Annotated in this window: 58 protein-coding genes, 1 pseudogene and 1 CRISPR repeat array (2 of these 60 cut by a window edge); of the genes and pseudogenes, 34 read left to right on the top strand and 25 right to left on the bottom strand. The window is 73.2% G+C overall.

Annotation, left to right across the window (positions count from 1 at the left end; genetic code table 11):
• On the bottom strand, nt 1-815 hold the 5' portion of the coding sequence (locus tag D5H75_RS31520; protein ID WP_119930219.1) for a helix-turn-helix domain-containing protein. It extends 61 nt beyond the left edge of the window; 815 of the gene's 876 nt are visible here — the first part of the coding sequence; the start codon lies at nt 813-815; the stop codon falls past the left edge of the window.
• Nucleotides 816-1,028: 213 nt separating this feature from the next.
• Between D5H75_RS31520 and D5H75_RS31515 the strand changes: the two genes are divergently transcribed.
• The 8 genes from D5H75_RS31515 (at nt 1,029) to D5H75_RS31475 (ending at nt 7,398) form a co-directional block, all read left to right on the top strand.
• A complete protein-coding gene (locus D5H75_RS31515) occupies nt 1,029-1,292 on the top strand; it encodes a hypothetical protein (RefSeq protein ID WP_119930218.1) in 264 nt (87 codons plus the stop codon).
• Nucleotides 1,289-1,588 (top strand): hypothetical protein, encoded by a 300-nt coding sequence (locus tag D5H75_RS31510; RefSeq protein WP_119930217.1) that lies wholly within the window; start codon nt 1,289-1,291, stop codon nt 1,586-1,588. The genes D5H75_RS31515 and D5H75_RS31510 overlap by 4 nt, the downstream gene beginning before the upstream one ends.
• Nucleotides 1,589-1,994: 406 nt before the next feature.
• Nucleotides 1,995-2,657, top strand: a complete 663-nt coding sequence (locus D5H75_RS31500) for an ATP-binding protein (RefSeq protein ID WP_119930215.1) — start codon at nt 1,995-1,997, stop codon at nt 2,655-2,657.
• Entirely contained in the window at nt 2,647-3,669 is a 1,023-nt protein-coding gene (locus tag D5H75_RS31495) for a thymidylate synthase (RefSeq protein ID WP_119930214.1), read from the top strand. The genes D5H75_RS31500 and D5H75_RS31495 overlap by 11 nt, the downstream gene beginning before the upstream one ends.
• Entirely contained in the window at nt 3,666-4,256 is a 591-nt protein-coding gene (locus D5H75_RS31490) for a nucleoside-diphosphate kinase (RefSeq protein WP_242454639.1), read from the top strand. The genes D5H75_RS31495 and D5H75_RS31490 overlap by 4 nt, the downstream gene beginning before the upstream one ends.
• On the top strand, nt 4,253-5,494 hold the full coding sequence (locus D5H75_RS31485; RefSeq protein WP_202638695.1) for a hypothetical protein: 1,242 nt from the start codon (nt 4,253-4,255) through the stop codon (nt 5,492-5,494). The genes D5H75_RS31490 and D5H75_RS31485 overlap by 4 nt, the downstream gene beginning before the upstream one ends.
• A gap of 56 nt (nt 5,495-5,550) precedes the next feature.
• Nucleotides 5,551-6,165, top strand: a complete 615-nt coding sequence (locus D5H75_RS31480) for a 3'-5' exonuclease (protein ID WP_202638694.1) — start codon at nt 5,551-5,553, stop codon at nt 6,163-6,165.
• Nucleotides 6,166-6,249: 84 nt separating this feature from the next.
• Nucleotides 6,250-7,398 (top strand): methyltransferase domain-containing protein, encoded by a 1,149-nt coding sequence (locus D5H75_RS31475; RefSeq protein ID WP_119930291.1) that lies wholly within the window; start codon nt 6,250-6,252, stop codon nt 7,396-7,398.
• Nucleotides 7,399-7,443: 45 nt separating this feature from the next.
• Here the strand turns inward: D5H75_RS31475 and D5H75_RS31470 are convergent, their stop codons facing one another.
• Both D5H75_RS31470 and D5H75_RS31465 read right to left on the bottom strand, forming a co-directional pair.
• Nucleotides 7,444-7,953, bottom strand: a complete 510-nt coding sequence (locus D5H75_RS31470) for an NUDIX hydrolase (protein ID WP_119930212.1) — start codon at nt 7,951-7,953, stop codon at nt 7,444-7,446.
• Between the two features lie 302 nt (nt 7,954-8,255).
• The gene (locus D5H75_RS31465; RefSeq protein ID WP_119930211.1) at nt 8,256-10,283 is read right to left on the bottom strand and encodes a TM0106 family RecB-like putative nuclease; all 2,028 of its coding nucleotides are present in this window, start codon (nt 10,281-10,283) and stop codon (nt 8,256-8,258) included.
• Between the two features lie 323 nt (nt 10,284-10,606).
• On the opposite strand from D5H75_RS31465, the gene D5H75_RS31460 reads away from it, so the two are divergent.
• The 4 genes from D5H75_RS31460 (at nt 10,607) to D5H75_RS42115 (ending at nt 12,863) form a co-directional block, all read left to right on the top strand.
• A complete protein-coding gene (locus D5H75_RS31460) occupies nt 10,607-10,855 on the top strand; it encodes a hypothetical protein (protein WP_119930210.1) in 249 nt (82 codons plus the stop codon).
• Between the two features lie 64 nt (nt 10,856-10,919).
• Nucleotides 10,920-11,090, top strand: a complete 171-nt coding sequence (locus D5H75_RS42120) for a hypothetical protein (RefSeq protein WP_202638693.1) — start codon at nt 10,920-10,922, stop codon at nt 11,088-11,090.
• Between the two features lie 213 nt (nt 11,091-11,303).
• A complete protein-coding gene (gene ssb, locus D5H75_RS31450; RefSeq protein ID WP_202638692.1) occupies nt 11,304-11,771 on the top strand; it encodes a single-stranded DNA-binding protein in 468 nt (155 codons plus the stop codon).
• A gap of 321 nt (nt 11,772-12,092) precedes the next feature.
• Nucleotides 12,093-12,863, top strand: coding sequence for a hypothetical protein (locus D5H75_RS42115; protein ID WP_202638691.1), 771 nt, complete (start codon nt 12,093-12,095; stop codon nt 12,861-12,863).
• Between the two features lie 142 nt (nt 12,864-13,005).
• Nucleotides 13,006-13,459: direct repeats of the CRISPR family, unit length 29 nt; unit sequence GGGGCCATCCCCGCGTGCACGGGGAGCAG.
• 453 nt (nt 13,460-13,912) lie between these two features.
• Here D5H75_RS42115 and D5H75_RS31435 read toward each other — a convergent pair.
• The 6 genes from D5H75_RS31435 to D5H75_RS31410 form a co-directional block, all read right to left on the bottom strand.
• Nucleotides 13,913-14,374, bottom strand: coding sequence for an NUDIX domain-containing protein (locus D5H75_RS31435; RefSeq protein WP_119930206.1), 462 nt, complete (start codon nt 14,372-14,374; stop codon nt 13,913-13,915).
• 9 nt (nt 14,375-14,383) lie between these two features.
• On the bottom strand, nt 14,384-15,580 hold the full coding sequence (locus D5H75_RS31430; RefSeq protein ID WP_119930205.1) for an aminotransferase class I/II-fold pyridoxal phosphate-dependent enzyme: 1,197 nt from the start codon (nt 15,578-15,580) through the stop codon (nt 14,384-14,386).
• Nucleotides 15,577-16,608: a Gfo/Idh/MocA family protein gene (locus D5H75_RS31425; RefSeq protein ID WP_202638690.1), complete on the bottom strand. Its 1,032-nt coding sequence runs from the start codon at nt 16,606-16,608 to the stop codon at nt 15,577-15,579. Before D5H75_RS31425 ends, D5H75_RS31430 begins: the two co-directional genes overlap by 4 nt.
• 195 nt (nt 16,609-16,803) lie before the next feature.
• Entirely contained in the window at nt 16,804-17,766 is a 963-nt protein-coding gene (gene ruvB / locus D5H75_RS31420; RefSeq protein WP_119930203.1) for a Holliday junction branch migration DNA helicase RuvB, read from the bottom strand.
• Nucleotides 17,763-18,344, bottom strand: a complete 582-nt coding sequence (gene ruvA, locus D5H75_RS31415; RefSeq protein WP_119930202.1) for a Holliday junction branch migration protein RuvA — start codon at nt 18,342-18,344, stop codon at nt 17,763-17,765. The genes ruvB and ruvA overlap by 4 nt, the downstream gene beginning before the upstream one ends.
• A gap of 202 nt (nt 18,345-18,546) precedes the next feature.
• Complete coding sequence (locus D5H75_RS31410; RefSeq protein ID WP_147425331.1) at nt 18,547-19,236, bottom strand: response regulator transcription factor; 690 nt, start codon at nt 19,234-19,236, stop codon at nt 18,547-18,549.
• Between the two features lie 506 nt (nt 19,237-19,742).
• On the opposite strand from D5H75_RS31410, the gene D5H75_RS44355 reads away from it, so the two are divergent.
• Nucleotides 19,743-21,587: a serine/threonine protein kinase gene (locus D5H75_RS44355; RefSeq protein WP_119930200.1), complete on the top strand. Its 1,845-nt coding sequence runs from the start codon at nt 19,743-19,745 to the stop codon at nt 21,585-21,587.
• Nucleotides 21,588-21,764: 177 nt separating this feature from the next.
• A complete protein-coding gene (locus tag D5H75_RS31400) occupies nt 21,765-22,247 on the top strand; it encodes a hypothetical protein (RefSeq protein WP_119930199.1) in 483 nt (160 codons plus the stop codon).
• Between the two features lie 124 nt (nt 22,248-22,371).
• Here D5H75_RS31400 and D5H75_RS31395 read toward each other — a convergent pair whose 3' ends face one another.
• Nucleotides 22,372-23,244, bottom strand: coding sequence for a hypothetical protein (locus tag D5H75_RS31395; protein ID WP_147425330.1), 873 nt, complete (start codon nt 23,242-23,244; stop codon nt 22,372-22,374).
• 287 nt (nt 23,245-23,531) lie between these two features.
• Here D5H75_RS31395 and D5H75_RS31390 point away from each other — a divergent pair, with 287 nt between their 5' ends.
• Entirely contained in the window at nt 23,532-24,023 is a 492-nt protein-coding gene (locus D5H75_RS31390; RefSeq protein ID WP_119930197.1) for a hypothetical protein, read from the top strand.
• Between the two features lie 43 nt (nt 24,024-24,066).
• On the opposite strand, the gene D5H75_RS31385 is transcribed toward D5H75_RS31390, so the two are convergent.
• Entirely contained in the window at nt 24,067-25,365 is a 1,299-nt protein-coding gene (locus D5H75_RS31385; protein ID WP_119930196.1) for a hypothetical protein, read from the bottom strand.
• A 952-nt stretch (nt 25,366-26,317) separates the two neighbouring features.
• Between D5H75_RS31385 and D5H75_RS31380 the strand changes: the two genes are divergently transcribed.
• The 6 genes from D5H75_RS31380 (at nt 26,318) to D5H75_RS31355 (ending at nt 28,520) form a co-directional block, all read left to right on the top strand.
• Entirely contained in the window at nt 26,318-26,563 is a 246-nt protein-coding gene (locus tag D5H75_RS31380; protein ID WP_147425329.1) for a hypothetical protein, read from the top strand.
• 168 nt (nt 26,564-26,731) lie between these two features.
• A complete protein-coding gene (locus D5H75_RS31375) occupies nt 26,732-27,025 on the top strand; it encodes a hypothetical protein (protein ID WP_119930194.1) in 294 nt (97 codons plus the stop codon).
• The gene (locus D5H75_RS31370) at nt 27,025-27,396 is read left to right on the top strand and encodes a DUF3307 domain-containing protein (RefSeq protein ID WP_119930193.1); all 372 of its coding nucleotides are present in this window, start codon (nt 27,025-27,027) and stop codon (nt 27,394-27,396) included. The genes D5H75_RS31375 and D5H75_RS31370 overlap by 1 nt, the downstream gene beginning before the upstream one ends.
• Nucleotides 27,397-27,622: 226 nt before the next feature.
• Complete coding sequence (locus D5H75_RS31365; protein WP_119930192.1) at nt 27,623-27,880, top strand: phosphopantetheine-binding protein; 258 nt, start codon at nt 27,623-27,625, stop codon at nt 27,878-27,880.
• Nucleotides 27,881-27,987: 107 nt separating this feature from the next.
• Entirely contained in the window at nt 27,988-28,278 is a 291-nt protein-coding gene (locus D5H75_RS31360) for a DUF6247 family protein (protein WP_119930191.1), read from the top strand.
• Nucleotides 28,275-28,520: a hypothetical protein gene (locus tag D5H75_RS31355; protein WP_119930190.1), complete on the top strand. Its 246-nt coding sequence runs from the start codon at nt 28,275-28,277 to the stop codon at nt 28,518-28,520. The genes D5H75_RS31360 and D5H75_RS31355 overlap by 4 nt, the downstream gene beginning before the upstream one ends.
• Nucleotides 28,521-28,732: 212 nt before the next feature.
• On the opposite strand, the gene D5H75_RS42110 is transcribed toward D5H75_RS31355, so the two are convergent.
• On the bottom strand, nt 28,733-28,993 hold the full coding sequence (locus D5H75_RS42110) for a hypothetical protein (RefSeq protein WP_202638688.1): 261 nt from the start codon (nt 28,991-28,993) through the stop codon (nt 28,733-28,735).
• A gap of 208 nt (nt 28,994-29,201) precedes the next feature.
• On the opposite strand from D5H75_RS42110, the gene D5H75_RS42105 reads away from it, so the two are divergent.
• Nucleotides 29,202-29,792, top strand: a complete 591-nt coding sequence (locus tag D5H75_RS42105; RefSeq protein ID WP_202638687.1) for a 5' nucleotidase, NT5C type — start codon at nt 29,202-29,204, stop codon at nt 29,790-29,792.
• 119 nt (nt 29,793-29,911) lie between these two features.
• Entirely contained in the window at nt 29,912-30,244 is a 333-nt protein-coding gene (locus D5H75_RS31345) for a hypothetical protein (RefSeq protein WP_119930188.1), read from the top strand.
• A gap of 129 nt (nt 30,245-30,373) precedes the next feature.
• On the opposite strand, the gene D5H75_RS31340 is transcribed toward D5H75_RS31345, so the two are convergent.
• The 4 genes from D5H75_RS31340 to D5H75_RS31325 all read right to left on the bottom strand — a co-directional run bounded on the left by D5H75_RS31340 (nt 30,374) and on the right by D5H75_RS31325 (nt 33,779).
• Complete coding sequence (locus D5H75_RS31340; protein ID WP_119930187.1) at nt 30,374-31,426, bottom strand: flavin-containing monooxygenase; 1,053 nt, start codon at nt 31,424-31,426, stop codon at nt 30,374-30,376.
• A gap of 53 nt (nt 31,427-31,479) precedes the next feature.
• Nucleotides 31,480-32,250: a helix-turn-helix transcriptional regulator gene (locus tag D5H75_RS31335; protein ID WP_119930186.1), complete on the bottom strand. Its 771-nt coding sequence runs from the start codon at nt 32,248-32,250 to the stop codon at nt 31,480-31,482.
• 480 nt (nt 32,251-32,730) lie between these two features.
• The gene (locus D5H75_RS31330; RefSeq protein ID WP_147425327.1) at nt 32,731-33,258 is read right to left on the bottom strand and encodes a hypothetical protein; all 528 of its coding nucleotides are present in this window, start codon (nt 33,256-33,258) and stop codon (nt 32,731-32,733) included.
• 89 nt (nt 33,259-33,347) lie between these two features.
• Nucleotides 33,348-33,779 (bottom strand): ArsR/SmtB family transcription factor, encoded by a 432-nt coding sequence (locus D5H75_RS31325; RefSeq protein ID WP_422674067.1) that lies wholly within the window; start codon nt 33,777-33,779, stop codon nt 33,348-33,350.
• Between the two features lie 53 nt (nt 33,780-33,832).
• Between D5H75_RS31325 and D5H75_RS40985 the strand changes: the two genes are divergently transcribed.
• The 3 genes from D5H75_RS40985 to D5H75_RS31315 all read left to right on the top strand — a co-directional run bounded on the left by D5H75_RS40985 (nt 33,833) and on the right by D5H75_RS31315 (nt 36,695).
• On the top strand, nt 33,833-34,108 hold the full coding sequence (locus D5H75_RS40985) for a hypothetical protein (RefSeq protein ID WP_147425326.1): 276 nt from the start codon (nt 33,833-33,835) through the stop codon (nt 34,106-34,108).
• A 197-nt stretch (nt 34,109-34,305) separates the two neighbouring features.
• Nucleotides 34,306-35,805: a hypothetical protein gene (locus tag D5H75_RS31320; protein ID WP_147425325.1), complete on the top strand. Its 1,500-nt coding sequence runs from the start codon at nt 34,306-34,308 to the stop codon at nt 35,803-35,805.
• 596 nt (nt 35,806-36,401) lie between these two features.
• Nucleotides 36,402-36,695: a nucleoside triphosphate pyrophosphohydrolase family protein gene (locus D5H75_RS31315; RefSeq protein ID WP_202638686.1), complete on the top strand. Its 294-nt coding sequence runs from the start codon at nt 36,402-36,404 to the stop codon at nt 36,693-36,695.
• A 152-nt stretch (nt 36,696-36,847) separates the two neighbouring features.
• On the opposite strand, the gene D5H75_RS31310 is transcribed toward D5H75_RS31315, so the two are convergent.
• Nucleotides 36,848-37,177, bottom strand: a complete 330-nt coding sequence (locus D5H75_RS31310) for a hypothetical protein (protein WP_119930182.1) — start codon at nt 37,175-37,177, stop codon at nt 36,848-36,850.
• Between the two features lie 197 nt (nt 37,178-37,374).
• Here D5H75_RS31310 and D5H75_RS44670 point away from each other — a divergent pair.
• Nucleotides 37,375-37,917: pseudogene (locus D5H75_RS44670) on the top strand (PIN domain-containing protein); the annotation flags it as partial.
• Nucleotides 37,918-38,166: 249 nt separating this feature from the next.
• Here the strand turns inward: D5H75_RS44670 and D5H75_RS42095 are convergent.
• The 4 genes from D5H75_RS42095 to D5H75_RS31290 all read right to left on the bottom strand — a co-directional run bounded on the left by D5H75_RS42095 (nt 38,167) and on the right by D5H75_RS31290 (nt 43,675).
• Nucleotides 38,167-38,871, bottom strand: coding sequence for an Ig-like domain-containing protein (locus D5H75_RS42095; RefSeq protein ID WP_202638685.1), 705 nt, complete (start codon nt 38,869-38,871; stop codon nt 38,167-38,169).
• A 131-nt stretch (nt 38,872-39,002) separates the two neighbouring features.
• Nucleotides 39,003-40,958: an RNB domain-containing ribonuclease gene (locus D5H75_RS31300; protein ID WP_202638684.1), complete on the bottom strand. Its 1,956-nt coding sequence runs from the start codon at nt 40,956-40,958 to the stop codon at nt 39,003-39,005.
• 393 nt (nt 40,959-41,351) lie between these two features.
• Nucleotides 41,352-42,188, bottom strand: coding sequence for an SDR family oxidoreductase (locus D5H75_RS31295; RefSeq protein ID WP_119930179.1), 837 nt, complete (start codon nt 42,186-42,188; stop codon nt 41,352-41,354).
• Between the two features lie 101 nt (nt 42,189-42,289).
• Nucleotides 42,290-43,675 (bottom strand): MFS transporter, encoded by a 1,386-nt coding sequence (locus D5H75_RS31290; protein WP_119930178.1) that lies wholly within the window; start codon nt 43,673-43,675, stop codon nt 42,290-42,292.
• A 361-nt stretch (nt 43,676-44,036) separates the two neighbouring features.
• Between D5H75_RS31290 and D5H75_RS31285 the strand changes: the two genes are divergently transcribed.
• The 4 genes from D5H75_RS31285 to D5H75_RS31275 all read left to right on the top strand — a co-directional run bounded on the left by D5H75_RS31285 (nt 44,037) and on the right by D5H75_RS31275 (nt 51,219).
• The gene (locus D5H75_RS31285; protein WP_119930177.1) at nt 44,037-44,999 is read left to right on the top strand and encodes a hypothetical protein; all 963 of its coding nucleotides are present in this window, start codon (nt 44,037-44,039) and stop codon (nt 44,997-44,999) included.
• A gap of 75 nt (nt 45,000-45,074) precedes the next feature.
• Complete coding sequence (locus D5H75_RS31280) at nt 45,075-50,309, top strand: DNRLRE domain-containing protein (protein WP_119930176.1); 5,235 nt, start codon at nt 45,075-45,077, stop codon at nt 50,307-50,309.
• A 14-nt stretch (nt 50,310-50,323) separates the two neighbouring features.
• A complete protein-coding gene (locus tag D5H75_RS40980; RefSeq protein WP_147425324.1) occupies nt 50,324-50,503 on the top strand; it encodes a hypothetical protein in 180 nt (59 codons plus the stop codon).
• Entirely contained in the window at nt 50,500-51,219 is a 720-nt protein-coding gene (locus D5H75_RS31275) for a DUF6461 domain-containing protein (protein ID WP_147425323.1), read from the top strand. The genes D5H75_RS40980 and D5H75_RS31275 overlap by 4 nt, the downstream gene beginning before the upstream one ends.
• A 56-nt stretch (nt 51,220-51,275) precedes the next feature.
• Here D5H75_RS31275 and D5H75_RS31270 read toward each other — a convergent pair whose 3' ends face one another.
• The 3 genes from D5H75_RS31270 to D5H75_RS31260 all read right to left on the bottom strand — a co-directional run bounded on the left by D5H75_RS31270 (nt 51,276) and on the right by D5H75_RS31260 (nt 54,238).
• Complete coding sequence (locus tag D5H75_RS31270) at nt 51,276-52,403, bottom strand: serine hydrolase domain-containing protein (protein ID WP_119930174.1); 1,128 nt, start codon at nt 52,401-52,403, stop codon at nt 51,276-51,278.
• 75 nt (nt 52,404-52,478) lie between these two features.
• On the bottom strand, nt 52,479-53,297 hold the full coding sequence (locus D5H75_RS31265; protein ID WP_119930173.1) for an ABC transporter permease: 819 nt from the start codon (nt 53,295-53,297) through the stop codon (nt 52,479-52,481).
• Nucleotides 53,294-54,238 (bottom strand): ATP-binding cassette domain-containing protein, encoded by a 945-nt coding sequence (locus D5H75_RS31260; protein ID WP_119930172.1) that lies wholly within the window; start codon nt 54,236-54,238, stop codon nt 53,294-53,296. Before D5H75_RS31260 ends, D5H75_RS31265 begins: the two co-directional genes overlap by 4 nt.
• An 87-nt stretch (nt 54,239-54,325) precedes the next feature.
• Between D5H75_RS31260 and D5H75_RS31255 the strand changes: the two genes are divergently transcribed.
• Complete coding sequence (locus D5H75_RS31255; RefSeq protein WP_119930171.1) at nt 54,326-55,069, top strand: TetR/AcrR family transcriptional regulator; 744 nt, start codon at nt 54,326-54,328, stop codon at nt 55,067-55,069.
• Between the two features lie 252 nt (nt 55,070-55,321).
• On the opposite strand, the gene D5H75_RS31250 is transcribed toward D5H75_RS31255, so the two are convergent.
• Entirely contained in the window at nt 55,322-55,651 is a 330-nt protein-coding gene (locus D5H75_RS31250) for a recombinase family protein (RefSeq protein WP_119930170.1), read from the bottom strand.
• Between the two features lie 16 nt (nt 55,652-55,667).
• On the opposite strand from D5H75_RS31250, the gene D5H75_RS43645 reads away from it, so the two are divergent.
• Nucleotides 55,668-55,829 carry an SRPBCC family protein gene (locus D5H75_RS43645; RefSeq protein WP_119930169.1) on the top strand — a complete coding sequence of 54 codons (162 nt, stop codon included), beginning with the start codon at nt 55,668-55,670 and terminating at the stop codon, nt 55,827-55,829.
• A protein-coding gene (locus D5H75_RS44665) for a Tn3 family transposase (protein WP_422674066.1) crosses the window boundary here: on the top strand, nt 55,754-55,879 show its 5' portion. The gene runs 192 nt beyond the window's last position; the window shows 126 of its 318 coding nt (coding positions 1-126); its start codon is at nt 55,754-55,756; its stop codon lies off the right edge, out of view. Before D5H75_RS43645 ends, D5H75_RS44665 begins: the two co-directional genes overlap by 76 nt.

Raw genomic sequence — 55,879 nt, 5'->3', positions numbered from 1 at the left:
ATCGACAACAGCCTGTCCCATGCTTCGCCGTACATGCGGATCTCGTCTGGCCGAGTTAGGCGCAGGTACCCGCTGATCAGCTCGACCGTGACCAGGGTGTCGTCGTCCATGATGAATGCCTCGCCAGGGATGACTCCGTGTCTGTCGATGTCACGCGGGATGACCCCGAGGAAGATGTTCTGCCTACCGGAGTCGATCATGTTGATGAGGTACCGGAGCTGCTCACGGTGAACGTCGGCAGGGCCGGGCCGGTACCACAAAACATCTTCCTCCAGGATGAATCCCCATAGGGCGTCCAGCCGATTCAAGGCCCCTTGCCTGTCCATGCGGGCAATCACAGCCTCGGCCACGTCGTCGCGTTCTAGGTGCTGCTCAACCCGGGCCTGCGTCAAGTAGAAGGTCATCATCGCCTCGGTCTGCAACAGGCCTGGGATCACCTTGGTTTGGTAGGTCCGCTGGCGTTTCACCCGCCAGTACCGGTCGCGCAACCGCTCCTGCCGTGCCTTAAGCCCGCCGCCGGCGGACTTGGCGAGCTGGGCGTAGGTCTGCCACATCTGGGAGACCGATTCTTGCTCCGCGAGCAGCTCGGCCTCACGCTCGGGCGGCTGACCGCATATGCGGCACCACAGCCGAACATGATCCGGAGTGATCGTGCGCTGTGCCTTCTCGACCTTGGTGACATTGGTGGCATCCGCCCACCCGGCCTGACGAGCGAACTCACGGCCGGTGAGGCGGGCGTCCCTGCGCATGTTACGGAGCTGGTCGCCGAGCTGCTGCCTAGCGACCTGTGCACTCGATGAGGGTGAAGTCGGCATCGGCTCATGTTTCCGCAGGATGCGATCACGACGGCGGGAAGTTGGCGAACGTTGGCACCTACATATCTCCCAGTCAGAATAGGTGCCAATCTCTGCCAATTCTCTGGCTACCGCTCATGCCACCGCGCCAATGTCGAGTGACACAAAGTTCTTCACTGGCGGACCGAGGCGTAGGCGATGACCACAGTGAGCGGACGTACCGAGACCGCGCCGATGGCTGGCATGACTTCCCCCAACAGCACCCTCTCCCAGGTGGCAGAGGAGTTCCCCTCCTGGACGGTCTTCCGCAGTAACGCTGGCCGGTGGTGGGCGTCGCTGAGACGGGAGTTGACCCGGCACGAGATGGAGTCCTGTGACCGGGTGGTGGACGCCGACGACCTGGCCGGGCTCGCGGAGAAGCTGCGTGAGCAGGAGCGGCGGCAGGCGGTCGCGGCGCGGGACAAGCTTCCCAAGCCGCGAGTCAGGGCTGCGTCGTGACCCGCTGGTGGAACGACCCCGAGCTCACCATCGCGCCTGAGGATGTGCGCCGGCTGGAGGCGATGGCGGCGCTCCACCCCGGCTGGGACATCACCCGGCGCGAGAACAAGACCTGGAGGGCCGAGCGGTGCTGCCGCCCCACCCGGCGGCAGGAGAGCGACGGGCTCGTCGCGCGGCTGGACGCCGAGAGCCTGGCCGAACTCGGCGGGCTGATCGCCGCACAGGAACGCAAGGCCGCCGGCGACCGGCTCTGGCTGATCGCCGGGCCCGGCGTCCACCCCGGGAGGACCCCATGAACGATGCGAGCGAACCCCTGGACGCCCTGCGCCGGCACCTGGCCATCGGCCTCGCCGACACGCTCCGCGCCGAGCACCTCGCGCCGGGCGGCGCTGACGGCGGCCTTGTCCGCGTACTGCGACCAGCACGAGCTGATGTTGGGGTCTGTGTTCACCGACCATCGGGACGACCGCATCATGACCCCGGGCTTCGTCGGGCTGATGGACGCCGTCAACAGCAGCCACAGCTATGGCGTTGTACTGCCCTCGCTGGCGCACCTGGGCGGCAGGTGGACGGCGCGACGGCGGTGGGCCTGGATCGCGTCCACGGGCCGGCGGTTGATCCTGGTGCGGGGACGTCATCCGTGGCAGTCAGCGGGCCTGGGCCGACTCTCTCGTGAAGACGGACACGAGCCGGGAGCGTGCGATGCTCACCCGCGGTGACCTCGCCCTCGCCGAGATCCACCTGGGCCAGCTCGGACAGATCACCGTCCCTCACTGCCAAGTTCACGTGACCGTGTGGTGCCTGCCCCCTGACCGCGGTGCCCGGCGTGCCCGCCACCTGCTGCGCGCTGAACTGACCGACTACGTCACCGATCCCGAGACCCTGGATGACCTGTCGCTCATCGTTGGCGAACTGGCCGCGAACGCCTATCAGCACGGAGCCGGGCCATGCGAGATGAGGATCGTACGGCACGGCGGTGTTCCGGTCGCCTGCGAAATCGCTGACGCGGGACCTGGTCTTGAGGCCGTGGCGACGTACCTACAGCATCCCGCGGAACACCCGGCTGTCGGCGGATTGGCCGAGATCGCCGCTGGGGGGCGTGGATTGGCCATTGTGGCGGAGCTTACGAACGGGCTTTGCGGCGTTCGCACCACTCGCCTGTTCAGCACGGGATCTTCTGGCAAGAGCGTCTGGTTCGTCATCCCCAATGACCAAGTGCACGCCGCGAAGACGACCGCAGCCCCCGGGCTGACACCGGGTTCCACCTCGCTCCCGGTCCAAGAGTCCCCGGGGGCTGCGGTTCACCACTCATCTGTCAGCCGGCACTCCCTACCGAGGCAGGAAGACAAGAAGCATGCATGCTGAGACCTTCCATCGGTTCGAGGACGCCTACCTCGCCGTCCTCGCCCACGTCAGCCGTGATCACGAGCACAGGACCGCGGCCCGCGGGAACGCCGCTCGCGAATGCCTGAACATCAGCTTCGCCCTGGCTGATCCTCGCGACCGGATCGTGCACCTGAGGGGCCGCCGCACCAACATCGTGTTCTGCTACGCCGAGGCCCTGTGGTACCTCCTCGGCCGCGACGACTTGGAGATGATCTCGTACTACGCGCCCAGGCTGACGCGCTACTCGGCGGACGGAAAGGTCCTCTCCGGAACGGCCTACGGGCCCAAGCTGTTCGGCCTGGCCGCCGGGGGCCGTTCCCAGTGGGACACCGTGGTGGAGCGACTCCGCTTGGAGGAGGGGACCAAGCGCGCCGTGGTGACCTTCTTCCACCCAGAAGAGCTGGCTGACCCTGCCAACCCGGACGTCTCCTGCACCCTGGCTCTGCAATTCATGCTCCGCGACGGCCGCCTGCACGCCATCACGTACATGCGCGGCAACGACGCGGTTACCGGCCTGCTCTGCGACGTGTTCAGCTTCACCGTGCTCCAGGAGTTCACCGCCCGCCGACTCGGGGTTGGACTCGGCACGTACGCCCATCACGTCGGTTCCATGCATATCAACGACATCGACATCAACCGTGTGGCCACCGTGCTGGCCGATGCGGCACTGGACCCGCCCGAGCCTCCCCCCGTCATGACGATGCCGGCGACCGGCTGGGCGGAGCTGGCAGTCGTCGCCTGCTACGAGGAGGCCTTGCGGCACAACGAGGCACCCCTCGACCTGAACGACCAGGGCTGGTCGCGCCTGGCCCCTTACTGGCAGCAGGTGGTGCTGCTGTTCGAGATCCATCGTCAGATCCGCCACCAGGGCGGGCAGCCCGTATCGCGGGCGACCCTGAGCCGCCTGGCCGAGCCGTACCAGCGCCTGATCTCCAACCGTTGGCCGAAGGCCCTGCCCCTCGACGAGCCCCCGGACGGAGCCGACAAGTGAACGCGTCGTCGAACGATCGGCGCTACGAGGCGCCGAATCCCGCGCTGGCCCGACTTCAACAAATCGACTGGCACCGCTGGAGCATCATCCTGCTCAAGCCGGACTGCCTCCAACGCGGCCTGGTCGAACCCGTCCTGGCCCGCTGCGCCGAACACGTCCAGATCATCGCCCAGGAGACCGTGGTCGTCACCCAGGCCCAGATCTTCGCCCACTACGACGACCTGCTCCGCGCGCCTGAGCGGCTGGCCCCGATCGACGTCCCGGCCGACCTACGCCGCTGCTACGTCGGTAAGCACGTCGTCATCGCCCTCGGCCACGGACCACTCGCCAGACCAGGAGAGCCTGACACCCCCGCCCGGCTGCGAGCCCTGCTTGGCCACTACGACCCCGCTCGCGCCCGCCCAACCTCGATCCGCGGTCACTTCGGCATCGACAACCTCGCCAAGGCCCGAAGCGAAGGGCGGCTGATCGACAACGTCATCCACACCTCAGACGACGCCGCAGCCGCATGCCGGGACTTCCTGATCTGGTTCGGCATCGACCGCACCGACCTCCTGATCGCCCCCCGAAACGGAGTCTGCCCATGACCATCGACCACCTCGGCGTCCGCAGGCAACGCCTCGACCTCATGCCGGTCGAGCAGCAGGCGAGGCTGGACCCCTACATGGCCCAGATCATCACCTACCGAAAGTCCGGCCTGTCACTGAACCACATCATCGGCTGCCCCCTGGACTGCGGATACTGCGTCCGCCACTTCTGGGGAGACTTCGAGCACAAGACGCCCCAACTCCTGTGCTCGACGTCCGATGCCATCGACTCGCTGCTCACGCACCCGGCGTTCCGGCCGTCCACCACACCGATCCAGCTCTTCAACAAGGCGACCGACCCGTTCCTGCCCGGCGTGAAGCCGCACCTGTTCCAGGTGCTCCAGGCGCTCGACGCCGAGGGGCTGGACAACCTCGTCCTGATCATCACCCGGTTCACCGTGACGGCCGAGGACATGGCCATGCTGGAGCGGCTGCGCCACCTGAGGTTGACGCTGTTGTTCACCTACTCCGGGATCACCGACCCCCGCATCGAGCCGATCGCCAAGAGCACCATCACCACCACATCGATTACGACCGCCTGCGCGCACAAGAGCCGCACCAAGGTGGTGCTCTACTGGCGCCCGATCGTTCCCGGCTGGAACGACCAGCCCGAGACTCTGGGCCACGTCCTCACGGTCGGCCGGCAGGCCGACGCCATCGTGTTCACGGGCTACTACCACAAGCAGGAGAACGACGCCTACCTACGCGATCTCGGGGTCCCCTTGCCGTACAGCGAGGCCGACTACCACCGGCGCAAGATCATGCCCGCCGAGCTGGACAAGCGCGTCGTCACCGCCTGGCTGGAGTCCGGCATCACCACCCCCCTGTTCCGCAAGACGTCCTGCGGCGTCTCCTACGCCCATCAGGTCCCCGACTACAACGGCCACTGGGGCGTGCGCGAGCTGTGCGACATCTGCCCCGTCAAGCAGCGCGACCTCTGCGCCGCCGACTACCACGACCCCGACCGGACCGAGTTCGAGGCCGTCCTCGCCGACCTCGGCTACACCAGCGAATACCTTCTCGACGAGGGGCGCATCTGGACGCACGGCCTGGGCGAGCAGCGCCGCTACGCCATCCAGCACACCCTGCGCCACCAGATCTGGGAACTGGACCAGCCCCACATGCTCCACGCCCACGGCCGATCCCTCACCGGCCACCAACCCAGCGACGAGGAACTCCAGCAGTTCAACCTGATTCGCCAGCAGTTCGAGACCGCCGCGCGCTTTGATGACGACTGAGCAACCGGCACAAGAGACGGGTGGCAATGGACCTTGACCCCTGGGAGGACGCCTCCTTGATCGCCGTCGACCTCGAAGGCAGCGGTGCACAGGATGGCGAGCACGAAGCCATCTTGGAGATCGCCCTCGTTCCCCTGGTCCACGGCCACCCGTCACCGGCCGACAGCTACCACACCCTGATCAACCCCGGCCGGCCACTGCCTCGACGCCCCTGGACATCGCCTGGCCTCACGAACGAGGCGCTGAAGGACGCCCCGCCCTTGGAGCAGATCGAGCCCGAGCTGACGACCCGGTTGGCCGACTCCACCATCGTTGGACACAACGTGACGGTGGACTGGAGACTCCTGCGCCGCCGCTGCCCCAACGTCCAACCCGCCGCCCTACTCGACACGCTACGGCTCGCCCGGATCTGCCTTCCTGACGGACAGCGCAAGGGGCTTCAACCGTTACTAGAGCACTACGGCCTCGTGCAACGCGTGGACGAGCTGGCATCCGACAGCCAGCCTCACCGCGCCCTATGGGATGCCTTCGGCGCGGCCCTACTCCTGTTCGAGCTGATCCATAGCGCCCCTGAGAGCTTGCCGCTTCGGACCCTCTACCGCTCTGCCGTGATCCCCATCGAAGAAGACTTGACCGCCCAGAGCGGCCCAGAGCAGTTGCCCTTGTTGTGACCCTGCAACGCGCGTCCAGTGACCCGCGCTCAGTGAAACAGGAGGTCGGCCCTCTTGAAAGCCGCGTGTGATCCCGTGAGCGACATGGAGTGGGAGCCCTACGCCCGCCAGTTGGCCGACCAGGTGGCGCATCCGGTCTCGCGATGGCGCCCCATCATCGCGGCCGTGCCACGGCACAGGTTCGTGCCCCACTGGTGGGCCTGGCGCTACCGGCAGAACATCGAACCCGAATTCGAGCTGGCCACGCCCCAAGACCGGCAGGCGTGGCTGACGAACGTCTACGACGACCGGAGCCTGATCACGCAGGTCGGCCCTCATCACGCCGACCACGCCTCGCCGGGAGAGGTGCGCGTCGGTCACCCCACCTCCTCCGCGACGCTGCCGAGCCTGCTCGTGCAGATGTTCCGCCACGCGTTCATCTCCGATGGGATGAACGTGCTGGACGTGGGAACCGGGTCGGGATACGGGACGGCCCTGCTGGCCACCTGCCTGGGGGATGGACGGGTCACCAGCATCGACGTAGATCCCTACCTGACCCAGGCGGCGCGGGACCGGCTGGCCGAACTCGGGCTGCATCCCCACCTGATCACCGCCGACGCCACCGGCACCGTCCTGGGCACCTATGACCGGATCATCGCAACCGTGTCCGTCCGCCCCGTTCCCCGAACGTGGCTGGAGGTGCTCCGGCCGGGAGGCCGCCTGGTCACGACCATCGCCGAGACCGCCTTGATCCTCACCGCCGACATGAACGACGACGGGACGGCCTCCGGCCGGATCGAGTGGGACCGCGCCGGCTTCATGCACACCCGCTCCGGCCCCGCCTACAAAGGGGTCAGTCCCGACATGTGGGCGCGGGCTCGCGAGGACAAGGGCGAGGACATCACCTCCGGCCGCTACCCCCTCGTCAACGTGCCCGAAAGCTGGGACCTGTGGTCCACCCTCGGCGTGCTCCACCCCGGCATCGAGCACCACTACGAGGAGGACGAACGCACGAACACGCGGACCGCGTACATGGTCCACCAGGACGGCTCATGGGCGCGGGCCACCTCACGCGGGGGCACCAACCCGGTCGTCCACCAGGGCGGCCCGCGGCGGCTGTGGGACCTGCTCGACGGCCTCAGAGAGATGTGGCTGCGCGAGGGCTCCCTGCCGGTCTACGGAGCCAAGGCGGACATCGCCAAGGACGGCACCATCCGACTACGCCGCGGGCGGTGGGAAGCAACCCTCACCTGACCCAACGCCCGGGGAACCTAGGGGCGGCACGGGCAACGCGGCCGTTCAGTCCACGTAACCCGGGGGTGCCGGTGTTCCCACCGGCAGCTTCCAGATCGTTCGGGCGATCTCGCCGGCCAGCGTCGCCTGCGCCACGGCAGGTCGGCCCCATCCGAGTACGCCGGGGGCGTGCATCAGCGGCGCCAGGAGTCGCCGGTAGGTCCGGCCGTTGTCCACATCCGGACGGCGCGGCCCGAAGGCACTGATCACTCCGACCATGCGGACCTGGGCGTACGGGGCGCGGCCGGCGCGGCGCACCTCCTGATAGCCGAGGTACGCGGTCTGGGCGACGCGAACCTGCGCCTCCTCCATCGCCTCCCGCTTCAGCGTGGCGACCATGTCCTCGTCGTACGGCTCGGGCCTCCCGCCAGGAAGGTTGAACACCCCGTCATCGTCGATGATCAGCACCCGGCCGGTGTGGGGGCAGAGGAGATACCCGTAAACCTGGGTGATCTCCAACCCGGCGGGAGTGGGAGCGGGGTACCAGAGGTAGGACACGTCGGCGTCAGCGCTCACCAGCGCAACGTTAGCCGCCGCGTCCGCCGGCGGCAGGGCGGATAGCGGTCCGCTGGCGGCCTCGTCGACCGTGAGCCGGGCGGGGCTGAGGCCGCCGGTGAGGGGATGAGGACGCCGTGGCCATCGAGGTCTCGCCGAGGATCACGTGGGTGGGGCCGAGGGCTCAGGGGCGGTGGCGGCGCGGCCTCGCGCACGGCCTGGCGGGCGCGCACGCGTGACCCCGCAGCTCCGTCCCGGGACGCGGGAGGGGGCGCCGGTCGCTCGTGCGATCGGCGCCCCCGGGTGCGGGGTGGCTCGCCCGGCTATACCGCGGTCTGCCGCGCCGGGGCGGGAGCGTTCTCGCCGAGGTCGGCGACGCTGGGCAGATTCTCGCCGGGGCGGCGCTGGGACTCGGCGAACCGGACGAGGTACTCGCGGATCCGCAGCGTGGCGAGGTTGTCCTGGTGGTTGTACACCGTCAGGCGCTCGCGCATCGCCTCGCGGACCGCGGCGTCGGGATGCTCGACCGCGTCCCGGTACCACGCCTGTGAGGTCGCCCCGTTGTCGTCCTCACCGCTCCACTGGTGCCCGGCCAGCTTGGCCAGCGACTTGATGCTGTAGTCCAGGGTGGGCCAGATGAGGTCCTCGGCCAGGATGGGCCGCAGGTCCACCCAGCGCGGGTCGGCCAGCAGCTCCTCGACCTGCCCGGCGGTGGGCACTCCCGGAGCACCGGCGTGGCGCCGGGCCAGCTCCCGCAGCGCGGCGTCCTCGTGGTGGCTGTAGTGGTAGATGCGGATGCCGAGCCGGTGGGCGTCGGCGTGCCCGATCAGGTCCCGCAGCTCGGCCCAGAACTCCGCCAGCGCCCGCGCCTCACCGTCGGCGGTGCCGTCCCAGCACGTGAACGGCCGGTAGTCGCTGCGCACGTGCACCTGCCCGTCCGGGCGGCGCTTGCGGCGCGTCACCAGCGCGCCGAACAGGTACGTGTGCCCGGGCACGTCCTCGAAGTCGATGTCGACCTCGATGGAGGCGCGGGGGAACCCGGCGAAGTCGCTGCCGCGGGCCCGGTGCACCGTGCCCGCCAGGCGTACCCGCGCCCGGTCGATGAGCTCGGGCAGGTTCGCCACGCGGGGCCGGGCGAATCCGGCGGTGACCGGATCCAGCCCGGCCAGATCGGCCACGGTGACCACCCCGGCCTCGGCCAGCGGCAGCGTCAGCTCCCGCGTCCGGGTGCGCTTGGGCCTGAACGCGCGCAGCACCTCCCGCGCGGGGGCGCCCGGGCGCGGCCATCCCGCCGCCGCCTCGATCACCGCGGGCACGTCCAGTCCCAGCTGGACGGCGACGGCCGTGGGGTGGTGCAGACCGGCCAGGTCCGTGATCGCGTGCACACCCCGGCCGCGGAAGGCGGACGCCTTGGCGGGCGTGATTCCCGGCACCAGGGTGATGTCCCCGGCACGCGTCATGGCGTCCATGCACACCCGGCGCCAGCCGCAGCCGGGGCAGCGTGAGGCGTCGTACTGGGGGAGCGCCAGCGAGGGCAGGCCCGGCGCGGCGCGGCGCTCATGCTCGCGGCGGACGATCCCCAGGCGGAGAGCGCGCTCCTGGTCGTAGATCTCCAGGGCGCTCATCCGCCGGCGGGCCCCGTCCCGGTCAGGGTGCAGGAACAGCGGCTCGTCGAGCCGGAACCACACCACCCGCAGGCCGCGCCCGATGACGCCGCCCCACACCGCCGCCCCCTCGGGCACCGCCAGGCCGTGGGCCTGGAACATGCGGTGGTAGTGCGCGAGCTGCAGGCAGTCCTGCAGCCGGGCGCTGCCCGTCAGCTCGGTCGGGGCGGCCCGCTCCAGGTACGGCGCGCCCAGAGAGCTCACCGGCCACGGCTTCGGCCTGGCCTCCCCGTCCAGCTCGCGGTGCCACTTGACGTCGATGGGGTACCAGCCGCCACCGTCGGCGCGCACGGCCATGTCGGGCTCACCGGTGAGGTGCTCGCTGGGCACCGGCGCGAGCCGGGCGTTCCACAGCATGCGCACGGCCGGGTCGGCGAAGGCGGCCATGGATCGCGCCTCCCAGTCCCGCTTGGCCGCCGGGTCGGACCGGTCGGCCGGGGAACGGAGGAAGACCACGCCCGGCCGCCCGGAGTGCGCGTCCCTCAGGTGCCGTTCGACCTCGGCCTCGAAGGCGTTGCCCGCGTCGAACAACGCCTGCAGCCCCGGAGCCGGCGGCAGCTTCATGGCCGGGTCGTAGTCGGGGTCGGCGTCCAGGCGGACCTCGTTGGGGCACTGCTTGGCGAAGTATCCGCCGAAGTTGGGCAGCTCATCGGGCTGCCGGCCGCTGGTGTGTCGGTTGTCGGTCATGCCGGGCACCGTCCCGGCCCACCCCCGTACGGCAACGCCGGGCCGCTCCCGTACGGCAACGCCGGGCCGCTCCCGGCCGCGCCGTCCCGGTGCCGCGGGAGCCGGTACGCCCGCGCGGCGTGAGCGGCGGCAACGGCCGCCCACGGAAATAACAACAACCGGACAATGACGCCCTGAAACGCAGAATCTGACCCCTACAGTCCTGTGTCGCGGGAGACGTTCACACGCACCCACGCTCTCCCGCATCCACAGCCTTGTTCCTTTCGCACCATTCGTCTTACGCCGCCCGCCCCGGCGGCGGGCCACGTCAGGAGGCGCACAGGATGCTCCACGACCACAAGGTGCCCGCGGTCCACCCGGCCCCCGGCTCCGGGACCACTGCCCGCCCGCCCCGGTGCGTGCTCCTGCCCGACGCGCAGCGTCGCCCGGCCGTCGCATGCACGCCCGGCGAGGAGAAGGCGGCGCGGGAACGCCTGCGGACGCTCGAGCTGCGCATCCAGGCGCTGCGGGCCGACCTGGCCCGCATCCGCTCCCTGCTCAGCGAGCTGGAGGACCGCGCGGATGCGCTCTGACCGGCCCGCCCGGCCCTCCGCCGCCCCCTCATCCGTCCGGCTCCGCTCGCCGAAGGCGTACACGATGAACCTCACCCTCACGCTGCCGCCGCAGGCCGCGGCTCCGCCCTGCCCGATCTGCCTGCGCAACCTGACCTGGGACGGCACCGAGGACGAGGCCGGGCTGTGCCGCCGCTGCGCCGCGCACCTGGCCCCGCCGGCGTCCCCGGCCACTCCACTCCGGGCCCCCGCTTAGCCGGGCACGCTCCTCTCACATTCCGCCTCACGCGCGGGCGACGGGCTGGGGCGTACGCCCTGAGGGGGCGCCCCGCGCCGCCGAACGGGAGCGGCGGCGCGGGGCGGGGGCGTACCCGGGGTTGGCCGGCTCCCCGTCGCGGTCATGGTCAGGCCGGTCAGGGCAGCGGGCCGCCAGTTTCTGGCGGCGGCCAGAAAAGGGGGAGCCCCACCTGTGGCTGATAACACGATCGACGTCGTAGGCAACCTTGTCGAAGACCCGCAGCTGCGGATCACTCCGGGCGGCACGGCCGTGTGCACGCTGCGCATCGCCTCGTCGTCGCGCCGCTACGACAAGAAGAAGGCCGACTGGGTCGACGGCAAGAAGGGCTTCATCGACGTGGTGGCGTGGGGACTACACGCCGAGTGCCTCGCCGAGTCGCTGACGCGCGGCATGCGCGTCATGGCCCGCGGCGAGATGACGACGGACACCTACGAGACGAGGGAAGGTGAGAAGCGGACCCGCTACGAACTGGCCAACGCCGAGGTCTTCGTCAGCCTCCTCGGCCACGTGGCCGACCTGAGGAAGGCCGGCGACGGCGCGGCCGGCCGGTCCCGCGGCAACGGCAACGCCGGCAGGAAGGGCCGGGGCCGGAACGAGCCCGCCGAACCCGAGGGTCAGCAGGACCCCTGGGCCTACTGACCACGGTGACCGGCTGACATCCGTTCCCGGCTCCCGACGCGGCACCGTCCCGCCGCGAAGGTGTCCCGGCCGGCGCCGGACCGCGGGCGGACCTTCGCCCGCGCCATCCCGCCGCACACCGGTGACGACGACGAACCCCCGGCCACGCCGGGGGTTCGTGCACACCGTACGGACGTACCCGCCACCGAACGCCACGGGCAGGCGGCGCACACGTGCGTACACTCCCCAGGCGGCGGTGGTGATCACAGGCGGCCCTCCCGGACCGCCGCGATCCGCGTCCACCCGCGCCGCATCCGCCACCCGGCAGAAGGAAGAGCGAACATGCACCTGTGGGCCCTGCGCCCCGCACCCGACGGCCCCATCCGCGCTCAGGCGGACCACGTGCCGTCCTTCCAGCTCGACGCCACCAGCCCGCCGCCCCCGCCGGGCCACGCGCCCGGCTGGGCCTGGGCCGCCGGACAGGCCCTGGCGTTCGCCCGTACCTCGGCCTGGCGTGGCCATCTCTTCCACCCCGTGGCACCCGACCTGATCGTGGTGACACCGTCGGCGGCGCGCCCGGCCCCCCAGGAAGCCTGGGCGGCTCTCCTGGCCCGCGGCGCCGCCCACCGGATCCTCGGAGACCTCACCACCCCGCACGCCCTGCTCACCGCCGGCATGCTCCACGCGGACGAGCGGGAGATCCGGGACCTGGCGCAGAACGCCCTCACCGCCGCGATGACCGCGACCGAGGACCTGGCCCGCATCGCCGCGCACACGCCCGACCCCCTCGACGCCGTCACCCGGGCCGTGGCCGAGTCCGTGACCCAGGCCCACCGCCACCTGCTCGGCCCCCGCGCCACCCCCCTCCAGACCCCGCCCCCCGACGGCCTGGCGTTACAGGTCCGCACCCCCTTCCCCCCGGACCTCGACCCGCAGGCCCGCCAGGACTGCGCCCGCCGCCTCGCCCTGCCCTGGCCGTCCGCCGCCCCCGACCGCGTCGGCCCCACCCTCGGCCCCGCCGCCTGGTTCACCCACCTCCAACACCACAACCTGGGCCTATGGACCTTCCCCCACAACAACCACCTCACCACCATCGCCGACCACGCCCCCTAACGACCACCCAGCACGACGACGCACGCCTTCCCCGCGTGCCCAGCGAGCAGACGATGGCGTCCAACATGGGCCCGTCATCGCGGAACCATCCCCGCGAGTGCGGGGAGCACCCGAGACGAGGAGGCCGCGTCGTGAGCCTGACGGGACCATCCCCGCGTGCGCGGGGAGCAGGGTCGGGGGCTCCCTCTTCGTAGAGGGCGAGCGGGCCATCCCCGCGTGCGTGGGGAGCAGATGGCGTGGGACGACCTGAACGAGGTGGCCAAGGGGCCATCCCCGCGTGCACGGGGAGCAGTTCGCGCCCTTCACGACCGTCACCGGCCGCATGGGGCCATCCCCGCGTGCACGGGGAGCAGTTCGCGCCCTTCACGACCGTCACCGGCCGCATGGGGCCATCCCCGCGTGCACGGGGAGCAGCTCAACCTCATCAACAGCGGCAACATCGTGTTGGGGCCATCCCCGCGTGCACGGGGAGCAGCCTCTCGTCGATCATGTGCGTCCTCCGGATGGGGGCCATCCCCGCGTGCACGGGGAGCAGTACGTGCCCGCGCGGATCGCTGCCTCTTGGTCGGGGCCATCCCCGCGTGCGCGGGGAGCAGGCTCGGCGACCTGCGGGTTTGTCAGGGGCTGGCGGCGTTTTCGAGCACTTTTAGCGATCTGGGCATTGGGGTTACTACTTCGCGTTCCGGTTGATAGTCGTCGTTCGGTGGCAAGTTTCCCGCTGGTGGGGCTGCGGGGTGTTCCATTGTGCAGTCCTCTTCTGGATGATCGCGAAGGCTCTCATCGGTGCGAGGTGAGGATGCTCAGTGTCGGCGATACGACCCGTCTGATCATGGTGATTATCAGCGAGCGCTGTGTCGTGTGTCTTCGTCGAGATAGATCAACGCGTCGTCACCGATCCCAGGGGACTCCCGGACTAGGCGGGCCATAGTGGCGTAGGCGCAGGTCGCTGTGTGTTCTCCCACGCAGTGGTTGTGGGCGGGCGGGGGTTTTGGGGGGAATGGGACGTGTCCCCGGCGGGGGTGCCGGGGACACGTGGGTTGGGGATGGGTTCAGGCCTGGGGCGTGGAGTGCTGGGCCCAGGCGTGGATGGTCTGGGCGGTCTCCGGAGTGACGTCGGTGGTGCCGACGTCGGCCGGGTGGATCCAGCGGTGGGCCGTGTGCTCGGCGGACAGCCGTACCGGCTGGTCCGGGGCGGGGACCGCGAAGGTGAGCTGGCGGGCCGTACGGCCTGAGCCGGTGGTGTAGTCGAACGCGGCCACGAAGCCGGGGTCGACGGTCACCGGGCCGGTCCAGCCGATCTCCTCGGCCAGCTCCCGGGCCAGGCCGGTGAGCGGGTCCTCCTGGTCCTCCAGGCCGCCGGAGGGCAGCTCCTCGATGCCGGGCAGGAACTCATCGTCGCCGGCCCGCCGCAGGATGAGGACCCGGCCGCCACTGTGGACGACCGCGCCGACCACGAGCTTGCCGATGCCGTCGCGGCGGGCTTCGTCGATCATCTGCTGCAGGTCGTTCATGAGATCAGGCTACTCCCGGGTGATCGTCTCCAGAGCCCGCTCCAGGGCCCCGATGATGGAGTCACCGTAGGCGCGGCCCGCCTCGTCGTCGACCGCGGGCACCTGGACCCGCACGGTCTGGGCGGCGAGCCGGTCGCTGACCGGGAAGTCGCCGCGGATGCCGGTGTCCTGGTAGGTGGTCACCGGGGAGATCGGCTCGCAGAAGAGCGGGTGGGTGTGCAGGGGCCGCATCGCGTCGCAGTGATCGAACGCGTCGCATCCGCTCGCGCGCAGGGTGGTGAGCAGGTCGTCGCGGGTGAACCCCGCCGCCTCCGGGTCGACGGTGAACACGAAGGCGTAGAAGGTGGCGACCTGCGACCCCGAGACCGGGGTGAGCACCCCGATGCCCGGCCGGTCGGCCAGGACCCGCTCCAGGCGGGCGGCGTGGCGGGCGCGGGTGGCCAGCCAGTCGTCCAGGCGCCGCAGGCAGGACTCGGCGAGGGGCAGGCCCAGGGGGTTGATGCGGTACTTCATGCCCAGCCCCGTCTCGGCGTACCTGTACAGCGGGTTGTCGGGCCGGATCTCGGCCTTGGCCCGCTTGTTGAAGTGGCCCAGCAGGGTCGCCTTCTCGTAGACCTCGCGGCGGGGGGTGGTCATGATGCCGCCCTCGCCGGCGGTGATGGTCTTGTTGCCCTGCAGGCTCCAGCAGGCGGCGTCGGCCAGTTCCCCGACCGAGACGCCGTCGCGGCCGGCGCCGTGGGCGTGCGAGCAGTCCTCGACCAGCGCCAGGTCGTGCTTGTCGCACCACGCGCGCGCGGCGCGGGTGTCCTGCGGCTGCCCCCACATGTGCGTGATCACCAGCGCCTTGGTGCGCCGGGTGATCAGCTCGGTGGCCGCGGCCAGGTCGAGCGCGCCGTCGTCGGTGACGTCGGCCGGCACGGGCAGCGCGCCGAGCAGCGTCAGCGGGGTGGCGGTGGCGAAGAAGGTGTAGTCCTGCACGATCACCTCGTCGCCCGGGCCGATGTCCAGGGCGTAGTAGGCCGAGTGCAGGGCCGCCGTCCCGGAACTGGTCAGCAGCGCCAGGTCGGCGTTGTGACGGGCGGCGAAGGCGTCCTCGAAGCGGGCGATGATGCCGCTGCGGTCGTAGATCGAGATGGCCTCCCGCGACTGCGCGATCAGCGCGGCCTCGATCTCGGGGTCGTTCGCGGACCAGGTCAGGCCGTTCATGAGACCTCCAGGTGAGAGGTGTCCGCCACGAAGGCGGGGCTCTGGTTGTCGAGGCTGGTGTAGGCGGCCTCCGTGAGGGCGACCGCGATCAGTCCCAGCCGGGCGTGCTCGGCGGTGATCCGCCGGTCGGTCAGGGTGGCGGCGTGGTGGCGCAGCATCGCCGACCACGGGTCGGCGACGGAGGTGGACTCCACCGTCTGCGCCAGGCCGACGTGCTCGGGCATCTCGAAGCGGGCCCGGTCGCCGGTCAGGTCGAACCGGCCGTGCTCGGCGACGAGCTCGACGTCGTCGGCCTGCTCGTCGCACCGGGACAGCTCGACCAGGCCGCGGCAGCCGCCGCGGTGGTTCACCGTGATCCAGGCGCGCTCCTCCACGTCCACGGGGGGACGGTGGGCGGGCGGCTCGGGGGTCACGGCGTACACCGAGACTGGATCGGGCGCGATCCGGGCGATCAGGTCGAACGCGTGATAGCCCAGGTCGCAGATCGCTCCGCCGCCCGAGCGGGCCCGGTCGGCGCGCCAGGTGCCGGAGTAGTCGCCGGTCGGGCGCGTGATGCGGATCCGGTAGGACAGCAGACGCCCCCACTCCGGCAACTGGGCCATGGCCTGGCGCAGGAGCGGCCCGTGCGGCCGGTGGGCCATCACGCGCACCCCCGGGTGGGGCAGCGCGGCCAGCTCGGCGGCGTCGGCGAGGGTCAGCGCGTACGGCTTCTCCTTCCACACCGCGACTCCGGCGCGGGCCAGGGCCAGCACCGCGGCCTGGTGCGTGTCGTGCGGCCCGGCCACCAGGGCCACCTCGGGGCGGCCGGCGGCCAGTGCCTCCTCCACGCTCTGGTGGACCGGGACCGGCCCGGGCAGCAGTCCCTCCCCGACCAGTTCGGCGACGCGGTCGCCGGTGGTGGGGGCGGGGTCGACCACGGCGCTGACCCGCAGCGGTGTGCGGGCGGTGCGCAGCGCGCGCAGCAGCCTGGTGGAGCGGTTGCCCAGGCCCACCAGGAGCAGGTGGGGTCCGGCGTTCGTGACGGTCACTTCTTTTGTCCCTCCTCGGAGGATCGGAGGGTCCGGAACGCGGTCCTCGCGTTCCGGACCCCGTTCGCGCACGGACCGTCACGGCCGGCGCTCGTGGCGCAATACCAGCGGGACAGGTGGTACGACAGAGCCTCCCGGTGCCGTGGGGACCGGGAGGCTCGTGATCGCGGGGCGGGGCGGGGCGGGGCGGGGCCGTCAGGTCGCGGGGGCGGGCAGTCCGAGGTGGCCGAACGCCTTGGGGGTGGCGACGCGGCCGCGCGCGGTGCGCTGGGTGAGCCCGGCGCGCATCAAGTAGGGCTCGTGGGCCTCCAGCGTGCGCTCGGTCTCGTTCACCGAGGCCGCCCACGCGGCACCGCCGACGGGGCCGCCGCCGAACTGCACGCACAGGGCGTGCAGCAGGCCGCGGCCCAGGTCGTCCAGCCCCAGCTCGTCGATGCCGAACCGGTCGAGCGCGTCACGCACCAGGGCGTCGTCGGCCGCTGGGCGGCCCTCGACGTGCAGCACGTCCCGCACCAGCCGCAGCCGCTGGTTCAGCACACGGGGGGTGCCGCGCGAGCGGCGGGCCAGGGTCAGCGCCCCCTGATCGGTCAGGTCGAAGCCGAGGCGCCGGGCGTTGGCCGCGGCGATGCCGGCCAGGGCGGCCTCGTCGTAGGGGGCGAGGTGGCCGGCGAAGCCGAACCGGTCGCGCAGCGGCGCCGACAGCAGCCCCATCTGGGTGGTGGCGCCCACCACCGTCATCGGGGGCAGGTCCAGGCGGACGATCTCCGCCGCCGGGCCGTCGCCGACGGTGATGGCGACCCGGCCGTCCTCCATCGCGGCGTACAGGGTCTCCTCGGCGGCGCGGCCCATCCGGTGGATCTCATCGATGAACACCACCGCCGGGCCGGTCACGCCGGTGAGCAGCGTCACCGCGTGCGCCATGGTCTCCAGGCCGGGGCCGAGGGCCGGCACCAGCGGGACGTCCAGCTCGTGGGCGATCACGTGCGCCAGCGTGGTCTTGCCCAGCCCGGGAGGGCCCGCGAGCAGGACGTGGTCGAGCATGCCGCCGCGCGAGCGGGCCGCGGTCAGCAGGACCCGCAGCCGGCCCGTCAGGACGGGCTGGCCGGTGAACTCGCGCAGGGTGCCGGGGCGGAGCGGATCGTTCGTCTGGCGGCTCACGCGGCCCCCTCGCGCAGGACGGCCAGCGCGGCCCGCAGGAGCGTGGTCTGGCCCGCCTCGGGCCCGTGCGCGGCCACCGCCCCGGTGACGGCCCGGCGGGCCTCCTGCTCGGGGAAGCTCATCCGCCGCAGCGCCCCGATCAGCGGCTCGGCGTCGGGCGGCAGCGCCTGCGGGACGCGCGCGGCCCCAGCCTGGGCGAGGCCGGCGGGCACGGGGGTGTTGTCGATGAGGCGCTGCGCGGTCCGCCTGCCGATTCCCTTGGCCCGGGTGAGCGCGTCGGCGTCGCCGGACTGTACGGCGGCCGCCACGCCCTCGGCGGTCAGCTCGGCCAGCAGGGCCAGCGCCGCGGCGGGGCCCACGCCGTCCACCTGCCGCAGCGCCTGGAACATCGCCTCGTCCTGGCGGCGGGCGAAGCCGTACAGGGTGATCGCCGTGTCGCTGACGGTGGTGAGGACGAACAGGCGCACCCGCTGACCGGGTTCCAGCGGCTCGGCGGTGCGGACCCGGTAGCCGACGCCGCCGGCGGTGAGCACCAGGTCCTCGTCGATCACGCGGCCTTCGAGATATCCGATCATCATGTCCCTTCCGGCACCGTCTCTGCCGGGACTGTGCCTTTCCCGGGACTGTGCGCCCGTCGCCGCGCGGGTCACGGTGCCGCGGGGATCGGTGCCGCGGGGATCGGCGCCGTGAGTGGCGGCGCCGCGGGACGGCCGCCGCCCCGGCCCGCCGCCGAGGCCGGGGGAGGGCCGGGGCGGAGGGCCGGGGGAGGGGCGGCGGGGCTCAGCCGAGCTTGTAGCCCACGCCGTTGATGGTCGAGATCAGCCCGGTGGACCCGGCGGCGTCGAGTTTGCCGCGCAGGCGCCGCACGTGCTCGGTCAGCGACTTGGCCGACCCCTGGGTCCCCCACACGCTGCGCAGCAGGTCCTGGCGGCGCACCGCCTTGCCGGCGTTGTTCGCCAGCGCCACCAGCAGCTCGAACTCCAGCGGGGAGAGCGTGACCGGGGACCCGGCGGCGGTCACGGTGCGCGCGTCCACGTCGATGACCAGGTCCTCGACCGTCAGCACCGACGGGCGCGGGGTCAGCCGGGAACGCCTCAGCAGGCTGCGCACCCGGGCCGCCAGCAGGGCGGGGTCGAAGGGTTTGGTCACGTAGTCGTCTCCGCCGAGGTCCAGGCCCAGGCGCTGGTGCGAGGGCTCCGTCTTGGCGGTCAAGAAGATCACCGGGGTCATGTTCCCGGACGAGCGGATGTTGAGCAGCAGGTTGAGCCCGTCCAGCCCCGGCATGTTGATGTCCAAGATCAGCAGGTCGACGGGGCTGCTCCGCACCGTCTTCAGCGCCGTTTCGCCGTCGAGCACGCCGAGTGTCGTGTGGCCTTCGGCGCGCAGCAACGTGCGCACCATGTGGACCAGGTTGACGTCATCATCGGCTATCAGCACCCGGGCAGGGGGTGACGTCAAAGTGTTGAGCACCACTGCTCCCTCGAACGCAGAGAAATCGATCTTGCGCCAGGCGCCGGATACTAACGCATAAAGCAGAGTGAACGCTTACTGGGGCAATAAGCCCTTTGTGTGCCCGACTTGCCCGGGTGACTCGCCCGCCGGTTCGTGAACGCCCCGGGGCCGCCATTCGAACGGCGCGCAGGGGGCGCGTGACCGGTCCGTGACGGGCCGCTGAGCAGGGCGGTAAAAGGCGGGGAAAAGCGCACGGGCGCCAGCGACGCTCATGTTCCGCGGGCTGTCGGCGCGCCGAAACGGCTCACTGGAATCGGTCCGGCCGGGTCGGTGGGAGGGCGCCGCCATTCCCGAATCCGAGCCCCGCCGTCCAGGGCCGGCGGCATGGACGCGCCGACGCGTCCGGCCCGGCCCGATGGCTCATCACCGATCGTGCCGGGCGTGATCAGCGGCGATCGCGCTCGCGTCCCTCTTGATCGCCACCGGACGCGGCCGCGCAAAAGTGGATCAGTAGGTTATGGGGCATGACGCACCCCTTGAAGCCCGATGATCCCGGGCATTTCGGTGAGTACGTTGTGGCGGGCCGGCTCGGCGAGGGCGAGCGGGCGGCGGTCTACCTCGCGCACGACCCCGCCGGTCGTCCCGTGGCCGTCAAGGTCCTGCCGCGCGGTGACGAGGAGGCCCGCGAACGCCTGTCTCGTGAGCTCCCGGCCGTGCGCGAGGTCGCCTCCTTCTGCACGGCCCGCGTGCTGGGCGCGTCCCTGGACGGCCCCCGGCCGTACGTCGTCAGCGAGTACGTGGACGGGCAGTCGCTCGCGGAACGGGTCCGCGGCGGGGGGCCGCTGCACGGCGGCGACCTGGAGCGGGTGTTCGTCGGCACGGCGACGGCCCTGGCCGCGATCCACGCCGCCGGAGTGGCGCACCGCGATTTCAGGCCCGGTAACGTCCTGCTCGCGCCGGACGGCCCGCGCGTGGTCGGCTTCGGCATCGTCTGGCAGCCGGCGGCCGGCACCCTGACCGGGGACGCCACCGGCACCCCGGCGTACCTGGCGCCCGAGCAGGTCCAGGGCCACGAGGCGTCCCCTGCCTCGGACGTGTTCGCCTGGGGCGCCACGATGCTGTTCGCGGCGACCGGCCACTCGCCCTTCGACGCCGAGACCGTCCCCGTGGTGGTCGGCCGCATCCTCAACCACGACCCCGACCTCACCCCGCTCCCTCCCCGTCTGCGTGACGTCGTCGCCGGCGCGCTCGCCAAGGACCCCGGGTCCCGCCCCAGCGCGCGCCAGATCCTGCTGAGCCTGATCGAGTCCACCGCCGCCACCCCGTCCCCGATCCTGGACGCGGCCCGCGCCGCCCTCACCCCGGAGCCGGGGGACGTGCCGGGCGCGAGCCGTACCGGGGACGTCACGGGCACGACCGGCGCACACCGCGCCGGAGAGGCCGCGGGCGTGGCCGGCGTGAGCCGTACCGGGGAGGCCGGGAACCCGGCGGGCGGGATCGGTGCCGCGGGCCCGGCGGGCGGGAGCCGTACGGGATCGAGGTCGCGGGGGTGGCTGATCGGGGCGGCGGTGGCCGGGGCGCTGGTGGCGGCCTCGGGCCTGGTGGTGTGGCTGAACCCGCTCGGCTCCGACGACGCGGGAGGCCAGGCCGCCCCGGGTGCGACCTCCCCGCCCGCCCGGCAGGTCCCGGCGAGCCCGGGCGCGACGGCCGGCGCGGGTACGGGCCAGACGGGCGAACCGCTGGTCACCGACGACTTCGAGCGCGCGGTCCCGGAGGGGTTCGGCGAGGCCGGCAGCGGCGGCGCGTGGGCGGTCGGCAGCCCGCAAGGCACCTACGCGGTGAAGGGCGGATCGGCCCGCATCACCCTGCCCGCCCCCGGAACAGGCGGGAGCGCCCACCTCCCCGCGGTGCGGGAACAGCGGACGGATCTGGCCTTCACCTTCAGCACCGACAAGACGGTGAACGGCTGGCTGTTCGTCACGGCGGTGGGGCGGAAGGTCGCCGGCGCCGGAGCGTACAGCGCCCACCTGACCCTCAATCCGGAGGGCGACGTGGGGCTCCAGCTCATGCGGACCGACCTCAAGAACACCGAGACCCGCATCACCCCCTGGCGGAAGATCCCCGGTCTCACCTCCCGCAGCCCCATCCGAGTCCGCGTCCAGGTGACCGGCACCGGCCCCACCACTCTGCGCGCCAAGGTCTGGCAGGCCGGCACCCCCGAACCCGACTGGCAGGCCGCCACGACCGACACCACCGCCGGCCTCCAGGCGACGGGCATCCCCGGCGTGGGCACCTACCTGTCTCGCAAGACCGTCAACGCCCCGGTGACCCTCATCCTCGACGACCTGGTGATCACCCGCCCGGCCTGACCCCGCCCGGCCTGACCATGCCCGCCCACACGCCGGTCCGCGGGCGGGCCCGGCGGTGTCAGCGCGCCGGTCCTCCGCGACCGGCTCCTGGGCGGCACGGACGATCCCGGGCGGCACGGGGGAGAGGGGCAGGTCCGCGAGGGTGCGGCCGCGGCGGCGGCGCGCACGGTCGAGCCGATGGAACTGGCTGAACACCCGTGCTGGGACCAGGCGTTCGCCGTCGAGGTCCCGCTGTCGCTGACGTCCAAGAGCAACTACCGCCGGCAGAGGTCGGGGCGGAACTGGCGCGATCACCAGGCGTTCGAGCTCGTCGTGCGGGCCCGGCTGCGCCAGGCGCTGCCCGAGGGCTGGGAGCTGGGCGACGCGGACGCCAAGGTGATCGAGCGGCCGAGCGTGGTCATGGCCGTCCTCGGCCAGACCCTGTACGACTCCGGGAACACCCCCAAGGGGGTGGCCGACGCGGCCCAGGGGGTCGTCGTGCACACCGACGCCTCGATCGACGCCACCGTGGCCATCACCCGCCGCGGCGCGGGCGATGGCCGCTTCACCCTCGCGTTCGCGCGCCTGCCGGCGGGGTCGGACCTGGCGGCCAAGGCGGCCGCGGCCGCCGAACTGGCCGTCCGGGCCGCCGCATTCCACGAGGGCCGCCTCGCGCCGTGACGGCCCCCCGGCCTCGCCTGCCGCCACCCGGTGCGGGGCTCCGGGCAGCGGAAGATCCCAGGCTCCTGCGCGGGGCCTGGGATCTGGCGTGTGTCGGCGGGGGAGGGGCCGCGGGGGCGGCCGGTCAGGCCACGGCGCGGAAGACCGGCAGCTTCTTGAGCTTCCAGACGCCATCGGCCTGAACCCACACCACCTCGGCCTGGGCGGCCGGGCCCGCCTTCTTGTCCGGCGCGGTCAGCGCCCAGATCTGCAGCGCCGTCCCGTCCGGGCGGCCCACCAGCCCGCTGGCCTGGATCTGCCGGCCGCTGTCGTGCCACTGCTTGAGCACGGCCGCCCACTGCTGGCGGACCTGGTCCGAGCCGGGGTCGGCGACCACCTGTGAGACGCGGGCCACGTCCCCGGACCGCAGCTCGGCCAGGATCCGCTCGATGTCGGCCCAGCTGGGGATGGGGTAGCCGGGCGTCAGGGGCGCGGCGGGCTCCACCGGCGGCTGCGAGGCGGCGGGCGGCGCCGGCGCGGACGTGGCCGGCGGCTTGGGCGGCGCCGGGGGCTCCTCGCCGCCGGAGTTCAGCGCGGCCACGCCGAGGACGGCGGCCAGGGCGAGGCCGCCGCCGAGCATCGCCATGGTCTTCTTGGGGACGTCGGGCAGGCTGAGCCGCGAGGACGGCGACGCGGCCGGCGCGGCGGCGTCCTGCGGCGCGGCGTCCGGCTCCTCGGCGGGGGGCTGTTCGATCGTGGCCGGCCACATCGGGGCCGCCGTGCCACGGAACGCCGCCGGATCGGTGGCCACCGGCGTCTCCCCGGGGCGCCCGCGCCCCCATTGCCGGCCCGGATCGGAGGAGGGGTCGTACAGCCACACGTAGCCGTCGGCGTCGGTGGCGTGGACCTCCCAGATCCGCTGCAGCGCCGCGGCGTAGTCCAGCTCGCCGGCCCGCACCTGCGCCTCGAGCCGGGCCCACTGGTCCTGAATGTTTTGCAGTTGCGGAGGTAGTGACATGTCGCTCCAAGCGCCTCCAGTGACGCGCACCGGTGCGCGCCGATGAGGAAATGACGCCGCCTACCGTTCGCGGCGGCCCCGGCACGGCACGGACCTCGCGCCGCCGGGTCCGCCCTCGCGCTGCCGGATCCGGGGGCACCCGCACCGTCCTGCTCATGACTCCGCCATCCGCCGCGCCCCTCACTCCGGGGCAGCGGGCCGTGCTCGGTTCCCGCCCGCAGCCGCCAGACCGCCCCGATCCCGGGCCCGCACCGGGCGGCCCCGCCGTACCCCTTGGTGATGAGCAGGTGCGCGCCTGGTCCGACGCCCAGCTGCGGGAGGTCGCCGAGCTCGTCCGCGCCGAGCAGGTCCGCCGGGCCGTCCTCAGCGCCGACCCCGAGGCGCTGTGCGAGGCCGCGTTCGCCGACGCCTTCACCCATCGCGGGATCGCGGGGCAGCCGTACCTCGCCGGCGGCATCCTGGTCTGCCCGGGCTCCATCCGCCGGCGCTCGGCCACCTCGCACGACTGCGTGTTCGCCCACGTGGACGACCACTGGTGCTGGGAGCATCCCGACGTGCTGCTGGACGAGGTGCGCAAGCTCCCCGACAAAGGCAAGGAGCACCAGCGGTCGGTCACCCTCATCCCGGTGGCGGACGGGCAGAAGGTCGACGTGATCGCCGGCCGGATGACCCAGGGAGCGCACAGGGCGACCTCCGTCACCAGCTACCAGGTGGACGGCGACCGGCTGAAACTCGTCCAGGCCCGGACCCCCAGGTCCGCGCACGGCCGGGGACGGTGAACCGCGGGGCCGGCCAGGCCGGCCCCGCGGTGTCCGAGTGGACTCACTCCTCGCGGGCGGCCCGGGCGACGCATTCGCCCAGCGTGCCCGTGCCCTGGCGGATCAGCCCGTCCAGCACCGCCCACGGCCGTGCGGTCTCTCCCAGCGCCCGGCGGAGCCCGCCGGCCAGCTCGGCCAGCCGCGACTCCCGCAGCTCACCCCTGCAGTCCCGCACGGCCGTCAACGCCTCCCGCGCGGGCAGATGGCAGACCAGGTCGTAGGCGCCCACGCGCGGTGTCTCGGCCAGCAGCTTGGCCGCCACGGCCGCCCGGCGGTCCGGGTCGTGCCGCGCCGCGGAGAACAGCTCGGCGAGCTCGTCCGGCGTCACCACCAGATCCCGGCTCAGCGGCTCGTCCAGGTAGGCCAGGAGGGCCATGGCGGTGAACAGCGGGGTCCGGTCGGGGCGGGCGAGCAGCACGGCGCAGCCCGCCGGCGACAGCCGCCGGCGCGCCGCCGCGGCCGTCAGGTCCCGCCAGGGCAGTTCCCGCTGCCGCAGGGCCCACAGCTCGTCGGGGAACGGCAGCAGCCGCGCCTCGTCCAGCGGGTGCTCGGCGAGCGGGCCGAGCGCGGACAGCTCCCGGCGCAGATGGCTCAGGGCCGCGTCCTCGCCCGCCGAGCGGGCCAGCGCCACGGCCCCGGTGAGCAGCGTGTGGCAGGGGTCGCGCCATCCCCCGCGGGCCATGACCTGTTCGACCGGCAGCCGGGGCGGGTGGATGACGGCCCGCAGGAGCGCGATCTGGCGGGCCTGGCTGAGCTCGGCCACGTGGTTCAGGGCCCGCGGCACCAGCCGGGAGTCGCGGGACCTGGCGCACCACAGCGCGAACTCGGGCTTGTCGAGGTCCCGGTGCAGCGCCGCGGGAACGCCCCGGATCAGGGGCGAGGCGCCCTCGATGATGCGGCGCTTGACCGCGCCCGGGACGACCGGGTTGGCGAACAGGCGGCACCGGACGGCGTCGTCTCCCACGATGAACAGACGTTCGGCGACGTCCGGCGGCAGGCTGCGGTTCTCGGCCAGGGACCGTCGCCGGGCCGGGCTGCCGTCCGCGGCCAGGGCGCGCACGGCGTCGGCCGGCAGATCGGCGCGCTGGGCGAGCTGCCACAGCACCGCCTCCTCGTCCCGGGACAGGGCCGCCGCCAGCACCTCAGGCGGCAGCGCCCCCTCGGCCTGGGAACCGATGAGCCGCGCGCACATGTCCACGTCGGTCGTGCGGATGATCTCGGCCTGCGCGGCGGGCGGAAGCAGCCGGTACACCTCGGCCGCGGCCTGCTGCTCCCGCGCTGACAGGCCCGTGCTGTTGACCATGTCCTCTCCTGTTGTCCGGCCTGAGGGGAACCGTCCGTACGGCAGGCCTCAGGCAACAGGCGGGCCCACGGGGCACGGGCGGCCGGACCGCGCCGAGGGCAGCGCCGCCCGCGCACGGGCGGGCGGGCGGCGGGTTTGCGGTTCGGCGCTGGGCGGGGGAGACCGGCCCCGTCCAGCGCGGGGCCGCCTCAGCGGACGCGAGGGTGCCGGGAGTGGCCGACCGGGCGCGGCGCGGAACACCGGACCGCCCGGTCAGCCAGGCGTCGTGGCGCCCGCCGCCCGCCGCGGATGGAGCGAGGCGCCGACCGGTTCCCCGGCCAGGCCGCGGAGGAGCACTTCCCGCTCTCCCCGCCGGGGCCGGGCCCCGGCGGGGTGGCCGGGCCTGGTGATGACAGAGCCCCTCCCGCGCGCCCTCCCCAGAGCACCATGAACGCGCGCCGTTCCGTCGCGCCGATGGGCCCTGGCGAGGCCACCGCGGTCCTGGCCCGCGGTGGCGGTGGCCGGCTCAGGCCGGGTGCAAATGTGTGAAGCGGTCATGCCGGGCATGCGCGAGGAAGACGACGCCGGACGGAAGGCGGCGGTCACGCAGGCGGCCGCGCGGGGTGGCGGCGGGGGGAAACGATGACGGCATCGTCCGGGACGGCGCCGGCCGGCGGCGTACGCGCACGTGCTCGTCTGGCGTGGGCGTGAGAAGGGCAGGCGCCGCTGACCGGAGGGGGCCGGGGCGCCGGCCGAGCCGTGGGGCGGGCGGAGAAGCGCGGCTGGGCGGTCAGGGAGGTGTGGGGGGACGGTCTGGGCGGTCTGGCCCGTGAACGGGGGCGCGGTCCGGTCGCGGGCGACCGGAAGGCGGACGCCGGGCCGGGCGGGGGCGGGCCGGGGCGGGCGGGGACGGTGCTGCGGCATCCGGGCGGACCGGCATGATGAGCGTGGCCACGGGAGAAGGGATCGCATCGTGGATGTGGAGGAGATGGTCCGGGCGGGACGGGCGACCGTGCGGGAGACCCGGTACGCGGGCGTGTACGAGGGCGGGGAGTGGGCGTGCTTCCCCTGCCCCGCCGGGGAGGTGCCGGGCGAGGCGTTCGGCTCCGACGTGGTGGCGTCGGCGTGGTGGGCGGAGAACGGGTCCCGCGTCGGCGTGGGGGACACCCCCGAGGCGGCCATGGGCGACCTGGCCTCGCGCCTGACCGGCGGTTCGTGACCGGGACGAGCAGGCCGAAGATGTGACGGGCAGACCCCGCGGGCCCCCGGCGTGACGTCCGGCCCTGCGGGGAACCCCGCCGGGTGATGAAGGGCACGTGTCCTTGGTCGGCATCCCGACCCCCCAACGGTGTGCGAATGCAACGTACACACCAAACAGGGAGGAACTGTGCCCACCATCGTCGACGGCGTCCACGTCCGCGAGACCACCGACCCCGTGGAACCGCTCCACCCCGACAACGCCGCGATGGTCGTCCGGATCTGGGCGCGCGGCGCCGGACTGGACCCGGACACGATCGTCTACACCAAGACCGACCAGGACGGCTTCACCGTCACCGAGCGGGACGGCAAGGTGCACCTGTCGTGCCGGCCCGAGCTCCTCACCACCTCGAACCGGCCCGGCATCGCCCAGCGCCTGCTGGACGAGCTCCGCCCCTACGCCCCGCAGGAGGTGGCGGCGTGATGGTGGCCGAGTCCTTCCTCGCCCACCTGGTGGGCGACTACGTCCTGCAGTCCGAGTGGATGGCCACCCAGAAGTTCAGGCGGTGGTGGCCGGCCATCGTGCACGGCCTGATGTACTCGCTGCCGTTCCTGCTGATCACCCAGTCGCCGTGGGCGCTGCTGGTGATCGGCGGCACCCACGCCGTACTGGACCACTACCGCGTGGCCAAGCACGTGATCCGGGTGAAGAACAACTTGCTGGCTCCCCCCTCCTACCGGAGGGAGCAGGCCGGCGCCCCGGAACCGCCGCCGACGCCCGAGTGGCTGGTCATCGTGGTGGACAACACGATGCACCTCGTCATCAACTACGCGGCCCTGACCTGGCTGGGCTGACCCCGGCCGAAGCGGCGCCCGTCACCGGAGGGTGGGTCCACGGACCCACCCTCCCTCGTCATGCCCCGGCCGCACGAAGGGCTGGAGCCGCGACGAGACCGCACGGCGACGAATCGCGCGCGGAAGCCTTGTGCGCCGCAGCGGCGCCGTCAGCGTCGGGAACAGCAGGCCCGCGAACGGAACGCGCGTGGCCCGGAGACAGCCGTCTGCACGAGAAGGGAACCCCATGAGCGAGGTAACCAGACGGGACATCGAGCGCACCCTGCATTCCATCATCGCCCGCGAGACGCGCCGCCCCGCCTCGGCGATCTACAACAATCTGGACCTGGAGGAGCTGGGCGTCCAGGGCCAGATCGCCGACAAGGTCTCGCGGGAGATCGAGAGGAGCCTGGAGGTGCGGATGCGCCAGGGCGACGTCGAACGCGCCCGCACGGTCGGCGACCTGGTGACCGAGGTCGAGCGACAACTACGCCGCCGCCGCTGACCCCCGCCCTCGAAGCGAAGCCCCGGGCAGAACGCCTGGGGCTTCGGCCGTCCGCGCACCAGGATCAGAGACCGGCCCCCGACCCGGCAGGCAGTAGGCTGGGAAGCATGACGGCGCAGCCCGTGCACTCCGCGGACCCCGACCCTGACGACATCGGGGCCATGCTCTCCGGTGACGACCGTGCCCGCTTCTGGGCCGAGTATCACCGGGCCGTCGACGCCGCCCATGAGCCGTGGGGGTACCGGAAGCTGCGCGCCATGCTGGCCGAGTGGCGGCTGTACGCGATCGCCGCGGCTCAGCCGGACTACGCCGCACGCGCCCAGGCGGCGATCACCGGTGAGGGGTTCGTGGACGAGGCCGAGGCCGCGCGCGTGACGCGCTGGCCGACCTCCCGGTGAGCTACCGCGTCGAGTTCCACACGGCCGCGCTGGCGCAGATGGGCGGGCTGCCCGACGCCGCGCTGGACGCGCTGGTGTCCCGGGTCGCCGACCTGCTGGAGCGGCCGTGGGACGCGCGGGTGATCGCCGACGACCGGCGCTTCCGCCGCACGACCTTCGGCGACGGGCGCGGCCTGGTGTCGTTCTACCTGGATGAGACGGCGCAGGTGCTGCGGATCTTCGACGTGACCTGGGCCGGCTGACTCCGGGAGAGGGAGCCCACCCGGCCCGGGACGCCGGGGAGGGCACGATGAGCATCGCGACCGACCAGCGGGGCCGGCGGGCGACGCGTCATCGCCGCTGACCCGCGCTCACCGTAGTGAAGCCCCAGGCGTCGTGCCTGGGGCTTCAGCGTTCGCCGTACCACGCGCGAGGCATGTCCGGGCGTGGCGGTCTGGCGGCCGGGGGATCGGCGTCAGAATGGGTCATCCGCGGGAGCCGGGTCGGTGGCGGCCGCCGACTCGCCGGGGAACAGCAGCGCGACCGCCCGGCCGACGGCCTGGCCGGGCCGTACGCCCATGGTGGCCAGCAGCTGCAGCAGGTCCCGCATCAGATACAGCGCGGGCGTCTCCTCGGGCGACTGGTCGAACCAGCCCTCGGCGGCGGCCGGGACCAGGTCCATGTACTCCTGCACGATCCGCCGGGCGCGCTTGACCGGGTCGATCACGTTGGGCATGTCCTCGCGCCACAGCCCGTCGTACTCGTCGATGGCGATACCGCCTCCTCGTCCTCGGGCCGGGTTTCACCGCCGACCGTGCGGGCCGCGGCCGTTCCCGCACGGCTCGGGCCGGCGCGCAGGAGGCGCCGGCGGCGCAGCCGGTTGCCGCGCGGCGGGCGCCGTCGACGGTGGCGCCGCACCACCGAAACGAAAGGAAGGGCAGCGCATGACCGCTCCTGTGAAGGCCATCGGCGTGGACGTCGACGACACCCTCGGCGCGTACTGGACGGCGTTCCGCGCGTGGCGGCACCGGGTCCACAACGTTCCGCTGGAGCAGATGCCCGCCCCGGCCCGCTGGTCGCTGGCGGAGTCGGGCTGGGGATTCGCGCACGACGGCGAGTACTTCGACGCCCACTGCCAGGCGGTGGAGGACGGGCTGCTGCGGGACCTGCCGCCGCTTCCCGGCGCCCGCGAGGCCCTGCGGGACCTGCGCGAGCGCGGCGTCCAGATCGTCATCGTCACCCACCGGCTCTGCGCCGACCGGCTGAGCCCGGGCCAGGTCCTGGCCGACACGGCGGCCTGGCTGGAGGAGCACGATCTGGCGTTCGACCAGATCTGCTTCCTGGACGACAAGTCCCGCCTGAACCTGGACCTGTTCTTCGACGACGCGCCGCACAACATCGCCGCGCTGCGCGCGGCCGGGCGCCGGGCCGTCTGCATGGACGCCCCGTACAACGCCGGCCTGCCCGGGCCGCGCGCCCGCTCCTGGGACGAGTGCCACCGCCTCGCCCTGAAGGCCCTGGAGCTGGACGCCTGAGCCCACCGGACGAGCACCCTCCGCGGCCCGAACCGGGGGTGATCGCGTGCCCGGCGGTCTTGCGGCCGGTGGCGCGCCGCCACTGTGAACCTGGCCAACCGACGGAGAGGAAGTTCAGCGTGAACCTGCCTGCTGGTTCCCTGCTGGCGCAGGCGGCCCCCGTGGCCGCGCGCGCCGGCGCCGCCGCCCGCTCGCGCGCGGTGACCGCCGCGGGCCTGGCCCGCACCGGCGGGGCGCGCGCCCTGCGCCTCATCGGCGAGCGCCCCAAGTCCGCCGTGGCGGTGGCGGCCGCCGTGCCGCTGCTGGCCGCCGCGGTGACGTTCTGGGTCATGGAGCGCCAGATCCGCCGCATCTACGCCGACGCCGACCTGCTGGGCGGCCTGGCGCGCGCCTACGCCCAGGAGTCCGCCCCGCCGGACCCGTACGACGAGGACGCATCCACCTCTGAATGACCTCCCCGTGAGGACAGCCCCGGGCCACATCGGCCCGGGGCTATTGCGCGGCCCGGACGAGCCCGGCTGGGACGACCGATGGGACGACCGACTCCGGCGGGCCGGCCCCGTTCGGCGCGGGCGGCGTGCTCAGCGGGGTCGTGACCTGGCGCGTTGAGCGGTGTACGCCCGGGCGATCAGCGCGGCGTCTTCGCCTACCCAGCCGAGCAGGGCCGAGCCGCGGCAGCGCTGGAAGGGCAGGCCGATATAGGTGAGGCCGGGCATCGGGCTGATCCCGCCGGTGTGGCGGGGCCGCCCGTCGTCGGTCAGGGCGCCGGGGATGCGCAGCCAGCGGTAGTCGGGGCGGTAGCCGGTCGCCCAGATCACGCTTCGCGGGGCGAGGGCCTGGCCGGAGGCGGTGCGCAGCAGCGGGCCGTCGGCCGTGGTATCGGTCGCGGTGATGCGGTCGACGATGCGCACGCCTATCCGGCGCAGGCCACGCGGGCCCAGGCCGATGAGGGGGTCGCGGTCGCGGATACGGCGGCCGAGCCGGCTGGTGACCGGCGCGCGGACCAGGCCGAGCGCCTGCAGCCAGGTGAAGATGTCGGTGCCGGCGATGCGCTGCGGCAGGACCGGTTGCCGCGCGCCGAGGGCGAGGGTGACGGGCCGGGTCGCGGCGAGTTCGGCGGCGATCTGCACGCCGGAGTTCCCGCCGCCGACCACCAGGACGGGGCCGTCGGGCAGCTGGTCGGGGTTGCGGTAGTCGGCGCTGTGCAGGGCGGCGATCCCGGACGGGAGCGGCAGGTCGGGGATACGGGGCTGCTGGAAGGGCCCGGTGGCGACCACGACGCCGTCACCGGTGTGGATGCCGGTGCCGGTGACCGCCTCGAAGCCGGCGTCGCCGGTACGGCGCAGCTCGGTCACGGTGGTGCCGAGCTGGACCGGCAGATCGAAGCGGGCCGCGTACGCCTGCAGGTAGTCGGCCACCTCATCCTTGCCCGGGTAACGGTCGCCGCCGGGCAGGGGCATGCCGGGCAGCCCGCTCAACCGGGCGGGGGTGAACAGGCGCAGGGAGTCCCAGCGGCGCCGCCAGGACTCGCCCAGCCGCGGATGGGCTTCCAGCAGCAGCACGTCATGGCCGGCCAGGCGCAGCTCGCGGCCTGCCGCGAGCCCGGCCTGCCCGGCGCCGATCACGAGAATCATGAGAACCCAGCCTGGCCGAGCCCATGGCGGCGGGCTTGAACGAACCTGCTATGTCAGCCACCGTGAGCCACCGTCAGCCACTGGACGCCGGCGGCCAGGGTGGAGGGGGCCTGGCCCATCATCCGGCGGACCACCCGGGTCAGGTGAGCGGCGTCGGCGAACCCGGCCGCGTGCGCGGCCTCGGTCAGCGTGGCCCCATCGGCCAGCGGCGACAGCGCCATCCGGAGCCGCATCCACAGCACATAGGGCCGGAACGGCAGCCCGAGCTGGCTGGTGAACAGGTGGGAGAGCCTGCTGTCGGACAGGTGCACGGCGCGGGCCACCTCGGCGAGCCGGACGCGGGCGGGCAGCAGGGAGTCGATGACCTGGGTGGCGTGGATCAGCGCGGGATGGCGGGGACACGCCGGGGCCGCCCCGGTCAGCCGGTCGGCCAGAGCATGCAGCGTGGGCAGGTCCCAGACGGCGGGAACGTCCAACTCAACGGCCCAGCCGGCCGCCGACCGGAGACGGGGGTGAGCACGCACGGGCCCGGCCTGGGCCGGGTCGATGAGGGCCAGCAGTCCGCCGGACGCGCCGCGCACGATGGCATGGGGCGTGTTCGCCGGGATGAACGCGGCCGTCATGGCATGCTCGGCGCCGTCGGCGTCCCGCAAGACGAGTCCGTCGCCGATCAGGAGCTGGGCGGCATGGTGGGCGTGCAGGTCGGCGGCGCCGATCTGGCCGCCGTAGTAGAGCCGGCCCGGCGTGATCGCCGCCCAGCCCTGCCAGCGGGCCGCCGGGTGCGCAGGATCGGTCGCCGGCGCTGGCGGGCGGCTGGCCGGCACGGCGTGGGGCGCCGCCGGCGGGTTCGCAGACTGTGCGTCCTGGGGGGACGCGGCCCGGCGCCGTACCGCAGACGGCACGCTGTTGCCGATCACCGGGCCGGACGCTTCGCGGCGGTCACGCTGCTGGACGCCCGCTCGGCCGTCCGGCCTCGGCCTCCCCGGCCGGCAGCCGCAACGGTGGGGCCTTCATCGCTCGGGGTGTCCTTCCTGGCGGCGTGCGCCGCTGACGTGGGGTGGTGGTGCCGGGTGCGGTGGTGCCGGCGCGCTGGGCGACGCCGAGCAGGTGGCCTCCCGCTCGCCGTCGGGCCCGGCGCTGGGAACCGGTGGGGTGCGCTCCGCCCTTCCAGAGGTGCCGGAGTACTGATCGGGGCTGGCCAGGGCGCAGCCTGGCGCGCATGGGCGGGGCTGTGGGCGCCGACGCCGCGCTCCGGACGCGGTTTCCCCCGGCTGCGCGGGCGGCGGCCGCCCTCGGTTGAGCGGTCAGCCCAGAGCGCTCACCGCGGCATACAGGCCGGCGGTCAGGGCCGCGCCGATCGAGCAGATGACGATGCCCTTGGCGAAGGCGCGCACGTGGAAGCCGAGGTCACGGTACTCGGGCATGTCCTCGGTGCCGGGCAGCACGACCAGGGCGGGCCGCCAGGTGACCACGATGAGCCAGTCCAGGACGACCAGGTCGAACAGGTTGAAGGTCTGCAGGATGATCCAGGCGTAGACGAATACGGCGAGCACCCCGGCGCCGGGGGCGAGCCTGGCCAGGTGGGTCAGCGCGAGGGCCAGGATGGCCACCACGCCGAGGGCGACGATGATGGTCGCCGCGCGGGCCACGCGTTGCCCGCGCGGGCTTTTCGCGCCGTAGCGGTCGCGGATGGCCGGCGGATAGTCCTGCGCCAAGAAGTCGCGGGCGGCCAGCGCGCCGCCGAACAGGACGGCGGTGAACAGGGCGCTGACCGCCAGCCCGTAGACCAGCCCCCACCCGGCCAACGCCATCCACGGAATCGCTTGCTCCACCGGCATGCTCCTTGTGCTGGTAAGGGTTGCGGGTCAGGCGGCCTGAAAGGGGGCGGCCAGATCGTCGGGGACGGGCAGGTCGATCGCGCTCATGCCACCGCATCGCCGGTGGGTTGCTCGACGTCCGGGCGGACGGCGCCAGGGACGGCACTGGCGGCGGCACTGGGGGCGGCTCTGGGGGTGGGGCGGAGCACCACGGCGTGGCCGGTGGCGGCCAGCAGCTGCTCGGCGGAGGCGAGCAGGTCCATCAGCTCGGGCCGGGTCAGGCTGTAGAAGGACTGGCGGCCTTCGGCGCGGTAGTCGACCAGGTCGCAGTCGCGCAGGCAGGCCAGGTGCTTGGAGACGGTGGACTGGGCCAGGCCGAGTTCGGCGACCAGGTCCACCACGCGGGCCTCGCCGCGGGCCAGCCGTCGCACGATGCGCAGCCGGTTCTCATCGGCCAGGGAGCGGAAGAGCGCGGCCGCCGGAGGGACACCGGCGGCGATGTCGGCGCTGACGCACGAGCCAGCCTCACTATCAATCGCCACATGGCGATGATAGCCCGATATCGCCATGTCATGGCAAGAGGGGGGTGTTGTCCGGCGTCTGGAACCTGCGGAAGTCGAGCCGCAGCGGCACCGCCGCCACCTTGCACCCGAATCTGGCGGCGGAACGGGTGCGCCTGCTCACCGGCCCGGAGACCGACCCCCGGCACGCGCAACTGCTGCTGCCCACCGGCAGGACTCACCGGTGGCGGTCGCTCCAGCGGCGCGGGCTCACCGAGCCCCTGGGCGCGCAGCTGTGGCACGCGTGCAACCGGCGCCCCGGGAAGACCCCACGCGCATCACCCCCATCCGGGCGATGGGGGTGATCGTCCTGCGCACGCATCGGCCGCTCCTTCATCCCTCATTCGATGCCGTGGGACGCGTGCCGCGCCCAGCGCCGGTGATGGGGCCGACCGTCGGCGCGGGCATTGCGGGGGCCCGCGATCGGCCGCGCGGCTGGGCGGGTGAGCCGCGGCGTTGACGGTCGGGCGCGTCGTCAACCCAACGAAAGGACTGATCGGACGTGGCCCCCAGATTGCGCCGCTTCGAGGACGCCATCACCGCAGCCGACGCCTTCATCCGGGCCGGTACGCTGCCGCCGCGCCTGCACGAGGCGATCCTGCGCGACCACCCGCGGTACGCCACCGCCCTGGCGCTGGCCCCCAACCTGGACCGCGGCGCGTGGGAGCACCTCATGAGCGGGCCGCTCAAGCCGGACGCGGCCCTGGCCAAGGCCCTGGTGGACCGGCCGCTGGACGACGGGCGGATCCGCCAGGTGCTGCTGGGTGAGACGCGGGCCCAGGTCGTCCAGCAGATGGTGGCCGCGAACGCCGTACCGCCCGAGGCCATCCGGGCCTGGTACGAACGGCAGTCGGCGAAGAAGAACCCCGCCGGCGGCGCCGGCAAGGCCATCGCCAAACTGCTGTGCCTGCGCACCCCCGGCGCGATCCCCGCCGACCTGAAGCGGCCGCTGGCGCTGCTGGCCGGTCCCGAGGCCGTCGTCCACCTGGCGGCACGCTGGCCCGCGCAGATCCTCCCGGACGCGGTGGTGATCGACGCGCTCGCCCAGATCCCGGACTCGGCCGGCCGCAAACCGGTCGCCCGCCTGATGCACGAACGGCCCCAGGCCGTCCGGGCCGTCCTCGCCCGCCCGCAGATCCCGCTCGCGGTGGCGCAGGCGGTCGTGGGCACCCACTGGCTGACCGACGACCTGCTGCCGCGGGTGCTGCGCCTGGACGTGGACGGCGAACGCTTCACCGCGCCCATCCCCGGATGGATGGCGGTCTCGGCGGCGTGGAACCGCGCACTCACCACACAGGCCGCCCGGACGATCTCGGCGGCGGCCGCCGCCGACGCGGCCAGCCCCGCCGGCATGCTGCAGTTCAGGCCGGACACGGACCTGCACCACCACAGCGTCCACGAGGCCGTCGCGGCCCGCGCCGGCGACCCCGGCTACCACGTCCAGGTGCCGTTGAGCGAACTGGACGAGCCGCCGCTGCTGCGCAAGTGCCTGGGCAAGGCCCTGCGCCGGGCCGATGAGGGCGACTCCTGGACCGACCTGCTGGAGCTGATGGCCAACCCCCTCAGCCCCCAGGTGGAAAAGGACATGAACGAGACGTGGCTGCCCGGCACGATCAGCGAACTGGTCCGCTGGTCCTGCGGCTTCACCCGCTGGGGGTACGCCGCCGGCCGCCTGAGCCGGGCCGTCGCCCTGGGCACGGTCAGCGCGGACGACGCCGAGGCGGCGCACCGCCGCCTGGAGGCGGACGAGCCGCGGCCGCCGAACTCTGGTGCCCGCCCGTGGGCTCCGTTCAGCACGCTCACCTGGGAGCTGGCCGACCCCGAGCGGGCGCAGGCCTTCACCGCCCGCGTCGAACGGCTGGCCACCGAACTGGCGGCGGCCCTGCCGGGGCAGCCGGCGGATGCCGAGGACCAGCTGTGGCGGGCGATCCTGCTCCTGGCGCCGACCTTCGAAGGCGGCCTAGCCGAACTCCCGGACGTGGCCGCCGCGATGATCCGCTGACCCGGCGCGGTCCCCGCCGCCCGAGCCCCCGCAGCACACAGACCCCAGGCGCACGCCTGGGGTCTGATCCGGTAGACAGCGCAGCCCACATCGGACTGCCCCGGGGCCTTCGCATGAGCCTCGAAGTGGGCATGTGCGCTTCGGTCGTGTCCGCCGGTTCCTCGGCGGCCTGGCGGAACCGCTTCGCTCGCCCCGCCGCCCCCATGGCCTGCGGGTGGTCCTTCTCCATCTGGTCAATCCGGAACGCATTGGCCATCATCCCGGCGCGGGTCAGCCCGGCCAGCTTCACCCCCGGTCATTGCGGTGCAGCCCACCGCCCCCGGAGCCCGGCCCCAGCATGCACGAGGCGCGATCCACCGCCTGCTTCATCCCGGAGCCCGACAGCGTGCGCCCGATGTCACTACCCGCTGGCACGCGCAACTCGAGACCGATGCATCCGCCGTGCTCGTACGCGATCACGCTGCCGATGGCCTGGCGGGAATTTCCGGCCGGCCATGACCAGGACCCCACGTCAAAGCCCCGCGTCCTCCCACGCCGTCCCCGCGGCCTCGCTACGCTCCTGACCCGTGGACGTTCGCACGGCTCAAAAGCTCGTCATGGAGAACAAACACGCCAAGGGCTTCAACGTCACCGACGTACCCTTGGAGGTCTGTCTTCTCCAAGGCGAGATCGCCGAGTTCTTCACCGCCTGGCGCACGAGCGAGGGCGACGCAGCCGAGGAACTGGCCGACGTGGCCCTGTACGTCCTCGGGCTCGCCGGCATCTTGAACATCGACCTCGCCGAGCAGATGGAACAGAAGATCTCCAAGAACGCCGCCCGCGTCTACGAGAGAGGCGCCAACGGGGTGATGTACAAGACAACCCCGGAGCAGACCTCCGCCGAGCACTGAACATGCCCATCGCCTACGCGGTCTGCTGTGCCACCCCTCCCACCTTCCTGACTCGCGGCCTCGTCACGACCGCCCACTGAACGGAGAACCCCCGCACGATCACCACGATCATGCGGGGGTCTGTGTTGAGCCGCTTGCGGGCCCGTCTCACCTCACTGGCAGGGGCCGGGGGTCAGCGGCGTGTCTCGCCGCGCGATCTTGGCGGCGCGGCCCTGGAGGGGCAGCAGTGCCCACTCCAGCTCCGCCGTGTCGATCGGCATCGTGAGGTCCACCGCCAGCATTGGCTGGCCCTGCTTGTCCAACCGCAGCTCCGGCCACGGCACCTCGTCCTTGATGACGGGCACCGGGAAGGGGTACTCCGGGAGGAGACGCCCGATGATGGCGGTCAGGTCGCCCAGGACGAACTGCTCCGCCGCGGGCGGCACCTGGCCCGCCGGGCCGTTGACCTCGTACTCCACGTCGTCGTCGGTCCAGTAGAACACGTGCCTCGCCTCCACTTGATTTGGACTGCGTCAGCCGCCGACCGTGGGCGCGCCGCCGCCGCGTGCACCTGTTGGCGCACGGGAACGGCGGCGGACGGTGCCGGCCGTGGGGGAGGCGCCCGCACGCGCACCCGCGGGTGCGCCTCGTCCGCACAGGAGTCGCCCACGTGGCCGCAGCCTCTGCCCCGATCGCCCCGATGGCCCCGATCGCCCCGATCGCCTCGGTGACGCTCGACGCCGACCCCGATGACCGCGCCCCCGATCAGCGCACCCCAGGCCCTGTGGCCGCCGATCATCGCGGCGCTCCCCATCCCGCCCGGCGCTGCCTCGTCCTGGACACCAGCGCCCTGCTCGCCGACCCGCACGCGTTCACGCGCATGGGCGACGCCGAGGTGGTCATCCCGCTGACGGTGATCGACGAGCTGGACCGCACGCACAAGCACCGCGAGGACGCCCTGGGCGCCCGCGCCCGCAGCGTGCTGCGCGCCATCGACCACTACCGAGCCGAACAGCCGGGCCGCCGCCCCGCCAGGCAGGGGTTCGCCCTCCCCGGCGGCGGCGTCCTGCGGCTGGAACCCCCCGCCCGGCACGCCACCTCCTGGGCCCGGTACGGCCTGTCCGCCGACCTGCCCGGCCACCGCGTCCTCGGCACCGCCCTGGCGCTGGCCCGCACCGGCCGCGACGTGGAACTGATCACCTGCGATGTGGGCATGCGGATCACGGCGGACGCCCTCGGCCTGGCCACCCGCGACCGGCGGCCGGCCACCAGCGCCGCCCCACCCGGCTGGCACACCGTGGACGGCCTGTCGCCCGGTTTCGTCGCCACCCTGCACCGCGCCACAGATCCGGTTGACCCGCTGCGAGCGCTCGGCGGTGGCCGGGCTGGCCACCGCCAAGCTCTGACCCGCCCCGCGCGCTCCGCCGTACCCGGGCCGGCGCGGAGCGTGGGGCCCGGGATTGGTCCCGGGCCCCACACGCGGCCGGCCCGCTCACCTCGCCGCGGACGTGAACTGGACACGCTCAGCGGACACGCCGAACAGGCCGTCCCCGGCGCGGATCCCGGCCAGGTCGACAGTGACCGCGATCTTGTTGCGGGGTTCCCCGGCCGGGTCGTAGCGGTAGACGGCACGGGTGGGGGAGGGCCAGTGCCAGCGCCCGCCGGGCAGGGGCCAGCTGGAGATGACGCTCATGCCCGCCTCGACAGCGGCGCGCTCTCGCACCGGATGGGAGAAGCGCACCTGGATCGGGGTGCCCGGCGCGACGGTGGCGCCCTGCCGCGGCGTGATGGCGAACTTCAGGACCCGCCGGGCGGCTGCCACCGACAGCGGGAGCGCGCCGGTGACCGCGTCACCGGCGGGGGCCAGCGCGGTCGCGGTGATCGTGTACCGGTGCCCGGGGACGAGCCGGGTCACCGGCGTCGTGCTCGCGCGGGGGACCCGGCTGGCGGCCCCTCCGGTGGTGTGGTCGGCGACCAGGACCCGCAGGAGGGTGCCGCGCGTGGTCCGCACCGTCAGGGACGTCCCGGGTTCGATGACGGCGCCCGGGGTCAGGGCCCGACCATCGGCGCCCAGCACCTGAATGCGGGGAGGGCCGGGGGGCGGGCCGGCCCGGCGGGCGGCCGGGGCGGGATCGGCGAGGCATCCGGCGGCCAGGAGCGTGGCCGCGGCGCCCGCCAGCAGACGAGGTTTGCTCATGGCGGCTACCGTGAGCACGGGCCGCCGATCGGCAGGCCGTGGCCCGCCGCGCGAGGCCGCGTCCGTCCCAGGGGACGTCCGTGCGGGCGAAAGCCCCAGGCGCGCGCCTGGGGCTGAAGGGGGCCGCCGGATCAGCTTCCGCTGTGCCGCGGCCCGGTGTCGCCCGTGCCGGGCGGGCGGACGCCGCCGGGGTCGGGGGCGGGCAGCAGGTCCAGCTCGCCCGCCATCGGATCGGCGTTCTTGACCCGGACCCAGATCCGCTGGCCCAGGCTGTGCCGCACGCCGTGCCGGGCCGCGTCCCGCGAGGAGATGAGCCCGGTCAGGCCGTGGCCGTCCAGCCGGACGAGCAGGCCGTTGCCGCTGACCTTGCTGACGCGGCCGCTGAACGTCCCGTCCCCGGCCGCGCCCAGCTCCACGAGCTTGAGCGCGCGGCGCATCTGCGCCTCGGCCGCCGCGGCGCGGGCGGAGGCTCCGGTCAGGTGATGGCATAGGGCCTCCAGCTCTGTGCCCGAGGGAAAGCGGGCCGGGTCGCGTTCGCCGGCCAGGAAGGCGTGCACGATGCGATGCACCGCCATGTCGGCGTAGCGCCGCAGCGGGGAGGTGAAGTGCAGGTAGGCCTGCGAGGCGAGGCCGAAGTGCGGCTCGGGCGCCGGCCGGTAGCGGGCGCGGCCCAGGCGTGACAGCAGCACGTCCCAGATGCCCGCCGCGGCCTTGTCGCCGGGGCTGGCGTCCAGTTGCGCGGCCAGGCCGGCCAGGCCCAGCGGGGTGATCTGGCCACCGAACGCCGGCAGATATCCGGCGGCGCGGCAGAACGCCTCCAGTTCGGCGGTGGCCTCCGGTCCCGGGGCGGGGTGGGTGCGGAACACCCCCGGCATGCCGCGGGCGATCAGCCAGGCGGCCACCGCCTCGTTGGTGGCCACCATCAGCCGCTCGATCAGCAGGTGGGACGCCTCGTGCCGGGACCTGCCACCGTCGGCGTCATGGTCGATCCGCCAGGCCTCCAGCCCGCCCCTGCGGGAGCGGCGCAGCCCGAGCCGCGCCCCGGCGGTGCGCAGCCACCGCAGCGCCTCCACGATCTCGGGGTCGGCCGCCTCCGGGTCGGCCTCGGTGAGGATCCGCGCGGCCACCCCGTAGTTGAGGCGGCGCCGCGAGCGGATCACCGCCGGGTAGATGTCGGTCGCGGTGATGTCCCCGGTCTGGTCGACGCGCATCTCCACCGTCAGCACGTCCCGGTCCTGACCGGGCAGCAGCGACAGCCGGTCCTCGCTCAGCTCCGCCGGCAGCATCGGCCGCGTCCACCCGGGCAGGTAGACGCTGGTGGCGACGTCCCGGGCCTGCTCGTCGAGCACGGATCCGGCGGGGACGTGCGCCGTGACGTCGGCGATGTGCACCAGGACCCGGATGGCGCCGTCCTCGGCGGCCGGAGCCACCGACAGGGCGTCGTCCAGGTCGCGCGAGTGGTCGGCGTCGATCGTGAAGACGGTCAGGTGCCGCAGGTCGCGGCGGCCCTGCGGCGGCCCGGATGCGGGCGCCGCGCCGCCGTACGGCGGGCGGGCCGGTTCGGGCGGCAGCCGCGGAGGGGAGGCGGGGATGCGGTTGCGGACCAGGACGCGGGCGCGCAGCGCCTCGGGCTCGGCCGGGTCGGGCCAGGCGCGCAGGACGCGCGCGGCGGCGTCGTCCTCGGTCAGCTCGGCGATCACGCTGTCGCCCGGGGACGCCGGGCCGAGCAGCGGCCACACGCCGTGCCCCAGGTGCGGATCCACCCGCAGGACGAGCCGGCCGTCCTGCTCCTCGGCCTGCCCGGCCAGCATGCGGGTGCTCCGCCGTACCAGGGTGATGCGGCCGCCCGGGATCCGGTCCCCGCGATCGGGGCTGATCTCGGCGAGCACGGTGTCGCCGTCCAGGAGGTTGGGCGCACCCGGCAGCACGTAGCCGCGGGCGCCGGTGTCGGCGAACTCCACGACGCCGGCGCCGCGCGGGTGCGGGCGGAAGGTGCCGATGACGGGCGTGGGCGGCTGCCGTGAGGCGCCGGCCCGCCGCCGGCCCCGCGTGGGGGCCTTGGTTCGTGAGTGATGTGGATTCCTCATAGCGGCCCTCACCGTCACGGCACCGGCCGGGGCCGCCAGCGACCGGCCCGTCGGCCACGCGTCCACCGGGGCGAGCCGGGCAGCGCGACGACGTCTCCGGCGGCGCTTTCTAGGGGGCGGCCGGACTACGGCGGAAAGGGGCCGCTGCCCGTCCTGCTCGATCCGTGAGCCCCCTGACCGCGGGAGTACCAAACAAGCGCGACGCTCACTCAACCCCCACCCGGCCTCGACCTCCTCGCCCACATCCTGGAACCGCGGGGCGGGAGCGTGACCGGCGCGGCCGGCGCCCCGCCAGGGCAGGCCACTGTGCATCTCTCGCAAGTACCTGCCGGCTGGGGTGACGCCGCCCGCGGTCGATGATCGGCTCGCCGGCCGAGGCGTGCTGCTGGAGGTCTACTCGGCGAAGTCGCCGGCGTGGTCCCGGGCCCAGGTGGCGAACGTGCGGGCAGGGTGGCCGGTGACCCGTTCGACGGTATCGGTGACAGGCACGGGGCGGCCGTCGTAGGCGTGCCAGTAGTCGAGCAGGGCGTCCGCGTAGGGCCCAGGGATGTAATGGGCCATTTCCCGCTTCCATTCCTCGCGGGTGACGTGGTTGACGGTGATCGGCCGGCCGATGGTCGCGGAGAGCTGGTCGATCTGTTCGCTGAAGGTCAGGGTTTGCGGGCCGGTCAGGTGGAGGTGCCTCCCTTGGTGACGTGGGTCGGTGAGCACGGTGAAGGCGGCCTCGGCGATGTCCCGTTCGTGGATGGGGTCGGTGTAGGAGCCCGGGTAGGGCAGGCTCACCGGGCGGCCGGCCTTGATCGGCCAGGCCCAGGCGCCCGCGTTGGCGGCGAAGGAGCCGGGGCGCAGGAACGTGCTGGTGAGCGGCGAGCTCAGCAGGGCGGTCTCGACGTCGAGGTGGGATTTGGCCAGCGGGTCGTCGGCCGCGTGCGGTTCCAGGACGCCGGCGGAAGACAGCAGGACCACGTGCTCGACGCCCGCTGTAGCGGCGGCGTCGATGAACTCGGCGATGTGCGACGCCTCGGCGTACAAGAAGACCTCGCTGACCCCGCGGAGAGCGGCCGGGAAGGTGGCCGGGTTCCTGAGGTTGCAGGTGACGGCTGCGACGCCCTCGGGGACGTGGAGTTCGCCGGGGTTGCTGGAGGCGACGCGCACGGGGTGACCGGCCCGCCGCAGCAGGGTGAGCAGATGGGTGGCGACCGCGCCGCGGCCTCCGGTGATGAGAATCATGGAAATACTCCTTGGGATGGTATGGATGGGCTCGGATCGGCAGAGGGAGGCACGGGGAATGGCCCTCGGCCCGGCGTTGGCCGTTCAGCGCCGTGCAAGGCTCAGTGGACGCGGGCTCCGCGGCGGGGAAGAAGCGGGATGCTCATCGCGCAGGCGGCGGTGATGGCCAAGGTGAGCAGGAGGCACGGCAGAACGCCGCTGGAGGGACCGCTCGGCGTGGCGGTGGCCAGGTAGACGGTCGACACGACGGCGGAGCCGGCCGCGTTGACGATCTGCTGCACCGCGTTGAGGACTCCGCTGGCGCTGCCGGCCTGGGCGGGGTTCACATCGCCGAGCGCGACCGCGAAGACCGCGCCAAAGCAACAGCCCATGCCGAGCCCGGCCACGAACAGGGGAACGGAGATCAGCGGTACCGGAGGGCGCTCTGCGCCGATCACGACGGTCATGCCGATGATGCCCGAGGCGAACAGCAGCACGCCGATCGAGACCACACCGCGGCCGTGGGAGACGATGCGGCTTCTGGCCGTGAAGGAGGCGGCGATGATCCCGACGGATACCGGTGCGGTGACCAGGGCGGCGTGGAACGGGCTCAGGCCAAGGCGCTGCTGCAGGTAGAGCGTCGTCACGTACATGGTGCCGGTGACGGTGCCGAAGAACAGCGCGCCGAAGACCAGACCGGCCACGAAGCCGCGGTTGGTGAACAGTGATCGTTCCAGCAGGGGGCGCCGGGTGCGCGCCTGCTGCCATCCGAACGCGGCCAGCACGACGGCGCCGGCCGTGGTCGCGGTGACGGCGCGGTTCGTCCACTCGCTCGCGCCGCCATCGACCAGTCCGGCGAGGAGCAGTCCGAGGCCCGCCATCAGGGTCAAGGCCGCACCAGGGCGGACACGGACCGAGGCGTCACCGCCGAAGCGAGGGATCGCCTTCCGGCCCACCGCGAGTATCAGGACGCCGAACAGGACGTTGAGGAGGAACACCGATCGCCAGGACAGGCCGAACGGATCGGCCTCGATCAACAGTCCGGCGACCACGGGCCCGCTGATCGAAGACACCGCGATCAGGGGGCCGAACAGGCCGGACACCGTGCCCATCGACTCACGGGGGATCACCCGCATCAGCAGAATGAATCCCTGCGGGATCAGCAGGCCGCCGAACACGCCCTGGCCGGCCCGGGAAGCCACGAGGACGAACGACGTGGTGGCCGTGGCGGCGGTGAGTGAGCACAGGGTGAATCCGGCCAGCCCGATGAGGAACAGCCGACGGCAACCGAACCGGTCTCCCAGCCGGCCGCCGACAATCATCAGGGAGCCCATCGCGAGCGTGTAGCTCGCGCCGAGCCAGGGGACCAGGGACGATGAGGCGCCGAGTTCCCTCACGATGGTGGGGGCGGCCACGTTGGTCACCGTGGTGCTGAGCAGGTCGAGCACATCGGCTGCGACCACGAGCAAGAAGACTGCCCATGCGCGCGGGGAGAAGTTTTTGGACATGGCGAAGCACGCTCTCCGCTGAGAGACCAGACAGCCTTACTGAGGCTGTCGTGCTGGCCGGATGTCCCGACACGCTCACCAAGAAGCGCTGCACCTTACGATCAAGAACGTACCACAATCCCCCGTGGCGCCGACCGGCCCGCGGCCGGCAGCCGCATCGGCTACGCCCGCTGCTCCTCCCTCACCCAGGAACTCCAGTCCCGGCTGGACGCCCTGGGCTGGGCCGGCGCGTGGCCCGTGCGGGCATCGGTACGACGGCAAACGTTTACTGATCATCAATCCAAGATCACCCGGGTGGCCGCCGAAGATCCTTACGTTTGCGGCGTTTGTGCATTCCCCCACCGCACGTGGAAGGACATCCATGCGCATCTCCGCTCGGGCGTTCCTCGTCGCGATGGCGACGGCCGTGGCCGTCGTCAGCGCGAACCTGGCCGCCGTCCCGGCCTCCGCGCACAGCGACGATCCCACCCTGGCCGCCCTCACGAAGGTCGTCCCCCAGATCGTCGAGGAGGCCAAGGCCGTCCCGCCGACCGTGATCCCCGAGGGCGACGTCCAGCGGCCCTTCGCCGCCGCGACCGACCCCGGGCACACGCTCTCGGTGTCGGTCAGCGAGAACGAGGTCGGCATCGGGGTGCCGGACGCCGCCGGCGCCGGCAACCAGGCGCTGCCCGGCCTGGTCACCTACGCCGCCCGGCAGCCCAGCGTCTCCTTCGCCCACCAGCGCACCGGTCAGATCGCCCGGGCGCTGACCGTCATCCACGACGCCTCGGCGCCCACGGAGTACCGCTTCCCGATCTCCGCGCCCGAGGGCAGCATGCTGGAGGTCGAGGAGGACGACGGCACGGTCCTGATCTACAACAACGACTTCTACCTCGCCGAGATCGACCTGCCCTGGGCCAAGGACGCCAACGGCAACCCGGTGCCGACCTCGTACCGGGTGGAGGGCATGACGCTCATCCAGACCGTCAACCACGCGGGCGCCGCCTACCCCGTGGTCGCCGACCCGGCGCTCAAGCTGCAGTGCGAGTGGTGGAAGGCCATGTGCCGGGTGATCTTCTCCAAGAAGCTCACGAACCAGATCTACGGCTCCTGGCTGTACGCCGGGGCGGCCGGCGCGGTCAAGGTGGCCGACGCCGCCTGTGACAAGGCCAAGAACAGCAGGATCAAGCTGGCCTGCAAGGTGATGTTCGCGGCGGGCATCGCCCAGTACATCTACAAGATCCGCGAAGCCGCCAACAAGAAGCAGTGCTTCGCGCTGCGGATCCAGTACCCGGGGCCGATCGTCTGGGGCGAGGTCCGCAAGAAGAGCTGCCAGAGCAAGTAACCCCCGCGTCACTCGACGCCCCCGCCGCGGCCCGGCGGGGGCGTCGCCCTGCCTGCCCATCTCCCGGAGCCCTCCATGCCTGCCTCCCCGCCGCGGGTCCTCGCCGCCGGCCTCGCCCTGCTGCTCCTCCCCCTCGCCGCTCCTCCGGCCGCCGCCACCGCGCGAGTCACCGCGGGGACCACCCCGCCGGCCACCCCGCCGGCCACCCCGGCGGCCACCCCGGCGGCCACCGCGCCGGTCCCCGCGCCCGCCACCGCGGATCCCAGCGGCCCCGCCCAGGCCGCGGCCGCGCCGAGCGCGCCGGACGAGGCGTCCGCGCGGCTGTCGGCCCGCCTGACCGGCACGCGCGTGGAGGTGGCGGCGGCCCGCACCGAGACCACCACCACCTACGCCAACCCCGACGGCACGCTCACCGTCGACGCCTTCGCCGGGCCGATCCGTTACCGCGAGAACGGCGCCTGGAAGCCGGTCGACATCACCCTCACCACCGCCCCCGACGGCCAGGTGGTCCCCAGGGGGCACCACGGCCGGCTGCGGCTGGGCGGCGCCTCCCGGTCGCGCGCGGCCGGCGGCCACACCGACCTGATCACGGTGGGCGAGGGCGCCCAGCGGGTCACGTTGCAGTGGAAGGGCGCGCTGCCGGCCCCGCGCCTGGAGCGCGAGAAGGCGACCTACCCCGGCGTGCTGCCGGGCGCCGACCTGATCGTCGAGGCCACCCGGACGGGCGCCGAGCAGTTCCTGCTGGTCAGGCAGCGCCCGTCCGCGCCGCTGGAGTACACGCTGCGGCTCAGGTCGGCGGGGCTGAAGCCGCGCGCCGCCGCCGGCGGCGGGATCGAGCTGGCCGACGCCGCGGGCAAGGTCGCGATGACCCTGCCGGCCCCGGTGATGTGGGACGCCACCGTCGCGCCCGGCTCCGGCGAGCACACCCGCCGGGCGCCGGTCGCCGTCCGGCTGCGGGGCGATGAGCTGGTGTTCACGCCCGACCCGGCGTTCCTGAACGATCCCGCGACCCGCTACCCGGTCACCGTGGACCCGCCGCTGACCGTGCGGGGCACGTTCGACACGTTCGTGCAGCAGGGGTACGGCACCGACCAGTCCGCCGCCGACGAGCTGAAGATCGGCAACAACGGGGCGGGGCAGGTGGCGCGGTCGTTCATCACCTGGAACACCGCCGGCCTCGCGGGCAAGAAGATCATCTCGGCGACGCTGAACCTGTGGAACCGGCACTCGTGGTCCTGCCTGGCCCGCTCCTGGCAGGTCGGCGCCGCCAACCAGGCCACCACGGCCTCCCGCTGGCCCGGCCCCGACATCGCCACCATCCACGCCACCTCGACCGAGACCAAGGGCAACGGGGACGCGGGCTGTGACGATGGCTGGGTCAAGGCCAACGTCACCTCGCTGGCGCAGCACTGGGCCGACAAGGGATGGACCAGGTCGGGCATGGGCATCAGGGCCAAGGACGAGACCGACAAGTACGGCTGGAAGCGGTTCAACTCCGGCGACGCCGCGGCCAACCTGCCCCACATCTCGGTGACCTACAACTCCTACCCGACCACGCCGGTCTCCACCTGGGTCTCGCCGCACACCGACCACGCCGGCAAGAAGTGGACCAACACCACCACCCCGCAACTGCGCAACCACGTCGGCGACCCCGACGGCGGCACCGTGCGCGGCCTGTTCGACGTCTACGACGGCGGCACGCTGGTCATCGACAACCTGTACGGCGCCTACGTGGCCGGCGGCGGCTTCTCCTCCACCGGCAACGTGCCCGCCGGCAAGCTGGTCAACGGCAGGACCTACACGGTCAGGTCCTGGTCCAACGACGGCTCCCTGACCTCCAAGGCGTACCAGACCTGGTCGTTCACCGTGGACACGGTCAAGCCGGCCGCGCCCAAGATCGCCTCCGCGGACTACCCCGCCGACGGCGGCTGGCACGGCGACGCCGGCCGGGCGGGCACGTTCACCCTGACCCCGGCGAGCGGCGACGCCGCGTGGATCGCCTACCAGCTGGACGGCGGCGCGACCACGAAGCTGGCCACCACCGGGGCGGCGGTCAGCGTCACGGTGACGCCGGCCACGACCGGCGCGCACACGCTCCGCGCGTACACCATCGACAAGGCGGGCAACACCTCCCCGACGACGTCCCACGTCTTCAACGTGGGCTCGGGGACCTCGGTGGCCGCGCTCACCGCCCCGTCCGACGGTCTGCGCGCCACCGGCCGGGTGCCGCTGGCGGTGACGGGCACGGGGTTCACGCAGGCCCGGTTCCAGTTCCGGCGCTCCGACGCCGACGCCTGGGCGGACCTGCCCGTGGCGTACGTGACGGGCGCGGACGGCGCCCCGCTGACCGCCTGGCCGGTAGCCGCCGCGTCCGGCAGGGCCTCGGGGCTGACCTGGGACGCCGCGGCGCACCTGGGCGACGCCGCAGTCCAGGTGCGGGCGGTGGTCTCCGGCACGTCCGCCCCGCCCGCCGAGTCGGACCCGGTGCGGGTCGTGGTCGACCGCCGCGCCACCCGGGCGGCGACGCGCGAGGTCGGCCCCGGCGTGCTCAACCTGCTGACCGGCGACTACCGCCTCCAGACCACGGCCGGCCGACCCTTCGGCCTCACCCTCACCCGCACCGCCTCCTCCCGCCACCCCGGCTGGTCGCTCCCGCTGCCCACGCTCAAGGAGACCTCGCCCACCTCGGTCGAGCTCACCCGCTCCGACGGCTCGCCGGTGCAGTTCACCAAGACCGCGGACGGCTGGAAGCCCGAGCCCGGCGCCGAGCACCTCACCCTCACCGGCGCCTACACGCTCACCGACTCCCGCGGCGAGGTCACCGCCTTCACCAGGCAGGGCGACCTGTACGTCCCCGAGGGCCACGCCTACGACCAGGGCCGGCCGGCCTCGATCACCACGTCGGGGCGCACCCTGGACCTCGGCTACGACGGCGCGGGACGCCTCACCACCGTCTCCCTCAAGGGCACGGTGATCACTGAGTACGCCTACGACGGCGCGGGACGGCTCACCGAGGCGTGGGACCCGCGCCTCGGCCCCGCCCTGAAGACCGTCTACGGGTACGACTCCGCCGGCCGCGTCACCACGCTCACCCCGCCCGGCGAACTGCCGTGGACCTTCGCCTACGAGAGCGACGGCCGGCTGCGCACGGTCACCCGCGCCACGCTCAAGCCCGGCACCGCCGACCAGGTCGCCGGGGAGGCGAAGACCACCGTCGCCTACGGGGTGCCGCTGACCAAGGCGGCGGGCGGCCCGGCCGACATGACCGCCACGCGGGTGGCGTCCTGGGGCCAGACCTCGACGCCCGCGACCGCGACGTCGGTGCAGCCGCCGGGACTCGCCCCCACGGTGACGTACCTGGACGCCTCGGGCAGGGCGGTCAACGTCCTGACGCCCGGCGGGCACCTGTCCGCCACCGACTACGACCGGTCCGGGCACGCCGTACGGACGCTCACCGCCGCGAACCGGGAGCTGTCCCAGCGCGACACCACCGACTTCCGGCTCGCCGAACTCGCCATCACCGGCTACGACGCCGCCGAGCGCGCCGAGCTGCTGTCCACCCGGTCCGTCTTCGACGCGTCCGGGCGGCGCAAGCTGGAGGAGCTGAGCCCGGTCCACATCGTCAACCTGGAGTCCGACGTGGACGACCTGCCCGCCGGGTACGCCATCGGCGCCAGGTCCCGCACGGTCTACACCTACGACGAGGGCCGCCCGGCCGGCGCGGCGGCCCGCGACCTGCCCACCACCGCCACGACCGGCGCGGTGATCGTCGGGCGCGAGTCCCTGCCGGACGCGGACGTCCGCACCACGGCCATCGCCTACGACTGGGCCACCGGACAGCAGGTCACGACGGTCCGCGACCCCGGCGGCACGGCGGTCACCACCAAGGCCGCGGCTCCCGTGCGCTACACCGCGACCGGCGGCGCGCCGTGCGGCGGGCGGCCCGACTGGGCGGGCCTGGTGTGCCAGGACGGCGGCCGCACCTACACCTACGACGCCACCGGCCTGGCCGCCACCGTGACCGAGGGCGGCACCGTCACCACCCTCACGCGCGACGCCGCCGGCCGCCTCACCGCCACCAAGGCCGGCGGGGAGGCCGAGATCGGCCTCGGGTACGACGCCGCGACCGGCCGGCTCACCCAGCGCCGGCGCGGCGAGGAGAAGGTCGTCACGGCCTACGACAGGCTCGGCCGGGTGATCGCCCACACCGACGCCGACGGCGGCCTGACCCGCACCGAGTACGACGACCTCGACCGCCCGGTCAAGGTCACCGACTCCGCCCCCTCCACCAGGACCTACGCCTACGACGCCCGCGTCGAGCCGCGCGGCCTGCCCACCTCGGTGACCGACTCGGTGGCGGGCACGTTCACCGCGCGCTACGACGCCGAGGGGCGCCAGACCGAAGGCGGCCTGCCGGGCGGCCTGCGCCTGCAGACCGGCTACGACGAGCGGGGCCAGGCCTACGCCCGCGTCTACACCCGGGACGGCCTGGAGGGCCCGGTGATGATCGACCAGATCGGCCGGAGCGTCCACGGGCAGGAGGTGCTGCGCCTGCGCACCGACACCATGGCCGAGCGGCAGCTCGCCTATGACAGGGCCGGGCAGCTCGTCTCGGCGCTGGAGATCGCGTTCCCGGTGTGCACCCTGCGCCGCTACGACCACGACGGGACGGGTAACCGGACCCGGCTGGCGGTGCAGTCGTCGCAGGAGGACTGCCCGGCGGCCGACGACTCCGCCGCGACGATCACCACGTACGCCCACGCCGCCGACGGCCGGCTCACCGGCGACGGCTACGACCACGACGCCGCGGGCCGCGTCACGGCGCTGCCCGGCGGGCGCACCTTCGCCTACTCGGCCGACGGCCTGCCGTCCCGGCAGGCCGTCGGCGGGCGCACCCTGACCTGGAAGCGCGACCCGGCCGGCCGCGTCCGGGAGGAGACCACCGAAACGGGCGCCGCCACGATCCACCACTACGGCTCGGACGGCGACCGCCCCTCCTGGACCGCCGCGAACGGCGCGATCGTCCGCACCGTCGCCGGGATCGGCGGCGAACTGGCGGCGCTCACCGGCGCGACCGGTCCGGCCCGTCTCCAGTTGCTCACCCTCGACGGGCATGTGGGCACCGACCTCAACCTCGGCGACGGCCTCGCCACGGTGGTCGGCTACGACGAGTTCGGCGTGGCCTCCCACGCCCGGCGCTACGGCTGGCTCGGCGGCGCGTTCCGGCCCACCACGCCGGACGGCACGGTCCTGGCCGGCGACCGCCTCTACGACCCGGCGCTCGGCCGGTTCCTCCAGCCCCCGTACTGACCACCGGCCCGTCCGTGACCCGCCGCACGGCCCCGCCCGCCGTACGGCGGGTCACACCCCACCGGATCAGCGAGGCGATCGTCTTCCCCGATCGCCGCACGGCCCCCGATCGCCGCACGGCCCCCGCCCGCCGTACGACGGGTCACACGGCGGGCGAGCGCGGCCCCGGCCAGGCGGGCCGGGAGGGGTGGTGATCGTTGTCGGAGGTTCCTGGCACCATGACCGGGTGATCGCGACCGCGCACGACTACACCTGGTTCGACGAGCACTTCAACGCCCTGTCCCAGGGGTACTGCCTCACGCTCGTCCAGGGCATGACCGCGGAGACGCTCCTCGCGCGGCTCCGGGCCACGACCGAGGGGTTCGGCCCGGCGCGGCTCGGCACGCTGCTGGAGACCGCCATGTCGGGGCCGCGGTCCGGCGGGTACTGGGACGGCGCGCTCGTCGGCGCCCTCACCGTCGAGGGGTGGGCGCTGCTGGTCGAGCACACGAGCGGCCTGGGCGCCTCGAGCGAGGTCATCACGGCCCTGTCCGCGGGCGGACGGGTCGTCTCGCATTCCCGCAACGTCGAGCTCGCGGGCCGCTTCTTCTGGGCCGACGACGGCGACCTGCGGCTGGAGTTCGACCCCCTGCTCGCCTACCAGCGCTGGGGCAGCGACCCCGACGCTCTCGCAGGCGTCATGCGGCAGGTGGGCTTCGACCTCACCGAGCCCGACGACGAGGACGACGAGGACCTGGAGGACGAGCTCGACGAGGACCTGGATGGGGACGTCTGCGGCGTCACCCTGTGCCAGGGGGCGACGTTCGCGCTCGCCGAGCACCTCACCGGCGTCCGCCTCACCCCAGAGCTGCTGGAGCGGTCCACCTACCTCGTCGGGCTGGCCCCGGACTCGGCATCCTCCTGGGGGTGAGGTGCGGGCCGCGCCGGGGTGGCGTCTCCGGCGCGGCCCGGGTTCGGGCGGGGCGGTCAGGCGAGGGATACGCCATATACCGCCTTGATGATGTCGGTGGCGACGTTCAGGGTCTTGGGTTCGATGTTGGCGTGGATGACGACGCTTCGGTGGCCGTCGTCGGTGGTGAGCGCGAGGGTGAAGGAGCCGGGGAGGGTGCCGCTGACGCCGCGCACGGTGAGGCCGTCCAGGGCCGCGCTGTCGAACTCGATCACGCCGAGGCCGTACCGGGCGTGCGGCAGCCACCCGGCGCCGTCGGCGTCGACCATGGTCCACATCTCGTGGTGCTGGGGCGGGGGCAGCAGGGTGCCGGTCGCGATCGCCTTCAGGAAACGGGCCAGGTCTTCGGTGGTGGAGACGACGCCGCCGGCGGCCCAGCCCCAGGAGGTGTTGAGCGCGGTGACGTCGGTGGGCGGCCTTTCGTAGTCGATCATCGACGCCCAGTTCTCCGCGGTGAGCGCCGCCGGGTCGACGCCGTCCTTGAGGGCGGTGGTGACGTAGCCCGTGGGATGCGGGCCGGGATAGCCGGTGGCGTCGGCCGGCCGTACGTAGGTCTGGGCAAGGCCGAGCGGGCGGATGACCGCGCGCTCGACTGCGGCGGCGTAGGAGTCGCCGGTGACCTTCTCGATGATCGCGCCGGCCAGGTAGTAGCCGCCGTTGGAGTAGACGAAGCGCTCGCCCGGCCCGGCGACCGGCGGCTGGGACACCGCGAGCCGGATGAGCTCGGAGGGGGTCCAGACGGGAGGCGGCCAGCTGATCATGCTCATCAGCAGTTCCGGCGCCAGGCCGGTGAGGAACAGGCCGCCGGTGTGGTTGAGCAGATGCCGGACGGTGATCTTGTCGCCGTCGTAGCCGCCCGCCTCCATGACTCCGGGCAGCCACGCGCTGACCGGGTCATCGAGGCTCAGCCTGCCCTCGGCCGCCAGGGCCAGCACGGTGGCGGCGGTGAAGGCCTTGCCGGAGCTGCCGATGTGCAGGTACTCCCCGGGCCGGCGCCGTCGGCCGCTCGCGAGGTCGGCCACTCCCGCGGTGCCCAACCAGGTCTCGCCGGCGTCGTGAATCTCGGCGACGATGCCGGGAACGCCGTCCTCGGCCACGGCGCGGTCCAGGGCCCGCTGTACCTCTTGGTAGATGTCGTGCGTCACGTACGTGCCTTTCGAAAGGGAGCCGTTCGCAGGTGAACGGATCGGGGGAACGGGCGGGGCGCGGCGTCCGGGCGGTCAGCGTCCTCGGCGCGCGTAGGCGCGCAGCGACAGCGGGACGAACACGGCCAGCAGGACGGCCGACCAGAGCAGGACGGCGGCGCTCGGATGCGCGAGCGGCCAGGCCGTGCCCTCGGCCGGGGCGCCCGCATTGCCGAACAGCCGGCGGGTGGCGGCGGTGAGCGCGCTGATCGGGTTCCATTCGGCGATCAGGCGCAGCCAGGCGGGCATGCCCTCGGTCGGGACGAACGCGTTGGACAGCATCGTGATCGGCAGGAACAGCGGCGCGAGCTGGGTGGCGGTCTGCTCGTCCTTCACCGCCAGCCCCAGGTAGGCGCCCACCCAGCCGAGCGCGTAGCGCAGCAGCGCGATCAGCGCGAATGCCTCGGCGGTGGCGAGCGGGCCGAGGTGCGGCCGCCAGCCCACCAGCAGGCCCGTGGCCACCATGGCGGCCAGCAGCGGCACGCCGATCACGGAGTCGGCGCCGGTCTGCCCGAATGGCACCGCCAGCCGCGCCATCGGCATGGAGCGGAAACGGTCCATCACCCCGTGGGAGGCGTCGGCGGCCATCCGCCCCATGACCCCCTGCATGGCGGTGAAGGTCACCATCGCGAACAGCCCGGGCATGAGGTACTCGCGGTAGTCGCCGCCGCCCGGCACCTGGATGGCGCTGCCGAAGACGTACCCGAACAGCACCACCATGACGATCGGGAAGATGAGCGCGGCGACGACCTGCCCGGGCTCCTGCCGTAACCGGCCCAGCTCGCGGCCGACCAGGGTCAGGCCGTCGGCGACCGTCCAGCGCAGGCGGCCCAGGGGTGGGGTGTGGGTGGTCATCGGACGGTCTCCTTGCGGTCGGTGAGGCGCAGGAACACCTCGTCGAGGGTGGGGCGGCGCAGGGTCACGTCGGCGGCGGCCACTCCGGCGTGGTCGAGCTCGCGCACGACGTCGGCGAGCCGCAGACGGCCGCCGGGCAGGGCGACGCTGAGTCGGCCGGCGCCGGTCGCGGCGGGGTCGGCGCCGGTGAGGGCGTTCAGGACGCCCATCGCGGCGGGCAGCGCGGCCGGGTCTTCGAGGGTGACGTCGAGGCGGTCGCCGATCACGGCCTTCAGCTCGTCGGGCGTGCCGGTGGCGATCACCCGCCCGTGGTCGATGACCGCGATGTCGTCGGCCAGCTGGTCGGCCTCGTCCAGGTACTGCGTGGTGAGCAGCACGGTGGTGCCGTCGGCCACCAGCTCGCGGACGCTGTCCCAGATCTCGCCGCGGCTGCGCGGGTCCAGTCCGGTGGTGGGCTCGTCCAGGAAGAGCACCTGGGGGCGCAGGATGAGGCAGGTGATCAGGTCGAGCCGGCGCCGCATGCCGCCGGAGTAGCCGAGAACCGGCCGGTCCGCGGCGTCCATCAGGCCGAAGCGCTCCAGCAGCTCGTCGGCCCGCCGGTACGCCTGGCGCCTCGGCAGGTGGTAGAGCCGGCCGAACATGCGCAGGTTGGCGCGGCCGCTGAGCTTCTCGTCCACGGCGGCGTACTGGCCCGCGAGCCCGATGTTCGCGCGCACCTGGCCGGCCTCGCGGACGACGTCGTACCCGGCGATGCGCGCGTGCCCGGTGTCGGGCACGGACAGGGTGGCCAGGATGCGCACCGCGGTCGTCTTCCCGGCGCCGTTCGGCCCCAGGACGCCGCAGACCGTTCCCTGGGGAACACTCAGGTCGAGTCCCTGCAGCGCATGAGTGTCGCCGAAGGACTTGCGCAGCCCCTCGGCGACCACGATCGGATCAGTCACGATCCCTCCACTGGGTACGCTGTACGCGGTTTCGCGGTCAGATTAGGTTACTGGGTACTATGTACGCAACTAGGGAGGTGGAGCCCGGTGACCGACGCCGAGTACGTGAACATCTGGATGCGGCCCGAGCGGCCCGCGCGCGGGCCGAAGCCGACCTACAGCCGAGCCCAGATCGCAGAGGCCGCGATCCGGATCGCCGACGCCGAGGGGCTGGAGGCGGCCACCATGCGGCGCGTCGCCGCCGAGATCGGCGCGGGCGCGATGTCGCTCTACCGGTACGTGCCCAGCCGCGACGACCTCGTCGAACTCGTGGCCGACCGGCTGCAGGGCGAGATCGACGTGTCGGGCCTGCCCTCCGGCGACTGGCGCGCGGACCTGGCCCACTACGCCCACGAAGTGCGGGCCATGTGGCTGCGCCACCCATGGGTCGCCACCGTGCACCGGTCGCTGCACAGCTACGGCCCCAACCAGTTGCGCTTGATCGAGCACGTGATGGGGGTCTTGGACGGTCACGTCTCCATCGACGAGAATCTCCAGCTCATCGCCCTGCTGAACAGCTATGTCGAGGGCGCCGTCCGCGAGGAGATCAGCTCGACCGAGGAAGTCCGCCGCAGCGGGCTCAGCGAGCCCGAGCGCATCGCGCGGAGCTACCCGCGTATTCGGCAGGTGGTGGAGAGCGGGGACTACCCGATCTTCACCAAGATCGTGATGCAGGCCCGTCGCCCCCGCCTGAGCCGCGAGGACCAGTTCCGCCACGGCCTGGACCGCGTCCTGGACTGCATCGCCACCGCCGTCACCACCCCGGCCCCAGTCCTCGGAGAGGAGCCGTGAGAAACAGGACGTTGCCGCACGGCGGGATCGCCGACCTGCTCGCCGCGCCCCGGCAGGAACTTCCCCACGCCAAGCCCGAGGCCCACCACCAAGTAGCCCGCAGCCTCCGCTCAGCCCCGACGACAACCACCGATCGCCCGGGCTGAACTCGGGCGATCCTGGGCACGGCGGAGGAGGCCGTCCCGCCCGGGCGGACCGGTCGGCGCCGTCCCCGGCCCATCACCTCGGCGACATCCACCGGATGCCACCAGCTCATCCGCGCCGGCTCCGCCCACCGCGCCGGCTCCGCCGACGACGTGACCGGGCTCCTCTCCGCCCGAGGTCGTTGACGATGGTGAGCAGATCGGCCAGGGACCGGGCCAGGATCCGGTAGGTCCCGGCCACGACCAGGACGTCGCCTTGACGGCACACGTCGAGCGCCCGGGCGAACTCGGGCCGATCGGCGTTCCTGCCGGAGGGTTCGTCGGAGAAGATCGGTTCGCGGCCGGCGGCCTGGAGCGCGTCGAGCCGGCGGTCAAGGTTTTCCTTCTCGCTGGCGCGGTGACCACGAACGTGCACCGTGTTCATCGGCATCTGGGCCATTCCATAGCATCGCCGGATGATCGAGCTTCAGGAGGACGGGGAGATCGCCTGCCCGGCCGCGCGTGTGTGGGCGGTGGTCGCCGACTACGGCCAGGACCCGCGCTGGCGCAAGGGCGTCGAGACGATGGCGCCGCACCCCGAAGGCATCGTCCAGGTGGGCACGACCACCGGACCCTGATCGAGACGCACTGGACGGACCTGCTCCGCACCGCGATCTCCATCCGGGAG

Source organism: Bailinhaonella thermotolerans (assembly GCF_003594875.1).
GTDB lineage: Bacteria > Actinomycetota > Actinomycetes > Streptosporangiales > Streptosporangiaceae > Bailinhaonella > Bailinhaonella thermotolerans.
This window is presented reverse-complemented; position numbering and strand designations above follow the sequence as displayed.

Excerpts from the sequence above, each read along its gene's own strand:
- D5H75_RS31515 (WP_119930218.1), top strand. The coding sequence starts at position 1,029 with ATGGCTGGCATGACTTCCCCCAACAGCACCCTCTCCCAGGTGGCAGAG.
- D5H75_RS31500 (WP_119930215.1), top strand. The coding sequence starts at position 1,995 with ATGCTCACCCGCGGTGACCTCGCCCTCGCCGAGATCCACCTGGGCCAG.
- D5H75_RS31495 (WP_119930214.1), top strand. The coding sequence starts at position 2,647 with ATGCATGCTGAGACCTTCCATCGGTTCGAGGACGCCTACCTCGCCGTC.
- D5H75_RS31485 (WP_202638695.1), top strand. The coding sequence starts at position 4,253 with ATGACCATCGACCACCTCGGCGTCCGCAGGCAACGCCTCGACCTCATG.
- D5H75_RS31475 (WP_119930291.1), top strand. The coding sequence starts at position 6,250 with ATGGAGTGGGAGCCCTACGCCCGCCAGTTGGCCGACCAGGTGGCGCAT.
- D5H75_RS31465 (WP_119930211.1), bottom strand. The coding sequence starts at position 10,283 with ATGACCGACAACCGACACACCAGCGGCCGGCAGCCCGATGAGCTGCCC.
- D5H75_RS31460 (WP_119930210.1), top strand. The coding sequence starts at position 10,607 with ATGCTCCACGACCACAAGGTGCCCGCGGTCCACCCGGCCCCCGGCTCC.
- D5H75_RS42120 (WP_202638693.1), top strand. The coding sequence starts at position 10,920 with ATGAACCTCACCCTCACGCTGCCGCCGCAGGCCGCGGCTCCGCCCTGC.
- D5H75_RS42115 (WP_202638691.1), top strand. The coding sequence starts at position 12,093 with ATGCACCTGTGGGCCCTGCGCCCCGCACCCGACGGCCCCATCCGCGCT.
- D5H75_RS31435 (WP_119930206.1), bottom strand. The coding sequence starts at position 14,374 with ATGAACGACCTGCAGCAGATGATCGACGAAGCCCGCCGCGACGGCATC.
- D5H75_RS31430 (WP_119930205.1), bottom strand. The coding sequence starts at position 15,580 with ATGAACGGCCTGACCTGGTCCGCGAACGACCCCGAGATCGAGGCCGCG.
- ruvA (WP_119930202.1), bottom strand. The coding sequence starts at position 18,344 with ATGATGATCGGATATCTCGAAGGCCGCGTGATCGACGAGGACCTGGTG.
- D5H75_RS44355 (WP_119930200.1), top strand. The coding sequence starts at position 19,743 with ATGACGCACCCCTTGAAGCCCGATGATCCCGGGCATTTCGGTGAGTAC.
- D5H75_RS31400 (WP_119930199.1), top strand. The coding sequence starts at position 21,765 with ATGGAACTGGCTGAACACCCGTGCTGGGACCAGGCGTTCGCCGTCGAG.
- D5H75_RS31395 (WP_147425330.1), bottom strand. The coding sequence starts at position 23,244 with ATGTCACTACCTCCGCAACTGCAAAACATTCAGGACCAGTGGGCCCGG.
- D5H75_RS31385 (WP_119930196.1), bottom strand. The coding sequence starts at position 25,365 with ATGGTCAACAGCACGGGCCTGTCAGCGCGGGAGCAGCAGGCCGCGGCC.
- D5H75_RS31370 (WP_119930193.1), top strand. The coding sequence starts at position 27,025 with ATGGTGGCCGAGTCCTTCCTCGCCCACCTGGTGGGCGACTACGTCCTG.
- D5H75_RS31365 (WP_119930192.1), top strand. The coding sequence starts at position 27,623 with ATGAGCGAGGTAACCAGACGGGACATCGAGCGCACCCTGCATTCCATC.
- D5H75_RS31360 (WP_119930191.1), top strand. The coding sequence starts at position 27,988 with ATGACGGCGCAGCCCGTGCACTCCGCGGACCCCGACCCTGACGACATC.
- D5H75_RS42110 (WP_202638688.1), bottom strand. The coding sequence starts at position 28,993 with ATGCCCAACGTGATCGACCCGGTCAAGCGCGCCCGGCGGATCGTGCAG.
- D5H75_RS42105 (WP_202638687.1), top strand. The coding sequence starts at position 29,202 with ATGACCGCTCCTGTGAAGGCCATCGGCGTGGACGTCGACGACACCCTC.
- D5H75_RS31340 (WP_119930187.1), bottom strand. The coding sequence starts at position 31,426 with ATGATTCTCGTGATCGGCGCCGGGCAGGCCGGGCTCGCGGCAGGCCGC.
- D5H75_RS31315 (WP_202638686.1), top strand. The coding sequence starts at position 36,402 with ATGGAGAACAAACACGCCAAGGGCTTCAACGTCACCGACGTACCCTTG.
- D5H75_RS42095 (WP_202638685.1), bottom strand. The coding sequence starts at position 38,871 with ATGAGCAAACCTCGTCTGCTGGCGGGCGCCGCGGCCACGCTCCTGGCC.
- D5H75_RS31300 (WP_202638684.1), bottom strand. The coding sequence starts at position 40,958 with ATGAGGAATCCACATCACTCACGAACCAAGGCCCCCACGCGGGGCCGG.
- D5H75_RS31295 (WP_119930179.1), bottom strand. The coding sequence starts at position 42,188 with ATGATTCTCATCACCGGAGGCCGCGGCGCGGTCGCCACCCATCTGCTC.
- D5H75_RS31290 (WP_119930178.1), bottom strand. The coding sequence starts at position 43,675 with ATGTCCAAAAACTTCTCCCCGCGCGCATGGGCAGTCTTCTTGCTCGTG.
- D5H75_RS31285 (WP_119930177.1), top strand. The coding sequence starts at position 44,037 with ATGCGCATCTCCGCTCGGGCGTTCCTCGTCGCGATGGCGACGGCCGTG.
- D5H75_RS31280 (WP_119930176.1), top strand. The coding sequence starts at position 45,075 with ATGCCTGCCTCCCCGCCGCGGGTCCTCGCCGCCGGCCTCGCCCTGCTG.
- D5H75_RS31265 (WP_119930173.1), bottom strand. The coding sequence starts at position 53,297 with ATGACCACCCACACCCCACCCCTGGGCCGCCTGCGCTGGACGGTCGCC.
- D5H75_RS31250 (WP_119930170.1), bottom strand. The coding sequence starts at position 55,651 with ATGGCCCAGATGCCGATGAACACGGTGCACGTTCGTGGTCACCGCGCC.
- D5H75_RS43645 (WP_119930169.1), top strand. The coding sequence starts at position 55,668 with ATGATCGAGCTTCAGGAGGACGGGGAGATCGCCTGCCCGGCCGCGCGT.